Here is a 57671-nt window from a genome sequence, read left to right as displayed (position 1 = left end):
GAGCAGGAGGCCGTCTCGAACGCGGACCGGGTGCTTGCCGCGCCCTCGCCGACCACCGATCCCGCGCCTGCCCCGGCCGCGGCACCGGCCGCCGTTTCCGTACCGGCGGTGCAACGTGAGGAAACTGCGGACGAGGACGAGCAACCGGCCGACGTGCAGGGCTCGTTCGTACAGCGGGCCGCGGCGGGTGAGGAAGAGGAAGAGGCCCCGCCGGCCTGAGCACGTCACATGAGGCGCGAGCGCGTCCCGTGAGGCGTGCGGGTGTCGAGCGGGAGACGACGGGGGCCGGTTGGCGGGACCCGGCTGGGGCCTCGGGCCGCAGGCCCCCGGCTCCGTCAGCTCTTGTCGGACAGCATCGTGCCGCCGAGGAACAGCGAGTCCGCGCAGTGCGCGGGCGTCGGCGCGTTCACCGGCTTGCCCACCTTGCGGCAGTCGACGGTCAGGGTCACCCTTCCACCTGCGGGCACCAGGATCGGTGTGACGACGTGGTGGTCGAAGTCCCGGAAGTTCTCCAGCGCGAGGTGCAGTACGGGGGAGTTCTGGTCACCTCGGTGAACGGCGTTACGGTCAACCACCCTTCGGGCACCACCGCCTCGCCCGGTTCGCTGGTCGGCACCACGCGGATACCGAACGCCGTCTCGCCCGCCGGGACGGACGAGTCCCTGGGCGGGCGCAGTTTGAGGGAGACGGTCTCCGAGCTGCCCGGATACAGGGCCAGGAGCTGCGGTTCCACCGTCGCCCACGCCACGCAGGCACCGACCACCTCGAAGCGGTATTCCTCCACGGTGGAGCCGGAGTTGTGCACCTGAAGGGGGAGACTCGTCTCCTCGCCGGGTGGCGCGAAGACCGAGGACTCGTCCAGACTTGCCGTGAGACTCATAGGCGCACCGTAGAGTCGGCGTTGGCCCACGACATCGACCACGAAGGAACGCTTTCGGGCATGTTCACTGCCCGGGACGACGTTTGAGTTTTCTGGTCGGTGTCCACGGGCATCTCCCTACGGCCTCATTACTCATGAGGCACACGAACGCAGCTGTAGTGGTTGCGCGTTGCATGAGACGTGACCGGGCAGCTGCTCGGGGGGAGCTTTGCCATGGAGCGCACTACTGTCGCATTACGGGCACAAGATCCGATCTCGCAGGCGGGCGTGACCAGCCAGCTGCGGATGCGGCCCGAGGTCAGCGTGACCGAATGGGGGGAGGAGGACATGCCGCCGCAGGTCGCGGTGGTGGTCGTGGACGTCGTCGACGACGAGGTACTGCGGATGCTGCGCCACATCCAGCGCACCAGCACCGCGCGAACTGTCCTGGTCACGAAGGACATTGACGAACAGAAACTGGTGAGCGCGGCGGAATGCGGGGTCGCCGGGGTGATTCACCGCTCCGAGGCGACCCCGGAGCATCTGGTGCAGGTCATAGGAACGGTGGCGCGCGGGAAGGGCCACCTTCCTTCCGACCTGCTCGGCCGGCTGCTGGAGGAGGTGGGCCGGCTCCAGGGCCAGGTACTGGCGCCGCGCGGGCTGCACTTCACGGGGCTCGCCGCGCGCGAGATCGATGTGCTCCGGCTGGTCGCGGAGGGGTACGACACCGCCGACATCGCGACGGAACTGGCCTATTCCGAGCGCACGATAAAGAACGTTCTGCACTCGGTCATGACCCGGCTCCAACTGCGCAACCGCTCGCACGCGGTGGCGTACGCGATGAGGCAGGGACTGATCTGACGCCCGTTGGCCGGGAGACCGTGTCGGTTTTGATGCGTTGCGGCTGATGCGACGTACCGGCAACCGTTTCAGGGGGAAGTGAGTTGGCCGAACCTGCCCGAAAGGGCAGGCGAGGCTTCCCGCAGGTGTGGCTCGTACCTCGCTGCGTGACCACGGCGAGGTACGAGACCGTGCGGACCGGTATGCCGGTGCGTCGGACGGGTCGAGTCGTCGGCTCGTCAGGGGCCGGGCCATGTCGGTGGTGTCCACGGGGGAGGACTTTCGATGCGGTGGTTCCAGCGATACGAGCGGTGGCCACGGCCACGCCCTTATGCGGCACTCTCCGGACCACGGCTGCCCGTCGACAGGCCCCGGAAGCCTCGGAGTTCGCTCGGCGCTCTCCGCTTCCCGGCCCTCGCGCTGCTGCTCCTCGCGACCGGGCTCGGTCCGGTCTCCGGCTCGGGCGCGGGTGTGGCGGCCGTGGTGGCTCCGGTCTCGTGGGTCACACCAGCCGTTGTCCATGAGGCGGTCGACCCCGGTGGTTCCATCAGCGTGGACAAGCAGGTACTGACACCGGCCATTCCGCCGAAACCGGAGGTGGTCTTCCTGGTGGACGGGACCGCGAGTACGGCGGGGAGCGACGGACCCCTCCGAAATGTGCGGAACAACCTGGACCTCATTACGCCGAACATCCTGAACGAGCAGCCCGACTCCCATTTCGCTGTGGCCACTTTCGAGGACCAGGAGGGCGACGTCCCCGACGCGGGGTTCCAGCGTATTCACAGCGCTCACGGCCGATATGACGAAAGTGCAGGACGGCGTCGACAGGCTGGGGACCGACTTGGGCCAGCAGAGCGTGGCCTCTCCGAGGACTGGATCAACGGCCTCTGGCAGATCGCGAATGTAGCCGGCGGCACGACCGTCTTCCGCGAGGGGGCCAGTCCGGTCATCGTGTTGCTGAGCGACGTGTCCAGTCACTCTCCCAGTAACGGGCACAGCATCGACGACACGATCACCGCGCTCCAGGACAACAACATCCGGGTGATCGGTGTCGACATCGCCAGCACCATCGGCGACGGTCTCGACGGCGATGGCAACGCCCACGATCCCGACAACCCCGGCTATATCGAGAACCCGCCCACCACTCCCGGCCAGGCAACCGCATCATCAACGCCACGGGAGGGCACCACTTGGAGGGCGTGGAGAGCAACGAGATCGCGGAAGCCATCGCGGCGGGCCTCAGCAACCTGCCCACGAGCGTCGCTCATCGCCTCGACTCCTGCGACCAGGGCCTGACCGTTGCCCTCGACCCACCGATCCAGAGCCTTGACAGCGGCGGCATCGCACACTTCGCCGAGACCATCGGCGTCGCTGCCGACGCACCGCAGGGCACGACCCTGACCTGCACCGTCCAATTCAGCCTGGGCTCGGCGGCGGGCGACGACCCCGATTTCCAGCAGCGGATCAGCATCGATGTGAACGACGTCGAGGCGCCGGTGGTGACCGTGGACGACCGCATCATCAGAGCGACGGGCGACGCGGGCGCCCGCGTCAGCTACACCGCGACCGCGACGGACGCCGAGGACGGTCCGCTTCCGGTGAGTTGCACGCCCGCGTCGGGCTCCCTCTTCCGGGTAGGTCTGACCACCGTCACGTGCTCCGCCACCGACAGTGCGGGCAACACCGGCACGGACACAGCCCAGTTCGAGGTCTCTGCACCGCCGGTCCCGCCCTCCGCCGACGTGGCGGTCAAGGTCGATGTCACGCCGGACCGTACGTACACCTCCCGCCCGGCGCAGGCCCGCTACACGATCCCCAACGCCGGTCCGGACACGGCCGACGGCGTGGTCATCAGTTCCTCGTGGCCCAGCACACCGGCAGCCAAGGACCGCACACTGCCGGTCCTGAGCCGTTGCGCGGCAAGCGCGCCGTGCACGATCCCGCCCGGTGGCCGTATCGAGGTGACACAGACGGCGACCTACCGTGCGGCGATCAGCGGTGAGGTACGGGCCACCGTAACCGGCACCCTGCCCGACAGCCGTCCGGCCGGCAACCGGGCAACAGCTCAACTGCGCCTTTTGAAGCCTTCGTTGACTGTCACGCCGGCGGTCACCAAGCCGGGCCGGGTCGTCGTGGCCCGGGGCAAGGACTACCCGCCGGGCGAGACCGTACGTCTCACCTGGAGCCTCGGCATCACGGAGGACCTGAACGGTGTGACGGTCGGACGGGACGGCACGTTCGAGGCGCAGGTGCTGGTCATGCGCAAGGACCGGCTCGGCCCCCGCCGACTGCGAGCGGACGCACAAGATCTTCTACAGCTGAAGAGACCGGTCCTGGTCGTGCAACAGCCACCGGACTTCGAGGGCCGCGCGTGAGCACACGCAGATATACGGGAGTGATCAGGTGATCCATGAGGTCGACGACGTGCTGCGCGCCTTGATCCGCGCCGAAGTGCTCGAAGGCGGCCAGATCGCGGTGGTCTTCGACGCCCCGACCAGGGAGTGGGCTGCCAAGGTCAACGCCCCCATGGTCAACCTCTACCTGTACGACATCCGGGAGGACATGCGGCGGCGCGGGCGCGGACTGCACTACGAGTACGACGAGCGCGGCGCGATCGTGGCCCGCCGACGGCAGCCGCGCTTCTTCAAGCTGTTGTACCTGATCGGAGCATGGACCAGGCGCCCTGAAGACGAACACCGGCTGCTCTCCTCGCCGCCGCGCGGAGATCGAGTTCTGGGGCCACCGGTCCTGACCGTCCGGGCAGGACCCCTGTCCGAACCCGGCCTGCTCCTGTCACCGGTCAGCGGTGTGCGGCTGGAGTGGTCTCCAGCCGCACACCGCTGACTTCGGGTTTTCTGTCCGGGAGTTCTTTCGGGCCGGTGGGCCCCCTGCAGTTCATGTCCTTCGCCGTGCGAGGACACCGGGGTGACACGCTGTCAACGCGTGTTCTCCGGACGGGTCTCGGTCGGTGCGGACGCGGCGGCCGGCTCGGAGACGAGTCCGGTCTCTCCGCCGACGAGTGCCAGTGCCTCGGCGTCCGTCGCCGTGAGGCCCGGGGCGCTGTCCTGACTGCTCGCGACGACTCTGCTCTTCCCGTCGTTCGTCGGGCGCAGTGCGCGCCACAGCAGCGGAACCGTGGCGAGTGCGAGTCCGGCGCTCACCCAGATGACCACATGCAGCGCACTGGTGAAGGCGTCGGCCGCGACGAGCGAGGTGGTGTGGATACCACCGTTCAGTTCCTCGGTGACCTTCTCGGGATCAGCGATCTTGCCCATGAGGTGGGACGAGGTGATGGTCAGCAGCAGGGACCCGCCGATGGCGGCCGCGGCCGTGTCACCCGTCAGACGCATGGCGTTGAACATACCGGCGGCCATACCGGCCCGCTTCAGTTCCACGCTGGAGACGGCGGCGCCGTCCAGGATGGCCAGCGTGATGCCGTAGCCGATGCCGGTGACCAGGAGCGGTCCGGCGATCGAGGCCACTCCGCCGTGCGGCTGGATGGTGGTCAGCCAGGCCATGCCTCCGCCGACGATCGCCATGGCCGCGGTGAGCTGGACGCGCACCGAGATGAACTTGGCGATGACGGGCGCCAGGAGCGGGATGACCAGGGTGGGCGCCGTGAAGATCACCAGGACGGCTCCGGCGCGCAGGGGGCTGAAGCCCTCGACGGCGCTGAAGTACGTCGGCAGCAGGACCAGCAGCGGCAGCAGGGTGAACGCCATCGCCACGGCCGCGGCGGTGACGCCCATGAAGCGCGAGTGGCGCAGCAGGCCGAGGTCGAACATCGGGTCCTTCTGGTGCTTCTCCGCGAAGTAGAAGCCGGCCAGCAGCACGACGGTGCCGATCAGGGAACCGAGGACGAGCGGGGAGGTCCAGCCGAAGGCCGGTGCCTCGACGAGCGCGAAGATCAGCAGGAACAGACCACCGGTGAAGGTGATGGTGCCCGCCCAGTCCAGACGCTTCGCGTCCGGGTTCCGGGATTCCGTGATCATCGGTGCGAAGACGGCGACGGCGAGTCCGAGGATCGCGGGGATCGCGAAGACGCCGCGCCAGCCCATGGCCTCCATCATGACGCCGGAGATGAGCGGGCCGAAGGCGAGACCGGCACCGAGCGCGGTGCCGAAGATGCCGAAGGCGCGCAGACGCTCAGTGCCCTCGAAGCGGGAGGCGATGAGTGTCGATCCGGCGGTCAGTGTGGCGCCGGCGCCTATACCGCCCGCGACGCGAGCGATGTCGAGCAGGAGGATCGAGTTCGACAGCATGGCCACCAGAGCGGCGGCGCCGAACAAGGTGATGCCGAGGTGGAAGATGCGGCGGCGGCCGATGCGGTCGGCGATGGTACCGAAGGCGAGCATCAGCGCGGCGAACGTGACGTTGTAGCCGCTGACCACCCACTGGAGCGCCTGGGAGCTGGGGTGCAGGTCCCTGGCGATGTCGGGGAGGGCCACCCCCGCGCCGGTCAGGGCTACGGGAAGGAGGAAGACCGCCACGCTGACGAGCAGCAAGGTGACCCATGGGGGCTTCTGAGAGCGAGATGAAGGTGCCTTCATCGATGAAGTTGCGTTCATAGTTTCAGCATCCTACACCTCTGCTGCGGGACGGCAAGTCCGCATGTGGGTGGATTTGAGAGTCGGTCGAAAGGGGTGTATCCGCCGCAGGGGTGCAAGTGGGCGGGCCGGTCTCGAGCTGGGCATTCGTACCCACGGTCGCGACAAAGATGAAGGCTACTTCATCAGAGTAGTAACCTTGTCCAATGTGGAAACCTGCGATGGTTTCCGTACCGAGACGAGCGGGATACCGGGGACGCCGGCCCGCTGAGGTGGTGGATCACATGAAGAATGAGGCGTACGACACGACCAGGGCGGCCCATGAGGACGAGCCCGCGGACAATCTGAGCCTTCACATCAAGCGCGCCGAGCAGGCGCTCTCGCTCCGCAGGGCGGAGGCGATGCGCGAGCTGGACCTGACCCCGGCCCAGTGCGGGGTGCTCGGTCATCTCGCGGGCGGCGCGTCGATGTCCTGCACACAGCTCGCGCGCGAGGCGCTGGTGACCTCGCAGACGATGAACGGAATCGTCAGCCATCTGGAGGAGAAGGGGCTGGTGAGCCGGCGGGTCTCCCCCGATCACGGCCGCGTGCTCCTGGTGTCCCTCACCCCCGAGGGGATGGAGCGCGCGCGCAGCGCCCGGCGCTTCTCGGCCTCGGTCGAGCAGAGCCTGCGTGAGGATCTCTCCGACGCCGACTACGAGCTTCTGGTGAGCCTGCTCGACCGGGTCGGCCACACCGGCCGGGCGGCGGGCCGTTCGCTACCGGATCAGCGACGTCCAGTCGGGGGCCTGGGCGGGGTCCAGGCTCCGTAGCCGGGCGAGGGTGTCCGGATCCTGTGCGTCGAGCCAGTCGGCCAGCTCGCGGAAGGACACGCAGCGCACGCCCTCGCGCGGGCAGGCCTGGCGTATCACGTCCTCGACGGCGTCCATGTAGATGCCGCCGTTCCAGGCCTCGAAATGGTTGCCGATGAAGAGCGGTGCGCGGCTTCCGTGGAAGACCCGCTCGAAGCCGTTGAGGTAGGCGTCCTTGGTCTGCGTACGCCAGGTCGCCCACTGGGCCGGATCGCCGTCGGTCTCGCCGTCGGACTGGTTGTACAGGAAGTTGAAGTCCATGGAGAGTGCCTGGAACGAACCCCCGGGATAGGGCAGGAGCTGAAGAGGGAAGTCCCAGATGCCGTCCTTCCTGCCCGGCCAGATCTGGAAGTCCCCGGCCGAACTGGCGTCGTAACGCCAGCCGAGCGGCTCGACGGCGGGTATCAGGGTCTTCTGCCCCTCCAGGCATGGCGCGCGTCCTCCGGTGACTTCCCGGTCCGGGTCGAAGGGCAGCGGGGGAAGGTCCGTGAACCCGGTGTTCGACTTCCAGTTCTTCATGAACGAGACGGCCTGGTCGGTCTCGCTCCTCCACTCGGCGGGACTCCAGTCACCGCCGCCCTCCGCTCCGCAGAAGTGCCCGTTGAAGTGTGAGCCGATCTCGTCGCCCTCGGACCATGCCTCGCCCAGCTGCTCCAGCGTCGACCGGATGTGTCCGGGCGTCGGGTACGAGATGTCCGCCGCGCCCACCGCGTGCTGCGGCGGCTTGTAGAGCCGCTTCTGCGACTCCGGGAGGAGGTAGATGCCGGTGAGGAAGAAGGTCATGTGCGCTTCGCTCTCCCGTGCCGCCTTCCGGAACCGGGAGAACAGATGGTCGTCGCCCTCCAGCGCGCCGTCCCAGGAGAACACCACGAACTGCGGCGGCTTCTCGCCCGGTTGGAGACGTACCGGCTTCAACTGCCCTGGCTGCGGGCCGGTGTAGGAGGTGGAACCGTCGCCCAGCACCTTCACCTTCCCGTCCCACTTCTGGTAGCCGTCCTTCTCCCGCTCCGCCCCGGGCGCGGCGCCCGCCGCCTCCGGAGGACGCACCGCCGGTGCGGAGCCGTCCGCGCCGGCGCCGACGAGCGTTACGGCCGCCGCGGTCGCGCCGACGGCCAGTACCACCCCCAGGGCGACGCGGACGCGGAGCGGTGCGAGGACGGTGCGAAGAGTACGGCGCATGCGGAAGGTGCTTCCTGTGAGAGTCGACGGGACGGCGTGGGAGGCCACGGCGCCGTCCCGGCCCGTGGCGTCCCGCTGTCACCGCCGCAGGCTTGCCACGGACGTCAGGTAGTCGGACCAGATGCGGGCCGGATATGTCACGTCCGCGTCGGGGTCCCCGCCCAGGCCGGTGAGCGGCAGCGGTTTCAGGTCCTTCAGATCCATGCGGTAGACGACGACGGCCGTCGCCTCCCGCTCCGTGTAACCGGCGAACCAGCCCGCGGTGTGGTCCTGTGTGGTGCCGATCTTGCCGGCGGTTCCGGGCTCCAGCCCCTTCGCGGCGGCGGGACCCTCTTCCCGGAGCGCGCCGGCGAGCGCGTCGGTGACCTGCGCGCCGACCCTGGCACTGAATGCGCGGTTCCTGCGGGGCGCCTCCAGCCGGACCGGGTCGCCGCCCCGCGACACCCGCGCCACCGAGTACGGCTCCGTGTGCACACCGCCGGCGGCGAACGTCCCGTACGCGTCGGCCATCCGGATGGCGCTCGGAGTGGAGTTGCCCAGGGAGAGGGCCGGTACACGCGGCCCGAGGCTGGAGGCGAGGAATCCGGCGTCCTGGGCGGCGCGGCTCACCCGTTCCAGACCGGTGTCCATCCCGAGTTGCGTCAGCGGTGTGTTGACCGAGTGGACCATCGCGTCGCGCAGGCTGAGGGAGCCCCATGAACGGCCGCCGTCGTTCCGCCCCTTGACCACCTTCCCGTTGCGGTCCCAGTACGGGCCCTCGGGGGTGAGTACGGCGAGGTCGTCGTCGCCGTCGTAGACGGTGGCGGGGGACACCGGGACGCGGGGCGCGCCGCGCTCGTGCTGGACACCGTCGCGCAGTGCTGCCGCGTACACGAAGGGCGTGAACGCCGAACCCGCCGGGACGGTGACCGCGTTGGATTCGTTGAACCCCTGGGTGAGGAAGTCGGGACCGCCGTACAGAGCGAGGATCGCACCGCCGGGAGCGACGGACGCTGCCCCGGTGCGCGCGTGCCGGTCGGACTTACGGCCGTCGGGGTCGAAGCCGTCGTGGACCGCGCGGACCGATTTCGCCAGAGCCGTCGTGCGCGCTTTGTCGAAGGTGGTGTGGATCCCGTAGCCGCCCAGGTCGAACTCGGCGTCCGAGATGTGGCCCGCTTTCTGGAGATACGTTTTGGCGAGACTGGCCAGATAACCCGGCTGCCCGCTCGCCGTGGCGGGCCTGGGCGGGGATTTCGGCTCGGGGAAGACCGTGAGCGCGGCCCGTTTCGACGGCGTCAGCGTCCCGGTGGTGACCATCCGGTCGAGGATCCAGCTCCAGCGTTCCACCGCGCGTTCGTGCGTCTTCGCGCTGATCGCGGGGTCGTACAGGGAGGCCCCCTTGAGGAGCGAGGCCAGGAACGCGGCCTCGCTCACGTCGAGTTCGCCGACTTCCTTGCCGTAGTAGGCCTGAGCGGCGCGCTGGATGCCGTATGTCCCGCGGCCGAACCAGCTGGTGTTGAGGTAACCCTCGAGGATCCGGTCCTTGTCGAGCCGGTTGTCGATCTTGACCGCGAGGAGCAGCTCCTCGAATTTGCGCCTCGTCGTCTGATCCTGGCTGAGGTAGGCGTTCTTGACGTACTGCTGAGTGATGGTGGAGCCGCCCTGCGTGTCGCCCCCGCTCGCCATCCGCAGCACCGCGCGTGCCATTCCCGAAGCGGAGATGCCGTGATCGGAATAGAAATTCGCGTTCTCCGCTGCCAGCACCGCGCTCCGGACGTGTGCGGGGACCTTGGCCAGTGGTACTTCCTGCCGGTTGACCCAGCCGCTGCGCGCCAGCTCCGACCCGTCGGACCAGTAGTAGACGTTGTCCTGCTGGGTCGCGAAGGCGTTGAGATGTTCTGGTATGTCCGTCTTGGCGTAGGCGTACATCGACAGGGCGCTCACGCCCGCCACGCCCCATATCAGGACTGCGAGGATCTGTCTCCATGAAGGCAGCCACCGGCGGAATCCGGCGTGTGCCGACCGCGGATAGTCCGGCCGCAGGCGCGGCCTCCGAGCTTCGCGCGCTGCTCGTGCGATACGGGAGAGCCCAGCCCGCGTCCGGCCCCGCATCCCTGCCCGGGTCTCCGCCGGTGTCTCCGCCGGTGTGAGGACGTCCGTCCGCTGTGGCCGCCTCATCCGCGGGCCCTCCGCCGGCTGCCTCCGTCGTGGGAGGGCCGGGTGGTCCCCTTCTGGCCGGTCGGAGAAAAGCGACGTAGGGGGCGGAGTGCGTGCGGCATGCCTGCGGGAATCCTCACGGAAAGGCGTGACCGGGAAGCCGGTCGGGGTCGACCACGAAGACGAGAAAGCGAGGGGGTGCGATGCGCGGAAAATGAGGAGGTCTGGTGATGATCGTAAACTGCCTGCGCGGCGGGGTTTGGCCAACCCCCCTCTGTCACAAGGGCGTTCGGGATAATTGCGGCTGAAAGCCGAAAGGGCCCCGTATGCGACCGGTGGGGACCGGCTGAAGAATGACGACGGGCCGGTGGGTGAGGGGGCAGGCGGTCGGTCAGCCCTGGACGCCGGACCGTTCCACGCCCGCGACGAGGTGCCGCTGCGACACGAGGAAGAACTCGTCGGACGCCTGGCAAGCACTGATCACCAGCGGCAGCACGGCGCCGCGGACATCGCGCGCAGCTGCGGAAAGGTGATGTGGCGGAACGTCTGTGGGCCGGGGCGCGCGCCGTCGGCGGCTCCCTTCTTCAGCCTGTCCGCACGCCGGGCGAGCGGCAGTCCGGCCGGTATGTGGAATCCGTACGACAGGGCGAAGCCGACCTGGTCATCGGTCCTGTCGACCCACAGCCACTTGACGAATTTCCGGGACAACTCGGTGTGTATTCCAAGGGCATTGACTGCGGATCCGTACCCGCCGACCGGTACGCAGGGGCTGCCGTGCGGGCCGTCGGAGGGGAAGGGCAGGACGCCGAAGTCGTCCCCGAGCGCCTGCTCGACCTGTGGCAGGGCCCGGAGCCCGGACCGCTGAAGGGCCGTCAGCCCCTGGATGAGGGCGGCGGGATCGGACCAGTCGGAGGGCGCGCCGAGCAACAGCGCCTTCCCGGCGTACAGGTCATGGATCCTGCCGAGGGGCCTCGCCGCCTGCGGGTCGTCGAAACCGACGTCGCCGTGGTCGGTGACGAGGCTGAGGCCGGCGGCGTAGAGCGGTGTTCCGCCGGGTACACCGGCTCCTCCGTCATTGCCGAGGAGGAGGCCCTTGACATCCCTGGTGGCCAGGGCCCTTGCTGCGTCCAGCAGTTGATTGACGGTCTGCGGCGGTCGCACTCCGGCCTTGGCCGGCCGGCTCTTGCGGTGGTAGAGCAGCTGTGTGTCGATGACCTGCGGGATGCCGTAGATCCTGCCCCGGTGGGTCTTGAGGGTCGGCGCCGCCCGATGGAAGACCTCCCTCACGTCCTTCACCAGATCGGTGAGGCCGGCGACCTGGCCGCCCAGGATCTGGTCGAGGGCCGGGCCGCCTTCGAACACATCCGGACCGTCCCCGCTCAGGAGGGCCGCCGCGGTCTGCTCGTCGTAATTGCCCGGCCGCCACTGGATGTTGACGTCAGCCCCGGCGAACGCGGCGGCACGACGCCGTACGGCCTGCTCGGTCCCCGCTTCGCCGTGCTGGTGGTACCACTGGCGCAGTGCGGGCCTGCCGCTGCCGCCGGACGCGCCGCCGCGACCGTTGTCGGAGCCGCAGGCCGCGACCGCGCCGGTCAGGGCGGCACCGGCACCGCCGGTGAGCACACGCCTGCGGCTGGCTGACACGACTGGTCCTCCTCTTCGGGCCGGACGGCTCGTCGCCTGGCCGGCACGGATCCACCCTTGCCCCTGGTTGCCGGAGCGGTATGTCACCCGCGTGAAAAGACATGTGACCGGCCGTCGGCTCCCGCCGGCGGTCGCCGTTGCCGTCCCGCCCCGCTGGGAGGGAGCGCCCGGTGAAACCCGTGATGGCAAGATTCACTCACAAGACTTCAACTACCGAGAGTATTTGAATCGATCCGATCGGTGACGATACGCTGTGGGAGTCATATCCCGCAGGTCCAGGTGCGGGAAGTGAAAGTTGGGGGGAAGCGTCATGGGGTCATACAGCCGTTCCGTGCTCTGTCGTGTCGCCTATCCGATCCTGCTCGCGGCAGTGGGCGGTGTCGTGATGGCGGCCCTGCACTGGCGATGGGATCCGGGCGAAGTCAGCTTTCTCTTCCTGATCGGCACCATCGGTTACCTGGCCGTGCTTGAGCGGGTGATTCCCTATGAGCGCACCTGGCACCCGAGCCGGACCGAATGGGGCTGGTATGCCGTCTACTTCGTACTGAGCATGATCGGCGGCGCGCTGGCCCAACTGCTGGTGTCCGCCGCGCTCGACCGGATGGCGCCACCCGCACCGATGTTCGCGTTGTGGGCGGAGATACCGCTGGCGTTGCTGCTCGGTTCGCTGGCCGGGTACCTCGTGCACCGCCTGGAACACACGTCGAGCTGGCTGTGGCGCCTGCACGGTGTGCATCACGTGCCGGACAAGGTCAACGTCGGGAACAACGGTGTCAATCACGTCTTCGACATCGTGCTCGCCCAGGGAGTCGTGCAGGCCGCGCTGGCTCTGGTCGGCTTCTCCCGGGAGTCCGTGTTCGCGGTGGGCATCTTTGTCGTGGCCCAGGGCTACTTCATCCATGCCAACGTCGATGTGCGCGTCGGCAGGCTCAACCACGTCTTCGCGAGCCCCGAGGTACACCGCCTGCACCACAGCACCGAGCTGTCGGAAGCCGGCCACTTCGGTTCCGATCTGACCATCTGGGACCACCTGTTCGGCAGTTTCACCTGGCACCCCGGTCGCCGGCCGGCCGCCGTCGGGCTGCACGATCCCGGGTCGTTCCCGAGGACCGGTGCCGTCGTCGCCACCCTGCTCCATCCCTGGCGTGGTGTCGCGAAGACCGGGGACCGCTCCGCGGCCTGACCCGGCCTCCGGTCGGCCCGGCCGCCGGCCCCGCTTCCACCAGTCTGCCCCCGCCGAGCGATCGGAACGGGGTGCGTTGCCCTGCCCATGCTCGCGCCGCAGCGCAGCGATTCAAGGACTCGACTGACATGACGGATTCGATCAACAGCGCCTCCCACGCTGACGCGTCACGGGACGGCACCGCCCGCCAGAAGATCGCGGTCATCGGCATCGGCTGCCGGCTTCCCGGCGGCGCCAGTGACCACCGCGTTTTCTGGCAGAACCTGATCGACGGCAAGGACTGCCTCACACCGACGCCCGCCGACCGGTACGACGTCGCCACCCTCGGCAGCCGGGACAAGACCAAGCCGGGCCGCCTGACCGGCGGCCGGGGCGGCTACATCGACGGGTTCGACGAGTTCGACCCGGCTTTCTTCGGCATCAGCCCCCGTGAGGCCGACCATATGGACCCGCAACAGCGCAAGTTGCTGGAAGTGGCGTGGGAGGCGCTGGAGGACGGCGGGCAGAAGCCGGGCGAACTGGCAGGCTGCGATGTCGGTGTGTACGTCGGAGCTTTCACACTGGACTACAAAATCCTCCAGTTCGCCGACCTGAGCTTCGAAACACTGGCCGCCCACACCGCGACCGGCACGATGATGACCATGGCATCGAACCGCGTCTCGTACTGCTTCGACTTCCGCGGCCCCAGCATCTCGCTCGACACCGCGTGCAGTTCCTCGCTGGTGGCCGTGCACCTGGCCTGCGAGAGCCTGAGCCGGGGCGAGACGAGCCTGGCGCTCGCGGGCGGCACGCTGCTGCACATGGCGCCGCAGTACACCATCGCCGAGACCAAGGGCGGCTTCCTCTCCCCGGACGGAGTCTCGCGTGCCTTCGACGCCTCGGCGAACGGCTACGTACGGGCGGAGGGCGTCGGCCTGGTCGCGCTGAAGCGGCTGGACGACGCACTGCGCGACGGTGATCCGATCCACGCGGTCGTCGTCGGCAGCGGGGTCAACCAGGACGGCCGTACCAACGGCATCACGGTGCCGAACGGGGACGCGCAGGTCGCGCTCATCGAGCAGGTCTGCTCCGGGGCGGGCGTCGAGCCGGGCAGTCTCCAGTACGTGGAGGCACACGGCACGTCCACACCGGTCGGAGACCCCATCGAGGCGAACGCGCTGGGGCGTGCGCTGTCCATCGGACGCCGTCCCGGCAGCAAGTGCTACGTCGGCTCGGTCAAGACGAACATCGGACACACCGAATCGGCCGCGGGCATCGCGGGTCTGATCAAGACCGCGCTCAGTCTCAAACACCGCACGATTCCCCCGCATATCAATCTCGAACACATCAACCCTGCCATCGACCTCGCGTCGCTGCCGTACGAGATCCCGGACAGGCCGACCGCCTGGCCCGAACACGAAGGGCCCGCGCGTGCCGGGGTGAACGCGTTCGGCTTCGGCGGTACCAACGCGCATGTCCTGCTGGAAGAGGCCCCGACCGCAGAGTCCCGGTACCCGCAGGCGCCCGAACCGGAAGCCGGGAGTGAGGCCGCCGCGGGGAGGACGACGGCCGAGGTGCCCGGCTGTGCCGCCGCCGCGGACCGGGCCGCGCTGAGCGGTTGCACGATCCTGCCGCTGACCGCCCGTGATCCGGCCGTCCTGCCCGAGCTGGCCGAGGGCATCCGGCGGGAGCTGGCGGGCGAGAACGGCCCGGAGGTGTCCCTCGCCGACCTCGGCCACACCCTGGCCCACCGCCGGCAGCACCTGGAGTCACGGCTCTCCGTCGTCTACTCCACGCGCGCCGAGCTCGACGCGGCCATAGCCGCATATCTGCGCGGTGAACCCCACCCCCGGGTACTCCTCGACCAGCGGCGGGAGCGCGCGCAGCGCCGTATGGCCTGGGTCTTCACCGGCATGGGCCCGCAATGGTGGGGAATGGGCCGCGAACTGTTCAGGAAGGAGCCCGTATACCGCGAAGCGGTCGAGCGGGTGGACGAGGAGATCGCCGGGCTCGCCGGCTGGTCTCTCATCGGGGAACTCACCGCCGACGAGGCCGAGTCCCGCATGGACCAGACCTGGCTGGCGCAGCCCGCCAACTTCGCGGTGCAAGTCGGTCTCGCGGCGCTCTGGCGCGGCTACGGCGTGCGGCCGGACGCCATTGTGGGGCACAGCACCGGCGAAGTGGCGGCCTTCTACGAAGCCGGTGTCTACAGCCTCGCGGACGCGGTCAAGGTCGTCGTCCACCGCAGCCGGCTCCAGCAGCAGCTGGTCGGTACGGGCACCATGCTCGCGGTCAGCCTGCCCGAGGCCGAGGCGCTGCGCAGGCTGGAGCCGTACGGGGACCAGGTGTCGGTGGCCGCGGTCAACAGCCCGGCCGGGATCACCCTGGCCGGGGACGAGGACGCGCTCACCCGGATCGCCGCCGAACTGCACAGCGATCAGATCTTCGCCAAGTTCCTTTCTGTGAAGGTGCCTTACCACAGCGCCAAGATGGAGCTGATCAAGGACGATCTGCTCAACTCCCTGGACGGACTGAAGGCGAACGCGGCGCAGGTCCCGCTCTATCTGACCGGGCAGGAGGGCACGGCCCACGGCACCGAACTGGACGCCGCCTACTGGTGGAAGAACGTCCGCGACAGCGTGCGGTTCCACGCGGCGATCGACCGCCTGGCGGACGACGGGCACAGTCTGTTCCTGGAGATCGGCCCGCATCCCGTACTCGCGCACTCGATCAGGGAATGTCTCGACCACCGGAGCCTCGAAGGCCGCACGCTGCCCTCGATCCGCCGCCAGGAGGACGAAGCGGCCCGCCTGACCACCTCCCTCGCCTCGCTGCACAACCTCGGTGTGGACATCGACTGGAGTGTGCTTCAGCCGGCGGGCCGGCCGGTGTCCCTGCCGCGCTACCCGTGGAAGCGGGACCGGCACTGGGCGGAGCCCCGGGCCGTGGAACAGATCAGGCGCGGGCTCCTCGACCACCGGCTGCTCGGCCGCAGGACGGCCGGCGCCGAGCCGACCTGGGAAGCGAAGCTCGACGTCGAGACACTGCCGTATCTGAACGATCACCGGATCCAGGGCGAAGCCGTGTTCCCGGCCGCCGGCTATCTGGAGATGGCGATCCAGGCGGTACGGGCGATGACCGGCGCCACCGACGCCGCGCTCGCCGACATCAGGTTGCGCAAGGCGCTCTTCCTGCCCGACGGCGAGGCGAAGACGGTGCGGCTGTCGTTCTCCGCCGAGGACGCCTCGTTCACCGTGGCCACCGTCCCCGGTGAGACCCACGAGCGCACCGTGCACGCGAGCGGCGTCGTACGCGCCGGACAGCGGACGGGATACGGACCGCCCCTCGACAGCGACGCGATCCGCGCCCGCAGCACCCGGCGACTCACCGGCCCGGACTGTTACGCGGGCCTCGCGGCCCTCGGGTACCACTACGGCCCGGCGTTCCAGGCCATCGAAGACGTGTGGCTGGGCCCCGACGAGGCGCTTGCCCGGATCAGACCCACCGCCGCGCTCGGCGACGACGCCGCCGGCCATCACATCCATCCGGTGCTGCTCGACGCCTGCTTCCAGTCGCTGCTGACCCCGCAGCTGCTGGCGGCGGATGAAGGCGCGCGGGACACCGGCATCCGGCTGCCGCTGTCCATCGGCGACGTACGGATCGACCCCGTCGGCGACCGGCCGCTCTGGGCGCACGCCCGCATCACGCACCGGGACGCGGACGGCCTGACCGGCGACATCGTGCTGTACACCGACGCGGGCACCCCGCTGGGCCGCATCAGCGGATTCCGCGCCGGGGACATCGAGAAGGCGTCGACCGCGGTCGGACAGACCACCGTCGACGGCTGGCTGGCCGATCTTGCCTGGACCGACGCCCCGCTCGACGCGAACGCCCCCACCCGCGACCCGGCGACCGGCTGGCTCGTCCTCGCCGACGCGCGGGGAGTCGGCGATGCGTTCGCCGCGCTCGTGGCCGAGCGCGGTGGCCACTGCCATCTGGTGCGCCCCGGCGACGGTTACCGCCACGGCCGGACGGAGTCGGTCGTACGGCCGGGTTCAGCAGAGGACCTGCGCCGTCTCCTCGCCGAACTGGGCGCGGAGACAGGCCGGTTCGACGCGGCCGTCCATCTGTGGAACCTCGACCTGCCGCGGCTCGACGAGACGGACAGGGACGCCCTCGGCGGCCACGCCGACCTCGGGACGTACTCACTGATCGCGCTCGCCCAGGAACTGCCCGCAGGTCTGCCGGGCAGCAGGCTGCACATCGTCACGCGCGGTACCCAGGCCGTGCGGGCCGGCGATCCGGTCGAGCCGCTCGGCGCCCCGTCCTGGGGCATCGGCCGCGTCCTTCGCTACCAGGAACTCGCTGACCACCCGGGCAAGTTGATCGACCTCGACCCCTTCCTTGCACCGGCCGCCGCTTCGGCCCCGGGGCGGACGGGCACGGACTCCGAGGCCCGCAGGGCGGAGGCCGAGACGCTGCTGCGCGAGCTGACGACCGACGACGAACACGAGATCGCTCTGCGCGGCGGACACCGCCGGACCAGCAGACTGCGCCGGGCCACCGGCCTCAGCCACCCGCTGCCTCCGAGGCTGCGGGCCGACGGCAGCTACCTGGTGACAGGCGCGTTCGGCGCGCTCGGCCGGCTGCTCTGCCGGACCCTGGCGCGCCGGGGCGCCCGCAGGCTCATCCTGGTGGGCCGTACCGCCCTGCCCGAACGCGGCACCTGGAGCGGGCTCGACCCGGCCTCACCGGCCGGCCGGCACACCCGTTTCGTCAAGGAGCTGGAAGCCCTCGGCGTACAGCCGATCCTCGCGCCCCTCGACATCACCGACGAGGCCGCGCTCACCGCCTGGCTCGCGGACTACCGGCGCGGTGGTCTGCCTGGCGTCCGCGGCGTGTTCCACCTGGCGGGACAGGTCCGCGACACCCTCCTGCCCGAAATGGACCGGCAGGTCTTCGACGCCGTCCACGACCCGAAGGTGGTCGGGGCCTACCTGCTCCACCGTCACCTGCGCGACGAACCGCTCGACCACTTCGTCCTGTTCGCTTCGGTCGCCTCCCTGCTGACCACCGCGGGCCAGACCAACTACGCCGCCGGCAACGCGTTCCTGGACGCCCTCGCGCACCACCGCCGTACCCGCGGGCTGCCTGCTCTGAGCCTGGACTGGGGGCCGTGGGCCACCGGCATGATCGAGGAACTGGGCCTGATCGACCACTACCGCAACAGCCGGGGCATGAGTTCACTCTCCCCGGAAGCGGGCATGGCGGTGCTGGAGCGCGTACTCGGCCAGGACCGCGCCCAGCTGCTGGTCGCCACCGTCGTCGACTGGCCGCTCTTCCTCGCCTGGTACCCCTCCGCGCCACCGCTCGTCAGCGAGCTGGCCGCCGCCGGTGACGCCCCGGCGGCGGAGCAGAACAGCCTGCTCGACGTCCTGCGGGCCGTCGGCGAGGAGGAAGGCAGGCAGCTGCTGACCGAACGCTTCACCGCGCTCGTCGCCACCGTGCTGCGGGTTCCGGCCGACCGCGTCGACCCGGCGGCCGGCCTGCACCTGCTCGGCCTGGACTCCCTGCTCGCCATGGAGCTGCGTGCCCGGGTGCACACCGAGCTGGGCATCGCGCTGCCGGTGGTCGCCCTGCTGAGCAGCGCCCCGGTCGCCGAACTGGTCGACCGGCTGTACGCGGGACTGACCGAACTGCTCGCGGAGGAGGCGGGAGCGAGCGCGGTGGGCGGCGCGGTGGAGCTGTTCGAGGACGAAGGGCGCTACCCGCTGACCCAGAATCAGAAGGCCCTCTGGTTCCTCAAGCAGCTCAACCCCGACGGTTTCGCCTACAACATCGGTGGGGCGGTCGAGGTACGCGTCGCGCTCGATCCCGAGCTGATGTTCGAGGCCGTACGGATGCTGATCGACCGCCACCCCAGCTTGCGGGCCAACTTCCTCCTGGAGGAAGGCCAGGCCGTACAGCGGATCTCCGGCCCCGGCAGGTACGACCTCGCTCTGTTCGACGTCCAGGACGCCGCGTGGGAAGAGATCCACGCGATGATCATCCGTGAATACCGTGAGCCGTACGACCTGGAGCGCGACCCGCTGGTCCGTTTCCGCCTGTTCAAACGGGGCGAGGACCGGTGGGTGATCATGAAGGCCGTCCACCACATCATCTCGGACGCGATCTCGACGTTCACCTTCATCGAAGAACTGCTCTCGGCCTACGAGGAACTGCGCCGGGGCCGGCTGGCGGAGCTGCCGCCGCTGACCGCGAGCTATCTCGACTTCCTCAACCAGCAGAACGCCTTCCTGGCGGGCCGGGACGCGCCGAAGATGCTCGACTACTGGCGCGGCCATCTGCCGGCCGAGGTCCCGGTGCTCGACCTGCCGACGGACAAGCCGCGCCCGGCGGTCCAGACCCACAACGGCGCGTCCGAGTTCTTCGTCCTGGACGAAGAACTGAGCGCCCGCGTCCACGCCCTGGCGCGTGAGCACAACGTGACGGTGTTCATGGTGCTGCTGAGCGCGTACTACGTTCTGCTGCACCGGTATTCGGGCCAGGACGACATCATCGTCGGCAGTCCGGTGACGGGCCGCACCCAGGAGGAGTTCGCCCCGGTCTACGGCTACTTCGTCAACCCGCTGCCCCTGCACGCGGATCTGGCGGGCGATCCGTCGGTCGCCGATCTGCTGGCGCAGGTCCGCGCGACAGTGCTGGGCGGGCTCGACAATCAGGAGTACCCGTTCGTCCTGCTGGTCGAGCAACTGGGCCTGCAGCACGACCCGAGCCGCTCCGCGGTGTTCCAGGCGATGTTCATCCTGCTCACCCACAAGGTCGCCACCGAGAAGTACGGCTACCGGCTGGAGTACATCGAACTGCCGGAGGAGGAAGGACAGTTCGACCTCACGCTGTCGGCCTACGAGGACGAGTCGGAACACCGCTTCCACTGCGTGTTCAAGTACAACACCGACCTGTTCCTGCCGGCGACGGTGCGGCGGCTGGCCTCCCACTACGTCAACCTGCTCGACGCGCTGACCCGCGCACCGGCAGCGCGCCCCGTCACCCGGCTGCCCATGCTCGGCGCCCAGGAGCGCGGGCGGATCCTCACCCAGTGGAGCGGGGCCGACCGGCAGACGCCCCCGGATGAGCCGGTACACCGGCTGTTCAGCCGTGCGGCGGCCGGGAGTCCCCAGGCGGTCGCGGTGTCGGCGCCCTCGGAATCCGGCGTCACCGAACGGCTCACATACGGTGAACTGGACCTTCGCTCGGACGAGTTGGCGGCCGGGCTGCGCGGACGCGGCGTGCGGGACGGCGCCGTGGTGGCGCTCTGCATGGACAAGTCGCCCGAGCTGATCGTCACCCTGCTCGCCGTACTCAAGGCCGGCGGCTGCTACCTGCCGCTCGACCCGGACCACCCGGCGGACCGGCTGGCCTACATGGTCCGCAACGCCCGCGCCCTCCTGGTCGTGGTCCGCGCGGACGGACCGGGCCGGCCTCCGGCCTTCTCGCCCGGGGAGGCGGTCGTCGTGACCGTGGACGAACTGTGTGGCCCGGCGGCCCCGGGCGATGCCGCGGCCGGTGTCCCGGACGACGCTTTCGACCTGGACGCCCCCGCCTACGTCATCCACACCTCCGGCTCCACCGGGCGGCCCAAGGCCGTCCGGATCACCCACCGCAACCTGGCCTCGGCTTACGGCGCCTGGCGTCAGGAGTACCGCCTCGATGACGACGTACGGACCCATCTCCAGCTGGCCGGGCCGTCCTTCGACGTCTTCACCGGCGACCTGGTCCGCGCCCTGTGCTCCGGCGGCACACTGGTGCTGATCGGCCGCGAGCTGCTGTTCAACACCGACCGTCTGTACGAGACGATGATGGTGGAGGGGGCCGACTGCGCCGAATTCGTACCGGCCGTGGTCCGCGGGCTGATCCACCACTGCGAACGCGGTGGACTGCGCCTGGACTTCATGAAGCTGCTGGTCGTCGGCTCCGACACCTGGAAAATCGAGGAGTACCGCCGCCTGCGCGACCTGTGCGGGCCGTACACTCGGCTGATCAATTCGTACGGTCTGACCGAGGCGACCGTCGACAGCACCTACTTCGAGGGCCCGGACGACGGTCTTGAGCCCAGCAGGCTCGTGCCGATCGGCCGGCCCTTCCCGAACACCGCGCTCTACATCCTCGACCGACACGGCGCGCCCGTACCGGCCGGCGTCCCGGGAGAGCTGTGCGTCGGCGGCCTGGGAGTGGCCCTCGGCTACGCGGGAGACCCGGTCCAGACGGAGCAGCGCTTCGTCACCCTCGCCCTCGGCCCGGAGGCGGACTCCCCGCCGGTGCGCGTCTACCGCACGGGCGACCTCGCCCGCTGGGACGCAGAAGGCGGCGTACACCTGCTCGGCCGCGCCGACAGCCAGGTCAAGCTGCGCGGCCACCGGATCGAGATCGGTGAGATCGAATCACAACTGGCCCTCTGGCCCGGCCTGTCCCAAGCGGTGGTGACGGTACGCCAGGAAGCGGGTGAGAGCGTGCTCTGCGCCTACTGTGTCCCCGCCGAGGGCAGCGTCTTCGACGGGCGCGAGCTGCGTCTTCATCTGGCGGGCTATCTGCCGACGTTCATGATCCCGTCGTACTTCACCGCCCTGCCGGCCCTGCCGCTCACCCCGAACGGCAAGGTGGACGTCGCCGCGCTGCCCGCCCCCCGCGCCCCCGAGGACGAGGAGATGTTCGAACCGCCGGTGACGCTCTACGAAGTACGCATGGCGGCCCACTGGTCCAGCCTGCTCGGGCTCGAACAGGTCGGCCTGCGCAACGATTTCTTCGCGGCGGGCGGCGGCTCGATCAAGCTGATCGAGCTGATCCACCACCTCCAGGCCGAGTTCAACATCAGCATCCCGGTCAGCCACTTGTTCAAGGCCACCACCCTCCACGGCATGGCCAGGACGCTGGAGCACATCATCACGGGACGGATCGCGGGCGCCCAGCCCTACCTGCGCTTCAACGCCGAGCAGCCGGGCCGTCGTCCGGCCGGGACGCTCTTCTGCTTCCCGCCGGCGGGCGGACACGGTCTGGTGTACCGCCAATTCGCCTCCGAACTACCGGAGTTCCTGTTCGTCGCCTTCAACTACGTCCCCGGTGACGACAAGGTGAGCGGCTACGCGGACCTGATCGAGTCGATCCAGGCCGAGGGCCCCTGCACCCTCCTCGGATACTCACTCGGCGGCAATGTGGCCTTCGAGGTCGCCAAGGAGCTGGAACAGCGGGGTCGCACGGTGCGCAATGTCGTGATCATGGACTCGTACCGCATCGCCGAGTCCTTCGTCCTCGGCGAGGAACACCTGGAGAGCTTCGAACAGGAGCTGGCCGAGCACCTGCGCCGGCACACCGGCTCGGAGATCGTCGCCCGGGAGACCCGTGAGCAGGCCAGAGAATACCTGGGCTTCTGCGGCCGCACACCGAACCTCGGAATGATCGAGGCCCCCGTGAACGTGATCTCCGACAACGCGAAGGAGGCGTTCTACGCAGCGGGCGAGAGCGGCAGCTGGCACGGCAGTTCAGCCACCGGGACCACGGTGTTCCGCGGCTTCGGCACCCACGCCGAAATGCTCGACGAGAAGTTCGTGGAGCGCAACGCCGGGCTGACGCGCGCCATCCTGACGGGCGGTGCGACGGCCTGAGCGCGCGAGACGCCGGCCACCCCTTCCCCCGTCTCCCCCCACAGTCCGACCCGAGAGGCCCACCCCCACCGTGACGACCCAGCAACAGCAGCCGATCGCTTACCCCTTCCCCCCGTCCCGGCTCGAAGTCCATCCGAAGTACGCCGAACTGCGCGGCCTGCCGCTCTCCCGGGTACAGCTTCCCTACGGTGAGGCCGCCTGGCTCGTCACGTCGCACGCCGACGTGAAGGCCGTGCTCTCCGACTCCCGGTTCAGCCTGGCCGCCGCACTCGGACGGGACCAGCCCCGGCTGCGGCCCACCGCACGCAACGGCGGCGGGCTGTTCTCCAAGGAACCGCCCGAGCACACCCGGCTGCGGTCCCTCGTGGCCAAGGAGTTCAGCGCCCGCCGCGTCGAAGGGCTGCGGGTCCGCGCCGAGGCCCTCGCCGATCAGCTGCTGGACGCCATGGAGGCGAAGGGCGAACCCGCCGACCTGGTGGACGACTTCGCGATCCCCCTGCCGACCACGATCATCTGCGAACTGCTCGGCATTCCCGGTGCCGACCACCGCAGGCTCTGGGACTGGGCGCAGTCCGTCCTCTCGAACACCTCGACGGAAGAGGCCCTGATGATCCGGGGCAGAGAGCTCTTCTCGTACCTGTCGGGTGTCCTCGACCTGCGCAGCAAGGAGCCGGGCGACGACGTGCTGAGCGGCCTCGTCAAGGCCTGCGACGAGGACGAGGGGATCAGCCAGGCGGAACTGCTCGCACTCACCTCCGATTTGCTGATCGCCGGTTTTGTGAGCACCACGAACCAGATCGGCAACTTCTTCTACCAGTTGCTCTCCCACCCCGCCGACCTGGCACATCTGAGGGATCACCCCGAGGCCGTCCCCAGGGCGGTGGAGGAGCTGATGCGGTACGTGCCGCTGCTCGTCGGCTTCACCCTGCCCCGGTACGCCACCGAGGACGTCGAGCTGGGCGGGGTCCTGATCAGGGAGGGCGAAGCCGTTCTGGTCGCGACGGCCGCGGCCAACCGGGACCCGGAGATCTTCCCCGATCCCGAGGAGATGGTCCTCGACCGGCCCGCCAACCCTCATGTGGGCTTCGGACACGGCGTGCACTACTGCATCGGCGCCCATCTGGCGCGTCTGGAGCTGCAAGTGGCCCTGGAGTCCGTCCTGCGCCGGATGCCCGGACTGCGGCTCGCCGTCCCCGAGGACGAACTGAGCTGGAAGACCGACGCCATGATCATCGGTCTCAACGCGCTGCCCGTCGGCTGGTGAACGGCGACAGCGACCGCCGGACCACGACCACGGCCGGTCGACGGCGACCGGTGAACGGCAAGCGACCGACCCCCGAGGAGGCCACACGATGACGCGGTTGAAGCAGAACGCGCGGGCGAAGCAGCGCAGAGAGACGATGATCATCATCGGTGGCGGCCTCGGCGGCCTGTCCACCGGCTGCTACGCCCAGATGAACGGCTACCGTTCACGGGTCTTCGAAATGCACGAGATCGCCGGTGGCTCCTGCACGGGCTGGGACCGCGGGGACTTCACCTTCGACTGGTGCGTCAGCTGGCTGCTCGGCAACGGACCCGGCAACGAGATGTACCAGATCTGGCTCGAACTCGGAGCGTTGCAGGGCAAGGAGATGCGCCACTTCGACGCGTTCAACATCGTGCGCGGCCGCGACGGCAGAGCGGTCCACTTCTACTCGGACCCCGACCGGCTCGAAGCCCACCTCCTGTCCATCTCACCCGCCGACGCCCGTCCGATCCGCACCTTCTGCGACGGCGTACGGACGTTCCGGAAGGCCCTGGCGGTCTACCCTTTCCTCAAACCGGTCGGCCTGATGGGGACGGTCGAGCGCTGGCGGATGATGGCCGGGTTCCTGCCGTACTTCAACACCATCCGCAAATCGATCACGGAACTGATGTCGGACTACGCGGCGCGCTTCAAGGAACCCCTGCTGCGCGAGGCGTTCAACTTCATCCTGTACGAGAACCACTCGGTGTTCCCGGTGCTTCCGTTCTACTTCCAGCTGGCCGCGCACGCCAACCGCTCCGCCGGGGTGCCCGAGGGAGGCTCGCTCGCTCTGGCGAAGTCCGTCGAGCAGCGGTACGAACGCCTCGGCGGCGAAGTGACGTACAACGCCAAGGTCGAGGAGGTGCTGGTCGAGAACGACCGCGCGGTGGGCGTCCGGCTCAGCGACGGGCGCGAGTTCCGGGCCGACATCGTCGTCTCGGCCGCCGACGGACACACCACGGCGATGAAGCTGCTCAAAGGCCGCTATCTGAACGACACCTACCGCGACCTGTACACCCGGGTGATCGACGAGCCGGGACAGCTGTCTCCCGGCTACGTCAGCCTCTTCCTCGGCCTGCGGCGGCCGTTCCCCGACGCCGACCCCTGCACGACGTACCTGCTCACCGACGAAGAGGCGGCGCTGCTGCCGGGGATGCGCACACCGAGCGTCAACATCCAGTTCCGCAGCAGGCATTACCCGGAGCTGTCGCCGGACGGCACGGCGGTGGTCTTCGCCACCTACTTCTCCACCATCGACTACTGGCGTTCGCTGCGCGAGGGCCCCGAGCAGGCCAGCAGGCCGCGCAGAGGCCAGGAGCTGCACACCCTCCCGGTCCGCCACGGCCGTGAGTACAGTGCGGCCAAGCGCCGGGTGCGCAGCGGCATCGTGAGTCTCCTGGACGAGCGTTTTCCCGGTCTCAAGGACGCCGTCAAGGTGGCGGACGTGTCGACCCCGCTCACCCAGGTCCGCTACACCGGCACCTACGACGGGGCGTTCCCCGGATGGCAGCCGTTCGTCGAGGGCAGCGAGACGCTGGAGGAGGAGATCAAGAGGAACGGACCTGTGCTGCCCGGCCTGGAGAATTTCTACCTGTCCGGCGTCTGGGCCACCATCGGCGGCCTGATCAGGGCGGCCGCGGCGGGCAGGCATGTCATGCAGTTCGTCTGCCGTGACGACGGACGTGAGTTCACGGCGAGTGTGGACGAGAGCGCGCCACCACCCACCCATCTGATCGTGCCGGTAGGGACTCCGTCCGCTGCCCCCGCGGTACGTGCCCCTCGCGTTTCCACCGTCACCACGGACAAGGCATACGTGTGAAAATCGAGAAGTGGGTGGTGCGCGAGCACGTCGACGGTGTGCCCGACGTCGGCCGCATCTATCAGAAAGTGGTGGACGAGGTCGAGATCGCCCTCGGGCCCGACCAGATGCTGTTCAAGACCCGGTACGTGTCGGTCGACCCGTACCTGCACGGGCTCGCGCTGGAGACCCCGATCGGCTCGCACATGGTGGCGGACGCGGTCATGGAGGTCGTGGCGGCAGGACCCGACGCCGCGTTCCGCGTGGGTGACGTGGTGCAGGGCTACGGCGGCTGGCGCAGCCATGTGATCGGAGACGGCGGGCCGACGGTCTGGCGGGACGGCCTCTTCCCTATGGTGTTCCCGGCCTACCGGCGGCTCGACCCGGACGACTACGACGAGGTGCTGCCGCTCTCCTCGGTGCTCAGTGCCATGGGCGCTCCCGGTCTGACGGCCTGGGGCACGATGACCAAGTTCATGACGGTACACCCTGGCGACACGGTGGTGATCAGTGGCGCGTCGGGCTCTGTCGGCACGCTGGCCGGTCAGTTGGCCAAACGCGCCGGCGGCCGGGTCGTCGGCACGACCGGCTCGCCGGGCAAAGCAGCGCATCTGACCGATCTCGGCTTCGACGCCGTGGTGCTCTACGAACAGGGTGATGATGCCGACGCGGTAGGCGCGGCCCTGGCCGAGGCCGCGCCGGACGGTGTCGACAAGTACTTCGACAATATGGGTGGGACCGTGACTGACGCGGTATTCCGGATGCTCAATGTCGGCAGTCAGGTGGCGATCTGCTGGCAGTGGGCGACCCAGGTGGGCAAGGAGACCGTCGGCCCCCGCTTGCTGCCGCACATCATGTTCCCCCGGACGACGATCCGCGGGATTTTCGCCCAGGAGTGGTTCGATGAAGAGCATCTGACCGCGCTGAAAAAGGAGTTGGGCGGCATGATCAGGCGTGGCGAGATCGCGTTCCACCAGACCGTGCATTACGGTTTCGACGCTATCCCGAAGGCATATCGCAGCCTGTACGTCAACCGGGAGACCAACCGGGGCAAGGTGCTGGTCGAGTTGTAGTCCTGTGACCGCGCAGCCGCGTCGCCCTGCGGCCGCCGGGTGAAGTGTGGCCGTGAGGCAAGGACGCTGGAGTGCGGCCGGGGGCCGCCCTGCTGCTCGGACCCCGGCGGACGCAGGGTCAGGAGGCCGAGGCGGTGAGCGACTGCTGGTACGCCGTCCGGCGGACCGATACTGGCTCGGGGCCGGCGATGACGCTGCCGAGGACCGGCTGTCGGACGTGTGCGCCCGACAGCAATCGTCCGGCAGGGTAGGGAGTCACTCGCGCTGCGGCAGGTCCGGTCCCCTCGTAACTGTCTCCGTTGACAGGGGAGAAACATCGGCGGACACTCGTTGCCGCTCTATTGTGAACGAACGTTCACCGGGCGGACGGGCGGGACAGGTGCATGGACAGGGTGATGGTGCGGCCGCTCCCCGGCCGTCCGCCGCGGTCCGTCCTCACGTGGACGCCCGCGCCCGTCCGTACCGTCACGGCCGGCCCTCCCGGAACGACGCACACCTTACGGAGACCCCATGACCGACCGCCTGCGTGACGTCTATGTCGTCGACGCGGTCCGCACCCCGATCGGCAGGTTCGGGGGCGCGCTCTCCTCCGTACGGCCCGACGACCTCGCCGCCCATGTGGTCAGGGCACTGGTGGACCGCACCCCTGACCTCGACCCGGCCCGTATCGACGACGTCTTCCTCGGCGACGCCAACGGCGCGGGCGAGGACAACCGCGATGTCGCCCGTATGGCGGTCCTGCTGGCGGGACTGCCCGTCTCCGTGCCCGGTGTGACCGTCAACCGGCTGTGCGGCTCCGGCCTCGAAGCGGTCATCCAGGCAGCCCGGGCGATCGCGGTCGGCGACGCGTCGGTGGTGCTGGCGGGCGGTGTGGAATCGATGTCGCGCGCCCCCTGGGTGCTGGAGAAGCCCGAGCGAGCCTTCCCCGCCGGGCACCAGCAACTGCACTCGACCACCCTCGGCTGGCGGATGACCAACCCGAGGATGTCCCCCGAGTGGACCGTGTCGCTCGGCGAGGGCGCCGAACAGATCGCGGACAAGCACGCCCTCACCCGCGAGCGGCAGGACGCGTTCGCGCTCGCCAGCCACCGCAAGGCGGCGCAGGCCTGGGCGAAGGGACTGTACGACGGTGAGGTCGTCCCGTACGAGGGCGTGGACCTGGCGCGCGACGAGTGCGTACGTGACTCCACCTCGATGGAGGCTCTGGCCAAGCTGAAACCGGCGTTCCGCACCGACGGGACGGGAACGGTCACGGCGGGCAACTCCTCCCCGCTCAACGACGGGGCGGCCGCCCTGCTGCTGGTGGACGAGGACGGACTGCGCGAGACGGGCCGGGAGCCGCTGGCCAGGATCAGCGCGTCGGCGGTCACCGGGGTCGAGCCGCGGCTTTTCGGCCTTGGCCCGGTCGAGGCGGTCAGTAAGGCGCTGGCCAAGGCGGGCAGGTCGTTCGCCGACCTGACCACCTTCGAGCTGAACGAGGCTTTCGCGGCGCAGTCGTTGGGATGCCTCGCGGAGTGGCCCGACCTGGACCCCGGCGTGGTCAATCCGCGCGGTGGCGCCCTCGCCGTCGGCCACCCACTGGGCGCCTCGGGGGCACGGCTCGCGGGAGCCGTCGCGCACCAGCTCGCCGCCGCCGGATCGGGAACAGGTCTCGCGGCGCTGTGCATCGGCGTCGGCCAGGGGCTCGCGCTCGTCCTGGAGAGGTGACGGGCGGGTCCGTGGCGAGCAGGACGGGCAAACACCGGGCGTAATCCGGTTCCGGCACGGGCCGCCGCACGCAGTCCTGGGGCCGGTCCGCGGCCACCGGTTCCGGGAGGCCGAACCGGCGGAGCGTCACGTCGGATTGTCCGTCCCGCGCGGCGGAGCGCGCACCGGCGGGGCCGCGCGCACCCGTGTACGCCGGACGGCTCTGCCCGGTGGCCCGGTACCGGGGCCTGCTGTCTATTGGGGGAGACGGCCCGCTCGGACGGGTCGCGCGCTGCCCCGAGTGGCTGCCCTGAGTGGCAACCGGACCGAAGGAGCCTCCATGAGGATCACAGCCAGAACAGCCGTCGCGGTGGTTACGGCCACGCTGTTCGCCGCCGCCGTCGGCGGTTGTTCCAACGGGGGCGGAGGCTCGGCGGCCTCGCAGCCGAACGCGCCCGCAGAGGCCTCGGCGACGGTGATCGCCAAGGCGTCGAGTTCGCCGAGCGGGGCTCCCGACACCGTGATCTCCAAGTCGGGTTCCCTCGGAAAGATCCTGCTCGACCCGAAGGGCCGCACTCTCTACGTCTTCGACAAGGACAAGACCAGCAAGTCGACATGCGACGGAGGGTGCGCGACGGCCTGGCCGCCCCTGGTCTTCACCGGTAAGCCGAAGGCGGGCAGCGGCGTCAAGAGCAGCCTGCTCTCCACGACCACGCGCTCCGACGGCAGCAAGCAAGTCACCTACCACGGACACCCGTTGTACCTCTACCAGGGCGACCAGAAGCCCGGTGACCTCAACGGTCAGGGGCTCAACCAGTTCGGGGCCAAGTGGTACGTCATCGACACCTCGGGCAAGCAGGTGACCAAGACGCCGAGCGGCGGGGGCGGCGGGGGCGGCGGATACTGACCCTCGTCCCGGCAGACCCGGGCCGCGAACCGAGCATCGGAGAGAGCATGCTGTTCCCGTTTCGTGTCCGCCGGGCACGGTTCGTTGTCATCCTGACGGCCGCGAGCCTGACCGCCGTCGTCGGTTGTTCGAGCGGAGGAGGAGACAACTCGTCCTCCTCCTCCGCCGTGCCGGCCTCCACGTCCGCTACGCCCCTGCCGTCGGCATCCGCGTCGTCCTCCGCGTCCCCGTCGTCAAAGGTCACATCGCGGGTCACCATCAAGGACTTCGCCTTCCACCCGGCCGCTCTGACGGTGGCGCCGGGTGCGAAGATCACGGTCGTCAACTCGGACACCACGGCGCACACGCTGACGGCCGACGACAAGAAGCAGTTCAACACCGGCACGATCGCGCCGGGGAAGACGGTCACCTTCAAGGCGCCGTCCAAGAAGGGAACGTATCCCTACGCCTGCACCATCCACGCCTTCATGAAGGGCACGCTCACCGTCCGCTGAGAGACCCGTGAACCGTGCCACCTGGCGCCAGTGGCCCCGTCGTCATCGGCCAACAGCACGGGCGGCGGACGCCGTTCGGCACAGGGAACGCGCAACGCGTTCCCGCCGTTCGGCAGACCCGCCAGGATGCGTATCGATGAACCCGAACTGGCCATGATCGAAAGCTTGTTGAGCGAAAATCGGGCCTGACCTCTCCTATGCTCCTCCTCACATCGGATGGACATCGGAGGCTTCTTATGACGGCGGACAGTCCCAGATCGCGGATCGACACGAGCAAGCCTCACCCGGCCCGCCTGTACGACTATTTTCTTGGTGGCAAGGACAACTATCCGGTTGACCGTGAGATGGCGGAGCAACTGGCCAGCGGCGCGCAGCGCGGCGCCCAGCTCAACCGGGAGTTCATGCACCGTGCCCTCGCCTGGGTGGCGGGAACGGGTATCGATCAGTTCCTCGACATCGGAACCGGCATCCCCACCGAGCCGAATCTGCACCAGATCGTTCAGCGGGTCAATCCGAAGTCCCGTGTGCTGTGCGTCGACAACGACCCGATCGTTCTGCGCCATTCGGAAGCCCTTCTGGTCAGCACCGAGGAAGGCGCCACCGAATACCTGGAGGCGGATGTGCGCGAGCCCCGGGCCATCCTCGAACACGCCCGCGGGTTCCTGGACTTCAGCAGGCCCGTCGCCCTTTCGCTCATCGCGCTCATGCACTTCATCCCCGACGACCAGGACCCGTACGGCATCACAAGGACCTTGGTGGACGCCCTGCCCGCCGGCAGCTGTCTGGTGCTCTCGCACGGCACCGCCGACTTCATCCCGGCTGAGCTGGCGGGGAAGGTCACCGGGGCATACGGCAGGGCAGGCATCTCGCTGTGCCCCCGTACCCGCGCCGAGGTCGCGCGGTTCTTCGACGGTCTCGACCTGGTGGAGCCGGGGCTGGTGCGAGCGCACGAGTGGCACAAGGAGATGCCCGCGCCGAAGAACGAGGACAGTGTGTTCTACGCGGGGGTCGCCCGTGTTGGCTGAGGACGCGCCGGCCTGAGAGACACGGGCCGGGTACGTGTCACCTCGGGGCGCGGGGGAGCCGTGCGCCCCGCAGGACGGCGCGCGGGGTGCGGTGTGCTCAGCTCCGGCGGGGCCGCAGCCCGTCGGCGAGCGTGGTGACGGTGCCGCTGACCACGTCGGCCATGGGACGCGTACCCGCCAGACCGGCGTGCGCCATGACCGCGAGCCCCTGCAGGACCGCGAGGACCGCCATGTCCACACGCTCGGCGTCGCCGTCCGTGATCTCACCGACCGCGCGGGCCCGAGCGAGCAACTGGACCGGGGCGGCGAACGCGCGCTCGTTGGCGCGCAGGAGGTGGTCCGCGTCGGGCCAGTTCTTGGACGTGAACATCAGGTCGAGCAGCGCGCCGTGCCGGACGGCGAAGTCGACATAGGCCGTGGCGAACGCCGTGAGCCGCTCGGTGAATGTCCCCTCGGCCCCGTCCAGAGCCGCGTCGAGCTGTGCGCCGAGCCGTTCGTAGCCGTTTTCGGCCAGTGCCGACAGCAGTGCCTGCTTGTCGGGGAAGTGCCGCCGCGGCGCACCGTGGCTGACACCCGTCCGGCGTGCGACTTCCCGCAGGGAGAGTCCCGCCGCGCCCGTCTCCGGCAGCAGCTTCTCGGCTTCGGTGAGGAGCGCGGCGTAAAGGTTCCCGTGGTGATACTCCTTCACACTGCTTGTCATAGAAGTCAGCGTACTCGCATGTAGGCATTGACAACTACGGCGTGGTTCTGTGCCGTGCCCGGGGTGGTGTGAGCGCCGCCGCCCTGTCCGTCAGCGGTCCGATGACGACCGGCAGCCGCTCCGGGACGCGCAGGCGGACGAAGTCCACCAGCTCCAGGGCTGCCAGCGCGAAGCAGTGCGCGAGGACGGCGGGCCCCGCGACCTGCTCACCGGCGTCGCGGATCAGATCCCAGCCCGCGGGGTCCACGTCGTCCTCCGTCAGGAGCGTTGCGTAGTCGTACGCGCGGGTGCCGCTGCCCAGTGCCTCGATGTCGACGGCCGTAGGGGTGTGCTTCGTGGGAAACAGGATGTTGGCGAGCCGGAAGTCGCCGTGCACCAAGTCGTGGGCGGGCAGCTCGACGTCTCCCGAAACCGCGAGGAGTGCGTCGATCGCCGCGCTGAACCGGTGTCCCCGCGCGCCCGGCCCGGCCATCCCGCGACGTACGCCGACCGTCGTGCCGTCCAGCCGCTCACGCACATACCGCGACCAGCAGTGCTCAGGATCGGCGTCCAGCCCGCGCTGGCTCTCCAGCAGCGGGACAAGTTTTCCCGCGATGCCGGCGGTGAGCCGCCGGGCCGGGCTGCCCGGGACGAACTCCTGGACGTTATAGGGGAATCCGTCCCCGGTGACTCCGGCGGCGAGCCACGCGGGAGTACGGTACCCGCCCGCCGCGGCCCGCTCCACGGCCGCCGCCGCGCGCGGCAGCCGCCCGGAACCGGATGAGCGTGCCGACCACTTGAGCACCGCGAGAGACGCGCCGTCCGCACTGTCGCGCACCAGCCATGTCCCGGACTGGAAGCCGCCGTTGAGCCGGTTCAGGAGGCGGAACCGGCCGCCGTGGGCGCGGTTGACCCCGGCGAGCACCAGCCGCGCGGTCGTGGTTTCGGTGCGGCCGGGATCGGGGGCAGAGAAAGACATGAGGGCCGGTCTCCCTGACATGGCGGCGGACGGCCACCGCCACGGTGGGACGGCGGCACGGGTCTGCGCGCGGGGCGGAGAGGGCGCCCCGGGGAGATCAAGCCACGCCCGCAGGCTGACAGTCCGTTCCCGGCCCCGAGCGGCGAACAGCCGGGAGCAGAGCGCGATCGTGCGGACCGAGACAGACTAACCGACCGGCCCGAGGAGGAAACAACGACCGTTCCCGGCCCTGAGCGGGCCCGGGAACGGTCGTTGCCCCGCGGGACCCGCGCGGGACCTCTCCGGACCCGCACGGGGCACCCCGCACGAGGGACCTGCGGTGGATCCGCGGTGGGATCCGCGCCGGAGTCAGTGGCCGGGGCCGCGCTTGCCGCCCATACCCGTGTCGCCCTCTCCCGAGTCGTACTCGATCTGCTCCTTGCGGACGTCGGAGGAGACCTCCTTCTGCTCGGTCACCTTCTCCGTCTCCATGCGCACGCGCTCGACGGGGATGGATTCCTTGCGGATGACCGGCTGTTCGGCGTGCAGAGTCACCTCGGTCTCCGCCTCACCGATGCGCGAGTCGCGGGCCATGGCCCGGTCCTCCGGCGCGATCGGCTCGTGGATGACCCGGACCTCCTCGTGGGTCAGCGGCACGGTGGTGGTGACGTTCTCGGTCACGACGATCTTGTGCAGCCGGGCATGCCCGGCCTCGTGCTCCTCGGTCGTGACCCGCAGCTGCTCCTCCGACCGTATGAGCTCCTCGCCCATCTCCCGGCCGGTGAACTCCTCGCTGCCCCGCATGGCGGGTTCCTTGCGCATCCCCGCCGTGGCAGGGCTGTCGGCGGTCGTCCTGGGCGGCCGCGCGGCTTCTCCGGCGGGAGCGCCCCTGCCGAACCGCGCGTCCGCGCCCGTGCCCGCCCCGGCGGCCCCGCCGGAGGTGGCGGCCGTGCCCGCACCGGTGATCCCGGCGGTGCCGGTCGCCATGGGCGTGCCCATCCCGGTGCCGGTCGTATTGGTGAGTCCGTAGTGCTGGTAGAGCTGCTTCTCCTGGGAGGCGTCCAGGTGCTCGTCGGCGTCCAGGCGCGGTGCCTCCTTCACGGTCTCCTTGCTGTGGGGGAAGTGCAGGTCCTCACCGCTGCGGCGGGCACCGTCCAGCGGCACGAGGCTCTCTTTCATGCCGAACATCCCGGTCTTCACGGTGACCCATTCAGGACGTCCCGTGCGGTCGTCGACATAGACCTGGCCGACGCTGCCGATCTTTGTGCCGTCCTTGTCGTGGGCGGTCAGGCCATTCAGCTCGCCGGGGTTGTTGAAGACGCCATCGGCTGACATCAGCGATCACTCCTCGCGTGGGGGAAGCGCGCCATGGGGACAGGCCCCTCGTATGACAGGCGCGTACCCATCCATCGCGCCTCCGTACGACATCCACGGCAACCGGGGGCGGCCCGTACCCACCCCTCCGCACGCCCGGGCGCGCCGCCCAGGCGGCCACAGCGGCCCCCGGCGGCTCACCGTGACACTCCGCCATTCGGGTGAGAACGGGCCCCTAAACCTCTGTCCTGGGGCGGACGTGGCACAGTCCGGCGCGCCGCGTCCGAAGGCGCCGTGTCCGCCCGGTCCTCTCCGGTAATCCTTGAACCCTGAAGCGGACGAATAATCCCCGAGCCCAAGCGGACGAACCGGTTTCACCCGTCCTCGCCCGCCGCCGGCCACCGGACAGACGGAGAGCGCCAGCATGCCCGTGCAACGCATTGGTCTCGTGGTTCACCAGGGCCGTCCCGCCGCGGTGGAGGCGGCCAGGACCGTCTTCGACTGGTGCGACGCGCACTCCGTCCCCTGCAAGGAACTCGACGCGTGGAAGGCCCACGAACCGCGCCTCGGAAGCAGGGAGGAGGCCGTGGCGACGGGCAACCCCGATCTGGTCGTCACCCTCGGCGGTGACGGGACCTTCCTGCGCGGAGCACGTCTCGGCGCCCATTGCGACGCGGCGGTCCTCGGGGTCGACCTCGGCCGGGTGGGCTTCCTCACCGAAGTCCCCGCCGGGAAGGTGAGCCGCGCGCTGGACGCGGTCCACGAGGACCGCGCCACCGTCGAGGAGCGCATGACCCTCACGATGCGGGCCTCACGCCCCCTGGAGATCCCGTCCGGGGTCGAGGCGCTGATGAGCTACGGACGCGCGCCCGCGCTGCCGCCGCCGCACGTACGTCCCGACACCGACGACGGGAAAGAGGGCTGGGGTGTGGCACTGGACGTCATCGCGCTCAACGACGTCGTGCTGGAGAAGCTCGTACGGGACCGGCAGGTCAGTGTGGGGGTCTACCTCGCCGGCCGGCTCCTCGCCTCGTACTCCGCGGACGGGCTCGTCGTCGCCACTCCGACCGGCTCCACCGCGTACAGCTTCGCGGCCGGCGGACCGGTGCTCTCCCCGCACATGGACGCGGTGGTCTTCACGCCGGTCTCCCCGCACATGACGTTCGACCGCTCGGTCGTGGCCGCCCCCGACGAGGCGGTCGGGCTGCGCGTCCTGCCCCACTCCGGAAACGTCGCGATCAGCGTCGACGGCCAGCTGCGCGGCGTCCTCGAACCGGGCGACTGGGTCGGTGTGTACGGCGCCCAGTACCGGTTGCGCATGGTGCGGATGGGCCCCACCGACTTCTACAGCAGGCTCCGCGACCGTTTCCGGCTCACCGACGCGCCCGCCGCGGCGATCGACGGCCAGGCCCCTCCGCTGTTCCGCCCGGGCGGCACGGTCCCGGACGACCTGGCACACCTGCGCCTGCCGCCGCTGCCCCCGCCTCCGCCGGCCTGCTGAGGGCCGGCCGGCGGAGGCGGGGGCAGCGGGCCGGCTCTCAGGCCGGCAGCTCCGGCAGCACCTTCGTACGGTAGAAGTCGAAGAAGCCCTGCTGGTCGGCGCCGATCTGGTTGACGTAGACCGTGTCGAAACCGGCGTCGGTGTACGCGCGGATCGCCGTGATGTGCGCGTCCGGGTCATCGCCACAGGTGACGTTCCCGGCGACCATCTCGGGGGTGACGAGCCGCGACGCCTGCTCGAAGTGGGACGGCGTGGGCAGGATCTGCGCCAGCTCGCCCGGCAGCTGGTCGTTGGGCCACAGCCGGTGTGCGGTCCGCTCCGCCTCCTCGCGGTCCGGCCCCCAGCAGACCTTCAGCCCGCCGCGCACGCTCTTGCTCCCGCCGCCTCCGCGCCGGAAGCGTTCCACGGCGTCCGCGTCCGGCGCCATGGTGATGAATCCGTCCCCGATCCGCCCGGCGACCTCGCCCGCGATCGGACCGAACGCGGAGATGTCGATCGGCACCGGCTCGTCGGGAACGGTGTACAGCCGGGCGTTCTCCACGGTGTAGTACTTGCCGCGGTGACTGACCCGCTTGCCCTGGAAGAGCAGCCGCATCACCTGCACGGCCTCCTCCAGCATCTCGAGACGTACGGCGGCCTCGGGCCACGCCCCGCCCAGCACATGCTCGTTGAGCGCCTCACCGCTGCCGATCCCGAGCCGGAAACGGCCGTCGAGCAGCACGGCGCTCGTCGCCGCGGCCTGCGCCACGATCGCGGGGTGCGTCCGCATGATGGGGCACGTCACCGCCGTCTCCACGGGCAGCGAGACGGCCTCGGACAGCGCGCCGATCACCGACCACACGAAGGGGCTCTGGCCCTGCTCGTCGTTCCAGGGATGGAAGTGGTCCGAGATCCACAGGGAGGTGAACCCGGCCTGCTCGGCCATACGTGCCTGCTCGACCAGCGCGGCAGGAGTGTGTTCCTCGCAGGAGAGGAAATAGCCGTACTCCGTCATCCAGACCTCCTCGGGCCGTCGTGTTCCGCCCGGGTGACCGGTGACGGAGCGGAAAAACCTCCCACGCGGCGGAACGGCGGGGCGCGTCTCTCACCGTAGGGACGCCCACGCGGTCCCGCATCACGATCTTCAGCCGGGCGGCGGATGTCCTGCGGGCGGCGGGCGGCCGTGGGCGCGCGGACCGTCGGCACCGGCTCCGTCGAGCTGTGAACTCCGCGCGGGCTTACGGTCGGGACACGGGGCGCCCGCTCCGTTCGCGGTGGTCAGTGGCCTCGCGGTGATCAGCGGCTCCGGCGGGAGGCAGGGATGGCATCGACCGGCGGCAGGCGCGACAGCGACCGCACGGACGACTCCGGCCGTGACGAGACGGGTGAGGAGCGCGCGGACCGGCTCTGGGGCGAACTGCTCCAGGAGCTGCGCGTGGCGCAGACCGGTGTGCAGATCCTGTTCGGCTTCCTGCTGACCGTCGTCTTCCAGGCCCGGTTCTCCGCGCTGTCGGGCAGTGAGCGGGTGCTCTACACGGTCACGGTGATGCTGGGCGCTTCCGCGGTGGGCGCGCTCATCGGCCCGGTGACGTTCCACCGCCTGCTGACCGGACGCCGTCTGAAGCCGCAGATGGTCGTCTGGGCGTCGCGTCTGACCCTTGTCGGACTGGTGCTCCTGCTCTGCACGATGGCCTCCTCGCTGCTGCTCGTCCTGCGTGTCGTCGTGGACGACACGATCGCCGCCTGGCTGGTCGGGGTCATGGTGATGTGGTTCGTCCTGTGCTGGTTCGCGTTTCCCGTCTTCGCCCGGCACGCCGCGAGGACCGGTGGCGCCCGGCGGGACGGCCCGTCCGTTCCATGACGGACGGGCATCAGACGGCGATCACGGGGCACGCGGTGACGGACGTCCCTGTCCTTCCGTCCCGTCCCTGGAGGCCGACATGCCGCTGGCTCACCCCGTCTTCCTGCGTAATCTGGTGAACCGTTACGAAACGCTGGCCGCGGCGCACGCGGGGGCGGAAGGCCGTTCCGTACGCGGGGAGTTCGACGAGGTCTCCCACATGCTGTGTGTGGCCACCGGAACCCGTGATGTGAAGGCGGCCCTGACGGCGGCCGCGCACCGGCTCCCGGGGGCGCGGGTCGGCGAGGGCGCACCGCTGAGCGTCTGAGCGCGGCCTGAACACAGGCCGCTCCGGGCCGCCGCCGCACTCCCGACGGGTACACCGCTGACGGGCCGGCTCCTGACGGGCTCGGGTCTGACGGTCAGTCGAGCCAGTGGCGGCGGCCCAGGCTGATCAGCCGCAGCCGGCGGCGAGCCTCGGAGGCCACGCGCTCCGGCGCGCCAGGCCCTTCCCGCGTGGCGTCGAGGAACGCGGAAGCCGTCATCACCATGTGGTCGACGTAGACCCCGGCCAGCATCCCCAGATCCTCCTCGCTCCAGCCCTCCGACGCCGGCTGCGCGGCCAGCGCGGACGCCACCTCGTCGCCGAAACGGCGCAGTTCCGCGGCGATGGCCTCGCGCACGAGCCGTACCCCGCCGTGCCGCTCGCGGGCGATGAACCGTACATGGGCGGGGTAGGCCCGGACATGACGCGCGATCACCTCCACGGCACCGTCGATCCGCTCCTCGGCGCTCACGGTGTCGGCAAGCGCGTCGAGCACCATCCCGTGCAGCTCGCCGAGCGCCTGTCCGACCAGGGCCACGCCGAGATCGGCCGTGTCCCGGAAATGCCGGTAGAAGGCGGTCGGGGCCATGTCCACGGCCCGTGTCACCTCACGCAGTCCCAGACTGCTGAGCCCCTGGTCCTCCAGCAGGCGCAGCGCCGCGTCCATCAGCGCCTGCCGGGTCTTCTGCTTCCGCTCCTGGCGGACTCCGCCGTGACTGTGACTCATGCCATTCAGTAAACAGCTGTTCTCCGGAAGGCGCGTTGTTAGACTCACTAGTCAGTGAACGACTGTACTCGCAAGTGTCGGAACGACACCGCGGGCACGGTCCGCCCCACGTCCGCAAGGAGGCAATCTCATGCTCGTCCTCGTCGCAGCGGTCCTGCTGCTGGGAGTCCTGCTGGGCACGGTGGCGCACACCCCGCTCCCGGTGAGTCTGATCGGCGCCGCCCTCATCGGCGGCTGGCTGGTGCTGTTCGCCGTCCGGGAGCGCCGGGCCCGCAGCCGGCAGCACCGGCCGCAGCACTGACGCCACGCCATCTCCCGGGCTTCCCCCTCACCTCCCGGCGGCTGATCCCCCGGAAAGGAGTACCGCTCATGACACTCACCGCTCCCGCAGGCAGGCGCACAGGTACCCGTGACGCCGACGGCATGGCCGTCGCCTCGTTCATCGTCGGCCTGCTCGGTCTGCTGGTGATGAACCTCTTCCTCGGCCCGCTGGCCGTCGTACTGGCGAGCCTCGCCCTCTGGCGCGGCACGGCTCGCAAGGGCCGCGCCGTCCTCGGCCTCTCCCTCGGAGTGGCCGATCTCGTGGTCCTCGCGGTGCTCGTCGGCATGGACCACACGGTGTCCTGGAGCTTCGGCGGCTGACGACGCGCCACCGCGGGACACCCGAGGGCCGGGTCAACGGCCCTTCCCCGGACCGGTACGCGACCGCGTCCACCGCCGCAGCTGATCGGCCGTCCAGGTGTTGACGACGCGGTCCGCCGGTACGCCGCACTCCCGCGCCCGCGCACAGCCGAGGAGTTGCCAGTCGAGCTGGCCGGGCGCGTGCGCGTCCGTGTCAATGGCGAAGAACGTCCCGGCCGCGACCGCCGCGCGCAGCAGCCGGCGGGGCGGATCCAGCCGCTCGGGGCGGCTGTTGATCTCCACGGCCGTACCCGACTCGGCACACGCGGCGAACACCGCCCCCGCGTCGAACTCCGACTCCGGACGGCCGCGCCCGGTGACGAGCCGTCCGGTGCAGTGCCCCAGCACATCGGTCAGCGGATCACGGACGGCGGCGATCATGCGCCGGGTCATGGCCGGAGCGTCCATCCGCAGTTTCGAGTGGACGGACGCCACCACCAGGTCGAGTTGTTCCAGCAACGCGGGATCCTGGTCCAGTGAGCCGTCGGGCAGGATGTCGCACTCGATACCGGTGAGCAGTTCGAAGGGCGCCCACCGTTCGTTCAGTTCCGCGATCACGGCAAGCTGCTCCCGCAGCCGCCCGGCCGACAAACCGTGGGCGACGGTCAGTCCGGGGGAGTGGTCCGTGAGGACGGCCCACTCGTGGCCGAGCGCCGCGGCCGCCGCGCCCATCACGTCCACAGGACTGCCGCCGTCCGACCAGTCCGAGTGCAGATGGCAGTCGCCGCGCAGCGCCGCGCGCAGCTCCGCCCCCTGCCCGGCGAGCGGAACGGCCGCCTCGCGCTCCAGTCGCGCCAGATAGTCCGGCACCGACCCCGCGAGGGCCGCCTCCACCACCTGCGCCGTTGTCGGACCGATGCCCCGGATGCGCGTGAGGGTGCCCGCGGCGGTGCGCCGCGCCACCTCGTCGGGGGGCAGGTCCGCGAGCACGCCGGAGGCCGTACGGAACGCGCGTACGCGGTACGTCCGCGCCCCCGAGCGCTCCAGCAGGAACGCGATCCTGTCGAGAGCCGTGACCGGATCCATCGGCGCCCCCTCGTATCGGTCGCCTCTCCCGCATTGTCGGCGCGGGGGCGCCGTCGCGCATCCCGCCCCGGGCGGCGCCCGCGGCCGGCCGGGCACCGCAGGGCGTGGTCCGCCGCTCAGTGGGTAGGCGCACAGGACACAGGGCCGCAGGCGGGGGGATGACCATGACGACGGCGCGGCGGCCCTACGAGCGCGTGCACGGCCGGGGAAACGTGATGGGCCCCGCAGCGGGAAGCTGCGGGGCCCACACGTACCGGGGGGTACGGCGCCGCGGCCCGGCCAGAGGCCGGGCCGCCCGTTGCGTACGTCCCCGGGCCGGCTTCGGTCAGATCTCGTCGTTCACCGTGGTGCGGCGCGACGACGCGCACAACTCCCGCCGTACGGAACCGGATCGACGCGCCCTAAGGGGCGAGCTGTCGTTCGGTCCACGTCTCAAGGCCGGACACGTATCGTCCAGGCCGCCGGATGTTGGCGGCGGAAGTGCTGAACGAAGTCCGGCATGACGACAGGAGCGGGGCCAGCCTGACAACGGCTGATCCGTCCGGAGCGGCAAGGGCGTTCACGTACGGGTCAGTGCTGTACAGCGCGACGCTTACGCGAGGCCCAGAGGATGCCCGCGCCGGCCACCAGGACAACAGCGGCACCGCCGGCGATCATCGGGGTGTTGCTGGACGAACCCGTCTCGGCGAGGTCACCGGCAGGGCTCGGCGCCGAAGAGGCGGGCGGAACCGCGGCGGACGAACTCGGCTCGCTGCTGGGGGCAGCGCTGGGGGAGTCCGACGGCTGCTCCGAAGGCTGCTCGGACGGCTCCTCGGAGGGCTCCTCCGAGGGGGCCGACGGAGACGGGGTGGGCTCCTCGGACGGCGGGGGAGTCTGACCCTCGCAGACCGGAGAGGTCTTGTCGTCTTCCGTCGAGTACCGGTCACCGTCGGCGGCCTTCACCGAAAGGTGAACGGCCAGCGGGGTGTAGTGCTCGGGAAGGTCGATCTTCTTGTGGAGCTGGTCGCCGAACTTCTCGTTCAGAAGCTCAACGCCGTCCGCCGTGGTGAGGCTGACGGAGTTGACCTTGTCGTTGCCATGGCCGTAGGCGGTCAGGTCAACGCTGACGGACGAGCAGTCGATCGACCAGGTCGGCGTGTGCGCACTGGCGGTGCCGGCCGAAAGGCCGACCCCCAGGACACCCGCCGCCGCGACCGCTATGAGAGCGCCGGGGCGCCTCAACGATCTGTTGAATACAGTCACAGAATCCTCCGCGATAACTGCGCCGCCGACAATGACGGCGCGCGCGCACAGTATCGCCATCCGCACCGATTTCCCCACTCGGCCCTCTCAACTTGCCTCCCTCGTGCACCTGATGTCCCGAATGGGCGGTGCGTCAGGAGCTGTGTGCGCGGTGAGGAGACCGTGTGAGCCTGGGGAATAGGCGCCGCCGCCCCCGCTCATAACGAATTGCGGCATATTCAGCAAAGATTCCGCCAACATTTCGGCCTGAAGTGTTTACCGTTCCGTTTTGGACGGTTTCGGGCGTTGTGTCGCGTCGCGTTCGCCGTCCATGCATGTCGCGCGTCGGAGCGGCGTAAAGCCCCTGGGACGGGCCGATGTGACGACGCGTTGGCGACGAGGTTCCCAGTGGTGAATTCGAGTGGCCCGCACGCTCACGCACCGTTCTCGCGGCACGGCGGAATACCGCGAGGGTTATGACCGTGACACCGGGGCGGGCGCGCGAGATGCGCACTCCGCCCGGCGGCTCAGGACGCACGGCCGCGGCGGGCGAGTATGTCGCGAGCCCATTGCCGGGCCGCCGCCAGCCGCGGATGGCGTTCGCGCTGTTCCCGGGTCGCGCGGTCCAGCTCCTCCAGCAACCGCGTCGAGCGGTTCTCTATGTTCAACTCATCGAGGATCCGGTCGATTTCCGTCAGTATCGCGCCATGGAGCTGCCATTGACGCGGATGCCTCCGCACCCCCGCAAGGAGCAGCTGCGCCACGTACTCCCGGTCCGCGGCCGCGGCGGCCAGATCCTCGGCCAGCCGTGACTCCGCCATCTCCGCGCTTTCGCTCACCTGCGTCGTGACCAGGACGGAGAAACTCACGATCGCGTCCGCAACATGGCCGAGCAGGTTCTCCAGGGCGGCGCCCTCCTCCGGCGGGAACAGCGGCTCCTCGCGGCGCGCCTTCGCCAGGTCGGTGAGCGTCCTGGCCAGCACCCGGAGCACCACCGTGCAGATCTCCAGGGTGTCGAGACCGGTACGCAGCACCACCCGGTTCAACAGCCCTTCCTTGACCCTCGGATTGAACCTGAGGCTGTCCTCCGCCTGGCGCAGAGCCGCGTCCACCTCGCTGATGTCGTGGTCGAGACGCCGTGCCTCATGCAGTCGCGAGGCCGCGTGCTCGACCGAGACGGGGCTGGTCAGCCCCTCGCCGACACGCAGCAGAAGCTGCCGCATCCGCCGTGAGAGACCGTCAATGGACTCGCCGGCGGTGCCGATCCACAGCGGCGGCACGAACAGGAAGTTGAACAGGAGACCAACCACGGCGCCGATGACGGTCTCCAGCACCCGGTCCAGGGCGGTGGACGCCACCTCGGTCACACCGAGCACGAGCATCGCGCTGATCGCGACCTCGGGCACGAATTCACTGACCCGCACGATCCGGCCGACGACCAGCGACGCCAGAATGATCAGGCCAAGGCTCCACCACGTGAGCCCGACCAGTTCGCTGAAGCCGATCGCCACCAGCACGCCGGCGACGACCGCGTTCACCCGTCGGATACTGGTCGTCAGAGTGGAGTAGAGCGTGACCTGTACGACGAGCAGCGCCGTCAGCGGAGCGGTGAGCGGCGCGCTCTCGCTGCTCAGCCGGAGGGCCACCACATAGGCGAGAGTCGCGGCCACGGCGGACCGCAGCGTCTGCACGACCGCGGGCTCGCGGCTGCGCTTGACGACGCGGGCCACCGGAACGCTCACTGTGTCTTTGACATCACGCACCCTCAGTCTCTGCCCGCTCGCGCGCCCGCCGGACCGGAACAGTGCCCTGATGGTCCTACCCGTCTCGGTGTTCTCACTGGTTACCAGGGCCTTCTCCCCGCTCGTCGTGTTCGGCGTCACGTCCCCGTCCGGCGGACGTACGGTCCCGGCGACTACCCCGGCACCGGCGGTCCACACAGGCCGCGGACCTGCGGGAGAGGTAACGTCGGCCGACCGGAACGAACCTGACGGAGGGAGAGATCCCATGCTTCCGGGCTTCCCGCGGCGCGAGGCCGGCCTCGCCCGCGACCTCCCCGGGCTGGACGAGCGCGTCTCGCACTGCCGGGCCTGTCCCCGCCTGGTGGCCTGGCGCGAGCAGAAGGCACGCGAGGGCAGGCACGCGTACGAGGGCCAGGACTACTGGGCCCGCCCCGTGCCCGGCTTCGGCCCGGCCGACGCCGCGATGCTCATGGTCGGCCTCGCCCCCGCCGCGCACGGGGGCAACCGCACGGGCCGCATGTTCACCGGAGACCGGTCGGGTGACGTGCTGTTCGCCGCGCTTCACGACATCGGACTGGCCAGCCGGCCCGACTCGACCGCCCGTGACGACGGACTGCGGCTGCGCGGCGTACGGATCACCGCACCGGTCCACTGCGCGCCGCCCGCCAACAGGCCGACCCCGGACGAGCGCGACACCTGCCGTCCCTGGCTGGTCAGGGAACTCGAACTGGTGCGCCCCACCGCGCGCTCGCTCGTGGTGCTGGGAGCGTTCGGCTGGCAGGCCGTCCTGCCCGCGCTGGCGGCGGCCGGCTGGTCCCTGCCGCGCCCCCGCCCGGTCTTCGGCCACGGCGTCCGGGTGACCCTGCCCGCCACCGACGGCGGCGCGGACCTGCGGCTGTACGGCTGCTACCACGTCAGTCAGCGCAACACCTTCACCGGGCGGCTCACCCCCGCGATGCTGCGCGACGTACTCGTCCGAGCCGCCCGCACGGCGGGCCTGAGGAGGAACTGACAGCGGCGGCGGACGACAGCCCGCTCATAGGGCCGTGCGGATGAGTCACGCGCAACAACGTCGGCATCACGGGCGTGTACGGGGAAGGGAGGGGCAGGCGAATGTTCACGCACGTAAAGCCGTTTGAGACGAAAGTGTGAGACGAAAGGAAGTGCACGGCCATGGCCGAGTTCCTGACCGACATCGAGACGCTTCGCGCGCGTGCGCGCCAGGAGATCGACAAGGGCCCGGTGACGGACGCCTACGGCGCCGACCTCAAGCGGGTCCTCCAGGTCCTCAACGAGGCGCTGGCCACGGAGATCGTCTGCACGCTGCGCTACAAGCGCCACTACTACACGGCCACGGGCCTGTACTCCGAGCCTGTCGCCGCGGAGTTCCTGGAGCACGCGGGTGAGGAGCAGCAGCACGCGGACAAGCTGGCCGAGCGCATCGTGCAGCTCGGCGGGGAGCCGGACTTCAACCCGGACACCCTGACCCGGCGTTCCCACGCGGAGTACGACGAGAGCGCGGACCTGATTCAGATGATCAAGGAAGACCTGGTGGCCGAGCGCGTGGCCATCGCGTCGTACACCGAGATCACCAAGTGGCTGGGGGACGGCGACCCCACCACCCGCCGGGTCTTCGAAGACCTGCTGGCGCAGGAGGAGGAGCACGCGGACGATCTGCGCGGACTGCTGGAGCGGCTGCCGCAGAATCTGAAGCAGGGATCCTGAAGCGGAGATCCTGACGAAGCCCTGAGCACGCCGGGTCCCGTACCCAGGACGCTACCGGCCCAGGATCCGACCGGGATGCCCCTCGCGGCCGCTGCGGCGGCGCGCGCGGGGCATCCGGTGCTTTCCGGGGCGCCGGACGGGATCGGCCGGAAGGGCGCAGAGCTGCCGCGGCGTCCTCTCCCAGGAGGCCGGGAACGGCAGTTTACGGTCGCAGCCCACCCGGATCATCTCCATGGAACCGGCGCCGGCGGCGTACGCCTTCACCGCCGACGCGAACTCGTCCACGTCGCCCCGCACGGAATGGACCGCGCGACGCCCCCGGGCGTACGAACTCCGCCGCACCCGCGAACGCGTTCGCACCCGGGCAGCTCCGCGTTCACCTGCCGGGGCCTCGCCCAGGCGTCAGCCGCGTACGGGACCGTCCCCGGGAGGTCCGCCGCCGGGGCTCTCGCCACGGCGCTCGTCGCGCAGGCCGCCGCGGAGGCCGTCGCCCCGCTCGCCCACGTTCCGGCCCCCGTTCTGGCTCCGGCGGGAGCGCTCGTCCTCGTGGCCGAAGGCCTCGTCGCCGTGCCCGCCCAGCTCGTGCGGGGTGAACCGCTCGCCGCCCGTCGGGAACATGTCGGACGGCTCCACGTTCTCCTCGATGTGCGTCGGGTGGGCGGGACGGTGCGGCTGCTCCGAGGGGAGCGGCGGAGGCGGCTCCTTGTCGCGCCGGCGCATCCCGATGATGAAACCGCCGATGAGCAGGGCCACCACGATCAGTCCCACCACCAGGATGAGCGCGAGGGACCCGGCGGTGTCCGCCGCGAGGACGGCGCCCGCGGCGCCATTGAGCATGTTCGGTGGGTTCATGGTCATCCGCGTACCCGATGGCCGGGGCGTCAGTCGGCCGCTGCGCCGGGGGCGCCGTTTTCTTCACTCTGAGGGACGAATTCTCGGCGCTTGGGAACGTTTGGGCCGCGAAGGCGGAGGCACCCGGAACAGGACCGTGGGAGGAAGGATTCCGCACGGTCTCCGTACCGCCCGGCGCCCGCCGGATCCCGCCCGCGCCGAGCACGACACAAAGTGAGACCACGTGAATCAGAAAGAGTCCGACGGCAAGACCCGGGTGACCGTCCTGGTGGCGCTCGCGGCGAATCTCGTGATCGCCGTGGCCAAAGCCCTCGGCGGTCTGATCTCAGGATCCCCGGCACTCCTCTCCGAAGCCGCGCACTCCGTCGCCGACAGCCTGAACGAGGTCTTCCTCCTCGCCTCCCTGCGGCGCAGCCGCAAACCGGCGGACCGACAGCATCCGTTCGGCTACGGCAAGGAGCGCTATTTCTGGGCCCTGCTCGCAGCCGTCGGGATCTTCGTCATGGGTGGCTGCTTCTCCTTCTTCCAGGGGATCGAAGCACTCCGTTCCGACACGCACGAAACCGACTCCGGCTACACGATCGGGCTGATCGTGCTCGGCGTCGCGTTCCTCGCCGAAGGCATCTCGCTCGTACGCGCCCTGCTCCAGGTACGCGGCTCCAAGGAAGGAACCGGGGACCCGGCCCTGCGCACCGTCATCGCCGAGGACGCCACCGCCGTCCTCGGTGTCGTCCTCGCCATAGTCGGCATGGCGCTGCACTGGATCACCGGCAACGTGGTGTGGGAGGCGTCCGCCTCCCTCGCGATCGGTGTGCTCCTCGTCTACATCGCCTACCGCCTCGGCGCCGAGGCCCGCGCCCAGCTGATCGGCGAGTCGGTCGATCCGGTCCTGCGCGGCCGTATCCACTCCCTGCTCGACGCTCAGCCCGAGATCGACAACGTCGCTTCCCTGCTCACCATGAAACTCGGCCTCGAATCCACCCTGGTCGCCGCTCGCATAGACCTGGTTCCCGGCCTCGACAGCGAGACCGTCGAACTGGTCTGTGTACGCATCAAGAGGTCGGTGACACGGACCTGGCCCGAGGCCGACCAGGTCTACCTGGACATCACGGAAGCGCCCTCCGACGAATGACGCGCCCCCGGACGGACCGGGCACACGTCGGACCGGCGCCCAGCACGCCGCTCGGCCTCCTGCCGGCCGAGTCGGCCGTCTGCCCGGGCACCTGCGCCAAGCGAACTTCTGCGTGCCCCGGCGGCCTTACGGGACTGGACGGCGCCGCTGCAGCGCCCGCACTCGGGACGCATGGGCGACTGCGTCGCCCCGCTGCCGGCGGGCATGTGACCCCGATGGAGACCCGACGCTCCACAACTGCCTTGATCCTGTGGTGGAAAGCCAGGAACTCCGACGGGCCGGGACGAGGCGGCGGGACACGCCTAGGGCCTGTATCGAGTCGTGATCAATCTGCGGGATTCGCCCTCGCTTCGGGGGGCGGGTCCTGTAGTCCTGTGTGCATGACGCGGAGACAGTTGACGGACAAGGAGTGGGGGTACGTGGAGCCGTACCTGCCGATCGGCGAGTACGGGCCGTACCCCACGAAACTGCGCGAGCAGTTCGAGGGTGTGATCTGGAAGTTCCGCTCGGGCGCGCAGTGGCGGGAGATGCCGGCCGAGTTAGGTCAGCCGACCCGCTCCAGTTATGGTTCCGCCCCCTTGAGGTGGCGGGCTCGGCGTCCGGAAGCGGCTAACTTCTGGGCGCCGGTTTCATTTCCGCTGGAGGAAGCGCGTCCGTGGCACGCTTGGGTTGTCCTATTCCCTCCCATGTGTTGAGCCCGGTGCCGGCGCGTACCGCCGAGGGACCAGCAACATATGCAGACGGCGGTCAACACTCCAGCGCACAGCGGGCACAGGGCCGATTCGACGCCAACTCGACACATACCTCAGGCCGGCGGACGTTCAGGGCTCACAGCGCGACCGGAAACGGCACCAGTGAGGGCCGGTGGGCGCATCGGATATGTCGCCCTCATGGACGGAGCTGCGCCGTGTCGGCTGCAAGCTGGACACACAGTCGCGGATCCTCGACGACGTTCGATCGAGGGCGTGCGTCCGATGCCCGGGAGTTGCCGCTCCCAGGCACCCGCGCGCGGCTGCAAGGTGGACCGTTTTCGTGAGTGGATGGCACGATGGTCACCCTAGACTCAGATGGGGCGCCGCTGTCAACCCAAGAAAATGAGAACGGGATCGCCATCCACCTCAGTAAAGGCGCAACGCGACCGAAGGACCGCCACGATGGACCACGAGAACGAGCTAAGCACCCAGCAGGAGGGCGCCCGAAGCACGCTCGCCGAGCGCTTGGACCGCCTGTTCACGACCGTGCACCCAAAGGGGCGCGGCCCGTACGCCTACGAAGAGGTCGCGTCAGGCATCCGTCGGCAGGGCGGCCCGACGATCTCCGCAAGCTATATCTGGCAGCTGCGAACCGGCGCCAAGGACAACCCGACGAAGCGACACCTCGAGGCCCTCTCCACCTTCTTCGGCGTAAAGCCCGCCTACTTCTTCAACGACGACGAATCAGAGAAGATCGCCGCCGAACTCGACGCGCTCGCCGCCCTGCGCGATGCAGGCGTGAGATCAGTTGCCCTGCGCGCATCCGGGCTCTCCGACAAGAGCCTCAAGATCATTTCCGAATTCATCGAACGCGCCCGTGAACTCGAAGGCCTCGGGGCCCCCGACGAGAATTCGATCACCGACATGAATTCCAGTGGCAAACATCACGATGACATGAACTGACGCTCATTAGCGATGGAACCCTCACCCCATTTGCGAATAATTGTCCGTATTTGACCGGCGCAATCGGCAACCCTCCAGATGTGCGACCGGAAATGATCCATATACTCGCCACGGCATCGCGGCAGTGAGTCGCGCGTTCGAGAAGTATCGGAGTCGGAGGGCAGATGAGGTCCGGTCGTTCGACGCCTGCCCAAGATCAGGGAATCCGGCTCGAATCCATCCTGGACGATCTCGACCTTCCGGACCCCTTCAAGATCGAGGAACTGCTCGCGCGCGTATCCAAGAAGCGCGGCCGTCCTATCCACCTGCACGCGTTTCCGGCGATCACTGGTGACGAACTGCCCTGCGGAGCCTGGCTCGCCACGGAGAAGGCGGACCACATCCTCGTGGAGGAATCCACCAGCCCTCTCCACCGGGACCACATCGTGCTGCACGAGGTCAGTCACATGCTCCTCGGGCACACCCCTCGCCAAACCCTCGGCCGCGCCTTCCACCACCTCGACGCCGACCTCGTGACGGGTGTCCTTGGCCGCACGAGCTACGAGACCGAGGAGGAGCGGAGCGCGGAAACGCTCGCCGGCCTCATCGCGACCCGTGCCGCTCTGCGTGGAAACGGCGACCGGACCACCCCCAGCACCTTGCGTCGGCTCAACGCCGCGCTCAGCGACTCCTGAGACTCCCCCCACACCTGAGACTCCCCCACAAATGATTGATGCGATACCCGCCGTCCTGCTCTGGGCCGTCACCCTCTGGCGCGCCCCCTCCGCCTTCCGGAGACCCGAACGACTCAGTCTCTGGCTGGCCTTCGCGGCACTCGCTGCGGCCATGACAGTTCGACCGGTCGCCATCGCAGCGGCGGTCGACGAGCACCTGCACGTCACCAACCTGTCGTTCCTGATCAAGCACATCTGCGGGACCGTCGCGGCGGCATCGGTCCTCACTTTCGTCGCCGACATGGCCGAGTCGAAGACCGGGATGCGCGTATCCGGGCTGCACAGGGCCGTGCCTGCCGTCACGGTCGTCCTGCTGGCTGCCTGCTTCTTCGCCACGCCCCAGCCTCGCGAGGCGGAGGATCTCCTGGCGGACTACGCCGACCACGCCACGATCCTCGCGTACGGCGTCATATGGACCTCCCACCTCGGCGCCGCCCTGCTCAGCGCCACGCTGCTGTGCTTCCGCTGGGGGCGCCGCCCCGACAGCGGACTTGTCGGCCGAGGGCTGATCCTCATCGGCACCGGCACAGCCGTCGGCCTCATATACGCCCTCCACCGCGTCGCCGTGCTGTTCATCGACTACGTCGGTAGCAATCTGCTCGGCGAACACGTCAACCACGTGCTCAGCACGGGCCTGCTCTTCCTGGCCCTACTGCTGATCGTGCTGGGGAGCACCCTCCCTGCCGCCCCACGCGTCCTCGCCCGCATCCGCTCCCACTGGCAGCTCGTCAGCCTCTACCCCCTGTGGCGCACCCTCACCGACGCCGTCCCGGAGACCCGGCTCGACACCCCGCCAAGCCGCGTCGCCGACGCCACCAACCCACTGCGTACACATGACCGGCTGTACCGGCGCACCATCGAGATCCGCGACTCGATCCTCACTCTCGCCGACTACGCACCGGCGGAACTGCGCGGACGCTCCTACGACCACGCCACCTCCCTCGGCTTCATCGGCGCTCACGCCGACATCACCGCCGAGGCCTGTTGGCTCGCCGTCGCCCGCGAGGAACGGCTCCGGGGAGCGGCCACTGGCTCCGGTGAACCCATGCCCCCGCCAGCGGAGGCCGCGACCTCGCCACCGAGATCCGCGCCCTCACCACGCTCAGCACCGCCTACCGCTCCCGCGCCACACAGGACTTCCTCCGCGCCCACCTTGAGGAGACACCGGCATGACCACCGCCACCCAGCTTCCACCCACTGCCGCCGTTCCTGCCGAGAGGCGATCCGCCCGCCTCGTCACCGAGGTCCTGGCGCCCGCCAACCTGGTCATCGGCGTCCTGCTGGTCATCGGCTGGCACTCCACCAACTCCCTTGCGGGTGCGGGCTGGGGGCCTGCTGGCAGGCGCCTTCTGCGGCGGCCTGCCGATCGCCTACATCGTCGCCGGAGTCCGTCGTGGGCGCTGGACGGACAAGCACCTCAAGGTTCGGTCCCAGCGGTGGACACGGCTCTTCGTCACCCTTAGTTCCGTCCTCATCGGCACGGGCCTGCTCCTGGCGCTCGACGCGCCCCGCGAGGTCGTCGCCCTGGTCGCCGCCATGATCGCCGGCCTGCTGCTGACCATGGCGGTCACTGTCTGGTGGAAGGTCAGTGTCCACACCGCCGTCGCCTCCGGCGTCGCCGTCGTCATCACTGTCGCCTATGGCTGGTGGGCCGCCCTCCTCTTCCTCGGCGTCGCCGCCGTCGGCTGGTCCCGTGTCTCCCTCCGCGACCACACCACAGCCCAGGTCATCGCGGGGCCATCCTGGGCGGCACGGCGGCGGCTGTGGTTTTCGCAGGGCGGCGCTGACCTCCAGCACTTCTTCGGAGCGCTGCCACGCTCCGACCACACGGCTGGTTTACCGTCGCACCTGAATGAGACGGTGCATGCCGCTGGCACGGGCGGTGCGCTAGTGTGACGCGGCCGCAGGTCAGGACCATGCTGTAGGACCGCTGGTCAGCAAACTCCCAGCATGAGTCAGGAGCGGTGCACGTGGCGACCAAACTCATCCGTGGGATGGGCAGTTTCTTCAAGACCTGCAGCTGCAAACGGCAGGGCGGATGCGCACACCCCTACGCTATCCGGTTCCGCAACGGAGCGGGGCTCCATGACCGCCTCGCCCGCCGCCAATACCGCTCCTTGAGGAGGCGAGGCACGAAGCGGTCTCAGTCCGGCAAGGTTGCCAGTGCTTCGCGCAGCTCATCGGTTGAGTACCCAGTGCGTAGGGAAATCTCCCGGGGACTGTGAGCATGGAGGACCCAGCGCGCTGCGGGGGCCCACCACTGCGCGACGCTGGCGGGAACGGTGACGGTGGTGTGGGCGGGCGCCGCCCGAGTGTGGTTGTCTCCGTCGCGGGCAAGAGCTGGTGCGGCGTCCGATTCAGGGAGCATGGTCGAGAAGACAAGTGTCAAACGGTGAGCTTCCCCATGCTCTTTGGACTGCCGACGAGCGCTCCTGAGCCGTGACAACAGATCTTCCAGTTCTTCGGCATCGCATCCGAAACCCTGCAGTCTCTCGGCGGGGAACTCATTGAGTTCGCGTGTCAGGAAGTAAAGCCTCGTGAACTCCGAGTGGGAGAGACTGACGCTGCGGCTGGTTTGCTCGGACATACCGCTCCTCTTATTCCAGGTCCTCGAAGTAGGAGTATCCCTGCTTGGGGGTGAACACGGTGCCCCCGTCACCGTCCACGATGACCACGGCCTCCTTGTCCGGGTCCCAGAAGGCCTCTCGACCATTTCGCAGTCCGTATTTCGGTTCGATGTTGGGTATGCGCTCGTTGATCACTCCGTCGACGTAGAACTTCAGGGCCTTGGGGTCGACTCCTCGCACGTAGTGCGTTCCGTTGCCGTCGGGGCGGAGCGCTTCACCGTTGGCGTGGTCCGCGATCTTCTCCGACTCGGGTTCGAGGTCGTAGGGAGCCAGTCCGAGCGGGTCGGTCAGCCGGATCGGGTTTCGAGGGTACGCATGGTGGTTGTCCGAAGGGGTGAGACCGAGCGGGTCTGGGGTGAGGAATCGAGCCGTTTCCGGGTCGTAGTACCTGAGGTAGTTGTAGTGAAGGCCGCTCTCGGGGTCGGCGTACTGGCCTGGGAAGCGGAGGGGGCAGGTCTCCACGTCGGAGGGAGCAGGGACAGGGGTTCCCCAGAGGGTAGTCCGGTGCTGCCACGTCATTTCGCCGTCTGGGGTGAGCAGTTCGGTGGGCGTCCCCGTGGCATCCGTGACCACGACACGGAAGCGTGAGGTTCCCACTTCGCCGACCGTCTGGGTCAGGGGGCGGTGAGTCTCCGGGGCGTGGTCCCAGGTACAGGTCGCACCGCCCCGGGCGGTCTGTTCCGCGAGGCGGGTCGTATCCCAGGCGAGGGTGAGAGTCGCGCCCTTCGGGTCGGTCTTGCCGATGCGGCGGCCCAGGGGGTCATAGGAGTACGTCCACGTCTCGCCGTCCGGCGTCACGACCCGCGTGAGCTTGTCCTCGGCACTCCACGCGTAGGCCCACGTCCGGGTCTGACCGTTAAGCAGCTTGCGGGTCTTACGGATCAGGCGGCCCGCGGCGTCGTGTTCGTACACGGTGCGGCCCGCCTTGCGGACCAGGGTTCCGGTGAACTCCCTCTCGCCAGAGGTTTCCTGTCCTGGCGCCGAGGCGTGGGTTTGGTTCCCGGCCGCGTCGTAGGCGTAGCGCTCGGTCCAGCCGTGCGCTTGTACACCCGTGACCCGGCCGACCGGGTCCAGGGTGAAGTGGCGAGTACCGGACGTCAGTTCGCGAATCTGAGTGACGTATCCGTCGGGCCGGTAGGCGTAGGTGCGGTGTTGGATGAGGTCATCGGCGGCGGAAGTAACCGTCTGTGCGGTGATTCGGCCGGTGTCATCCCAGCGTTGACTGAGGGTGACACCGCCGACGGCACGCTGTGTCTCGTGACCGGTGGCGTCGTGGGTGAAGGTAAGGGTGTTGCCCGCCGTCGTGAGGGTCAGGGGTCGGTCGGCGGCGTCGTACGTCCAGGTCGATGCCAGCCCGGACGGAGTCGTGCGAGTCAAACGGTTGCCCACCGCGTCGTAGGCGGAGGTGATCGTGCGGCCATTGACCGTCTCCGCCAGGACTCGGCCCAGGGGGTCCCGCTCCAGGGTCAGGACCGCGTCGCTGTTGGAGGCGCGGGCGAGGGCCCCTCGCGTACCGTAGGCGAAGGTCGTCAGTTCGTCCGTCGTCTCGTCCTGCTGGGTGAGCACCCGCCCCATCGCGTCATGTGTGTACCGCAGCGTCTGGCCAAGCGCATTCGTCCGGGCGGTGAGGCGGCCCGCCGCGTCGCGCTCGTAGGAGCGGGTCACCCCGTTGAAGTCCGTCTCGGCGACCAGGCGGCCGGCGGTGTCGTACTCATAGCGCCATTCATGCCCCTGGGGGTTGGTGACGGTCACCAGGCGCAGTTCGGTGTCGTAGGCGAAGGCGTAGTGGGCGCCGTCGGGGTCGGTGCGGGTGGCGGGCAGGTCGAAGTGGGTGTAGGTGTACTCGGTGGTATGACCGGCCTGGTTGGTGTGTTTGGCGAGGTTGCCCTCGCAGTCCCACTTCCATTCCTCGCGAGTGCCGTCAGGGTGCTCGCGCCAGGCGGGCTTGCCCTCGATGGTCCAGCCGAAATGGGTGGTGCGGTCGAGCGGGTCGGTGAGGGCGGTGACGCGGCCGTGGGGGCCGCGGCGGACGTGGGTGGTGTGTCCCAGGGGGTCAGTGACCGTCACCGGGAGCCCCGCCGCGCCCGTCGTCACTGTCGTCGTGCGCCCGAGCACGTCCGTGACTGAGGTGAGGTGGCCTGCCTCGTCGTACGTCCAGTGCGTAGTAGCGCCCGTCGGGTCCGTGGTGGAGGTGCGTGCGCCGCGGCCATCGTAGGTGTGGCGCCATTCCACACCATCGGGCTCGCGGATCTTCGTCGGGAGGCCGTTCTCGTCGTAGACCGCCTCGGCGCTGCTTCCGTCCGGACGCTCGATGTGGGTGAGGTTGCCGTCCTCGTCGTACGTGTACCGCGTCGTGTGGCCGAGTGCATCGGTGACGGTGAGAGGGAGACGGTTGGTCTCGTCCCATTCGGTGCGGGTGGTGTGACCAAGCGGGTCGGTCACCTCGACGACCTTGTGCGCCTCGTTGAGGACGTACGTGGTGACGTTGCCCTGGGAGTCGGTGTAGCGGGTGGTGCGGTGGGCGTCGTCGTAGTGGAAGCGGCCCGAGAGGATGCCGGTCGGCCCCACGGTACGCAGGACGCGACCGCGGTGGTCGTAGACGTAGGCGAACGCGGTGCCGTTGCGGTCCTTCCAGGATGTGATGCGGTGCTCGTCGTAACGGTAGAGTTGCGGCTTGCCGGTGGAGTTGGCGACCTCGATCAGGTCGCCGCTGTCGTCGTAGGTGAAGGCGACGAGCCGGGCGCTGTGTTCATGTTGCTCGCCGTGCAGGAGACGCAGGGCCGTGACGCGATGCAGGGCTGTGTCGGTGTCGACGACGATGCGGTAGCCGCCGGAGTGGGTGATCCGGGTGGGTACGCCGTGCTCGTCGTACACGAAGTCGATGCGGTCGCCCTCACCGCTGCGGTCGGTGATCGCGTGGAGCGCCAGTTCTGGGCCTCCCACCGGGAGCCGGGCAAAGTGCAGGCGGCGGTTCTCCTCCGGGATAGTGAGGGTGAAGGCGCCGTCCGGTTTGCCGTCCCAGCGCAGCGGCCAGCGCGGGCCGGAGACGGGCAGGGTGAGGGTCTCCGGCTCTGGTACCGGGTATCGCAGCACCATGCCGTCGGCCGCGATGTAGACGAGTCCGGCATCGTCCAGTTCCAGGCGCTGATCGAGGGTGGCCGCCCAGGTGGGACCGAACCAACCGCCGCACGGGTGACCGGAGACGTAGTGCCGCTCCAGTACCAGCGGCAGGGCGCCGGGCAGACTGACGTCCGTGGCGGACATGAACATCTCGCCGGTTGCGACGTCGACCGGCTCGCCCTCTCCGCACTTCTCCTTGGTGCACTTGTCGTGCTTGTTCGGCTCGCCGTCGGCACGCTCGGCGGCGCTGCCGTCGCGACGCAGCGCCCGCTCGCGTCCCGCCAGCCGCTGAGCGGCAGTCTTAGCGGTCGAGGCGCCCTTCCGCAGGGCGCCCCCGCCGCCGGTGGCGAGGGCGAGCAGCAGATCCGGGGTGAGCTGGCCGGCGGCACGGCTGGGGTTCCGCTGCCACTCCTCCCAGTTGGTGACGGCCTTGGCGAACTCCTTGGGGTGGTTCGCGGCGTAGGCGGCCCCGTCGATCGCGCCCGCCAGTTGCAGGCTGGCGCCACCGGGGCCGTCCTCAGCCATGTACTCGAACTGCTTCCACATGTCCTTGGCGCTGTCGCCCATGCCGCCGAAGAAGTCCCCGACGCCCTTCTTGAAGCGGTTCCAGCCCTCGGGCGCGTTGGGGGCCTTCTCGGCCGCCTTGGCGAGCTTGGCCTTGGAGTCGTCGACGACGCCCTGCAGCTCGCTCTCCAGTTTGTCGAGCCGGCGATAGCAAGAGTCCAGCCCGGTGATGGGATCGTCGTCCGGCGGCCGCTCGGGCAGCGTGTCATCCCCGCGGTCGACAGCGGCGTTGTAGGCCGTGACGTTCTCCCAGTACTTCTTCGACGCAGCCCTTACCTCGTCCGCGTCCTCGATGATCGGCTTGGCCCGGTTCTGCACGGAACGCAGCTTGTCGGCGTAGGCGTCCAGAGCGCCCGCCGCGGAGGTGAAGTACTTGCGTGCCGACTCCAGCTCCCTGGGCAGACGTTTGCTCGCGTCCTGGAAGCTATCTGCTGCGGCACCGGTCCACGGGAGCAGGGACAAGTCGGTCAGCTTGTCGTAGCCGTCCTTGAACGCGCCCGCATAAACACGGAGCTTGATGACCAGGTCGTCAATCTTCTCGGGTTTGCCCGGTATGACCTCTTCGGGCTTGGCGTGCGGGGGTATGCGCTCAGAAGCGCCGCCCTCCATGGCGTCCTTGTGCGTCATGCGACAGGGCCCTTTCCACCGCCGTCGACCACCCAGCCCTCACCGCCGTCACCGGCCACGCGGTAACGAGGATTGCTGGTTGGATCGCCCGTGACGACCGTACCGTCACCACTGCCGCTACCGCCGTCGAGCCACGGCTCCTGGTAGATCTCGGGAGGCGGATCGAAATGAGGCCGGTCTCCGTTCCTCCACGCACGCAGGCCGTGTTCGCCCATGGGGAGTTTGGCGATGTTGTCCTCAGTCGGCGCAAAGTTCTCGAGCTGCAGCAGGTCCGCCATCATGTAGGCCGCGATGGCCTGCCGCAGGCCTTCAACGATGGAGTCGGCGTGCTCGGCGAGCCGCCCCATGCCGAAACCCCACTCGGACAGCACGTCCTTGGCCGGCTTCTCGATGTCGACGGTGGCCGCGTTCTGGATCCCCTGAGCCATGGACTTCCAGTCACGCTTGATTTGGTGCGCCGCGACGACGGACTCCTCCATCGGCGTCATGATCTTGCGCACCTCAGCGATCTCGATCCTGTAGCCATCCCCCGGCGCAGGCCCATCCGCTCCGCCCCCTGCCATGTCTACTCCCCCTCCACCTCTGCCGGCTCCTCCAGCATCGCGGCCTCCAACAAGAACGGGTTCGGCCCCAACAGGTCCACCAGCGCCCGCACCCCTTCAGGCAACAGCCCTACCAAGTCCTCGGCCGTGGTCGACGCCCAGTCACATGCTCCTGCGAACAGAGCCAGCTCCTCCCAGGAGGTGAAGACCGGCACTATCGGACCATCCACGGTCTCGGACACAAAAAAACCGGGGCTCTCCGGCCGCTGGAAGTACAGCCGTGCGGCGCGCAGTTGAGCCAACCGTTCCGCCGGAGACATCCGCGCCATCGCCTCGTCGCGGACCAGGTCACGCAACGACATCCCTATTCCCCCTCTTCCATCCGAGCCCTGAGCTGGATGAAACACGGGAAGGATCATCGCATATCCATCGGCGCTGGTCGGGAGAGCAATGAAACCGACTGGAACGATCCTGTGGCGCACGCCGACACCACAGCCGGCTCCCTCGTGCCACAACGCCCCGGACTCCGCCCCCCTGCCAGTCGCAGATAGCCGTCGTACGCTAACGTCCCCACTCACCGATACCGCTGTCCGCTGAACCTTGCAGGCGCGAAGTTCCCCAGGGCCGTCAAGAAGATCACCGGTGATCAGGAGCAGTTGCTGGCGTTCTTCGACTTCCCCGCGGAGCACTGGATTCACCTTCGGACGACCAACCCGATCGAGTCCACATTCGCCACCGCCCGGCTGCGGACCAAAGTCACCCGCGGTGCCGACTCCCGCGCCGCCGCCCTAGGCCTGTATCGAGTCGTGATCAATCTGCGGGATTCGCCCTCGCTTCGGGGGGCGGGTCCTGTAGTCCTGTGTGCATGACGCGGAGACAGTTGACGGACAAGGAGTGGGGGTACGTGGAGCCGTACCTGCCGATCGGCGAGTACGGGCCGTACCCCACGAAACCGCGCGAGCAGTTCGAGGGTGTG

At 69.3% G+C, this 57671-nt stretch carries 44 protein-coding genes and 4 pseudogenes (1 of these 48 running past the window's edge); 29 read left to right on the top strand and 19 right to left on the bottom strand.

Features of this window, described 5'->3' with window-relative positions; translation table 11 throughout:
* Nucleotides 1-219, top strand: a pseudogene (locus tag ACIP6N_RS28320) (DUF4157 domain-containing protein); its annotated part reaches 525 nt to the left of the window's first position; the annotation flags it as partial.
* A 226-nt stretch (nt 220-445) separates the two neighbouring features.
* Here ACIP6N_RS28320 and ACIP6N_RS28315 read toward each other — a convergent pair.
* The gene (locus ACIP6N_RS28315; RefSeq protein ID WP_401820247.1) at nt 446-880 is read right to left on the bottom strand and encodes a hypothetical protein; all 435 of its coding nucleotides are present in this window, start codon (nt 878-880) and stop codon (nt 446-448) included.
* Nucleotides 881-1093: 213 nt separating this feature from the next.
* On the opposite strand from ACIP6N_RS28315, the gene ACIP6N_RS28310 reads away from it, so the two are divergent.
* From ACIP6N_RS28310 to ACIP6N_RS28295, 4 genes and pseudogenes are all read left to right on the top strand, one after another.
* The gene (locus ACIP6N_RS28310) at nt 1094-1720 is read left to right on the top strand and encodes a response regulator transcription factor (protein ID WP_401820245.1); all 627 of its coding nucleotides are present in this window, start codon (nt 1094-1096) and stop codon (nt 1718-1720) included.
* A gap of 531 nt (nt 1721-2251) precedes the next feature.
* The gene (locus ACIP6N_RS28305; protein WP_401820243.1) at nt 2252-2995 is read left to right on the top strand and encodes a vWA domain-containing protein; all 744 of its coding nucleotides are present in this window, start codon (nt 2252-2254) and stop codon (nt 2993-2995) included.
* Nucleotides 2899-4074, top strand: coding sequence for an HYR domain-containing protein (locus ACIP6N_RS28300; RefSeq protein ID WP_401820241.1), 1176 nt, complete (start codon nt 2899-2901; stop codon nt 4072-4074). Before ACIP6N_RS28305 ends, ACIP6N_RS28300 begins: the two co-directional genes overlap by 97 nt.
* Before the next feature lie 28 nt (nt 4075-4102).
* Nucleotides 4103-4411 (top strand): annotated as a pseudogene (locus tag ACIP6N_RS28295) (DUF4255 domain-containing protein); the annotation flags it as partial.
* 224 nt (nt 4412-4635) lie between these two features.
* On the opposite strand, the gene ACIP6N_RS28290 reads toward ACIP6N_RS28295, so the two are convergent.
* Entirely contained in the window at nt 4636-6204 is a 1569-nt protein-coding gene (locus tag ACIP6N_RS28290; protein WP_401820240.1) for an MFS transporter, read from the bottom strand.
* Between the two features lie 326 nt (nt 6205-6530).
* Between ACIP6N_RS28290 and ACIP6N_RS28285 the strand changes: the two genes are divergently transcribed.
* Nucleotides 6531-7058: a MarR family winged helix-turn-helix transcriptional regulator gene (locus ACIP6N_RS28285; RefSeq protein ID WP_401820238.1), complete on the top strand. Its 528-nt coding sequence runs from the start codon at nt 6531-6533 to the stop codon at nt 7056-7058.
* Here the strand turns inward: ACIP6N_RS28285 and ACIP6N_RS28280 are convergent.
* The 3 genes from ACIP6N_RS28280 to ACIP6N_RS28270 form a co-directional block, all read right to left on the bottom strand.
* The gene (locus ACIP6N_RS28280) at nt 7005-8276 is read right to left on the bottom strand and encodes a hypothetical protein (RefSeq protein WP_401820236.1); all 1272 of its coding nucleotides are present in this window, start codon (nt 8274-8276) and stop codon (nt 7005-7007) included. The two genes, ACIP6N_RS28285 and ACIP6N_RS28280, sit on opposite strands and share 54 nt — an antisense overlap.
* 78 nt (nt 8277-8354) lie before the next feature.
* Entirely contained in the window at nt 8355-10433 is a 2079-nt protein-coding gene (locus tag ACIP6N_RS28275) for a transglycosylase domain-containing protein (RefSeq protein WP_401820234.1), read from the bottom strand.
* A gap of 459 nt (nt 10434-10892) precedes the next feature.
* Entirely contained in the window at nt 10893-12056 is a 1164-nt protein-coding gene (locus ACIP6N_RS28270) for an ABC transporter substrate-binding protein (protein ID WP_401820232.1), read from the bottom strand.
* Between the two features lie 310 nt (nt 12057-12366).
* Here ACIP6N_RS28270 and ACIP6N_RS28265 point away from each other — a divergent pair, with 310 nt between their 5' ends.
* The 9 genes from ACIP6N_RS28265 (at nt 12367) to ACIP6N_RS28225 (ending at nt 31145) form a co-directional block, all read left to right on the top strand.
* Nucleotides 12367-13239, top strand: a complete 873-nt coding sequence (locus ACIP6N_RS28265) for a sterol desaturase family protein (RefSeq protein ID WP_401820230.1) — start codon at nt 12367-12369, stop codon at nt 13237-13239.
* Nucleotides 13240-13367: 128 nt separating this feature from the next.
* Nucleotides 13368-22877, top strand: coding sequence for an amino acid adenylation domain-containing protein (locus ACIP6N_RS28260; RefSeq protein ID WP_401820228.1), 9510 nt, complete (start codon nt 13368-13370; stop codon nt 22875-22877).
* Nucleotides 22878-22947: 70 nt separating this feature from the next.
* Nucleotides 22948-24141 (top strand): cytochrome P450, encoded by a 1194-nt coding sequence (locus tag ACIP6N_RS28255; RefSeq protein ID WP_401820227.1) that lies wholly within the window; start codon nt 22948-22950, stop codon nt 24139-24141.
* 88 nt (nt 24142-24229) lie between these two features.
* The gene (locus ACIP6N_RS28250; protein ID WP_401820225.1) at nt 24230-25981 is read left to right on the top strand and encodes a phytoene desaturase family protein; all 1752 of its coding nucleotides are present in this window, start codon (nt 24230-24232) and stop codon (nt 25979-25981) included.
* Nucleotides 25978-27033: an MDR family NADP-dependent oxidoreductase gene (locus ACIP6N_RS28245; protein ID WP_401820224.1), complete on the top strand. Its 1056-nt coding sequence runs from the start codon at nt 25978-25980 to the stop codon at nt 27031-27033. The genes ACIP6N_RS28250 and ACIP6N_RS28245 overlap by 4 nt, the downstream gene beginning before the upstream one ends.
* Before the next feature lie 510 nt (nt 27034-27543).
* Entirely contained in the window at nt 27544-28740 is a 1197-nt protein-coding gene (locus ACIP6N_RS28240; protein WP_401820221.1) for a thiolase family protein, read from the top strand.
* Between the two features lie 319 nt (nt 28741-29059).
* Nucleotides 29060-29626, top strand: a complete 567-nt coding sequence (locus ACIP6N_RS28235; protein ID WP_401820219.1) for a hypothetical protein — start codon at nt 29060-29062, stop codon at nt 29624-29626.
* Between the two features lie 47 nt (nt 29627-29673).
* Entirely contained in the window at nt 29674-30120 is a 447-nt protein-coding gene (locus ACIP6N_RS28230) for a cupredoxin domain-containing protein (protein ID WP_401820218.1), read from the top strand.
* A 236-nt stretch (nt 30121-30356) separates the two neighbouring features.
* Entirely contained in the window at nt 30357-31145 is a 789-nt protein-coding gene (locus ACIP6N_RS28225) for an SAM-dependent methyltransferase (protein ID WP_401820216.1), read from the top strand.
* A gap of 97 nt (nt 31146-31242) precedes the next feature.
* Here ACIP6N_RS28225 and ACIP6N_RS28220 read toward each other — a convergent pair whose 3' ends face one another.
* From ACIP6N_RS28220 to ACIP6N_RS28210, 3 genes are all read right to left on the bottom strand, one after another.
* The gene (locus ACIP6N_RS28220; protein WP_401820215.1) at nt 31243-31845 is read right to left on the bottom strand and encodes a TetR/AcrR family transcriptional regulator; all 603 of its coding nucleotides are present in this window, start codon (nt 31843-31845) and stop codon (nt 31243-31245) included.
* A gap of 34 nt (nt 31846-31879) precedes the next feature.
* The gene (locus ACIP6N_RS28215) at nt 31880-32803 is read right to left on the bottom strand and encodes a phosphotransferase (RefSeq protein ID WP_401820212.1); all 924 of its coding nucleotides are present in this window, start codon (nt 32801-32803) and stop codon (nt 31880-31882) included.
* Between the two features lie 348 nt (nt 32804-33151).
* Nucleotides 33152-34117, bottom strand: coding sequence for a PRC and DUF2382 domain-containing protein (locus ACIP6N_RS28210; RefSeq protein WP_401820211.1), 966 nt, complete (start codon nt 34115-34117; stop codon nt 33152-33154).
* Between the two features lie 403 nt (nt 34118-34520).
* On the opposite strand from ACIP6N_RS28210, the gene ACIP6N_RS28205 reads away from it, so the two are divergent.
* Nucleotides 34521-35597 carry an NAD(+)/NADH kinase gene (locus tag ACIP6N_RS28205; RefSeq protein ID WP_401820208.1) on the top strand — a complete coding sequence of 359 codons (1077 nt, stop codon included), beginning with the start codon at nt 34521-34523 and terminating at the stop codon, nt 35595-35597.
* A gap of 37 nt (nt 35598-35634) precedes the next feature.
* Here ACIP6N_RS28205 and ACIP6N_RS28200 read toward each other — a convergent pair whose 3' ends face one another.
* Entirely contained in the window at nt 35635-36591 is a 957-nt protein-coding gene (locus tag ACIP6N_RS28200; protein WP_401820206.1) for an LLM class F420-dependent oxidoreductase, read from the bottom strand.
* 306 nt (nt 36592-36897) lie between these two features.
* Here ACIP6N_RS28200 and ACIP6N_RS28195 point away from each other — a divergent pair, with 306 nt between their 5' ends.
* Both ACIP6N_RS28195 and ACIP6N_RS28190 read left to right on the top strand, forming a co-directional pair.
* On the top strand, nt 36898-37437 hold the full coding sequence (locus tag ACIP6N_RS28195; RefSeq protein ID WP_401820204.1) for a DUF6328 family protein: 540 nt from the start codon (nt 36898-36900) through the stop codon (nt 37435-37437).
* A gap of 79 nt (nt 37438-37516) precedes the next feature.
* The gene (locus ACIP6N_RS28190) at nt 37517-37744 is read left to right on the top strand and encodes a DUF5133 domain-containing protein (protein WP_401820202.1); all 228 of its coding nucleotides are present in this window, start codon (nt 37517-37519) and stop codon (nt 37742-37744) included.
* Between the two features lie 94 nt (nt 37745-37838).
* Here ACIP6N_RS28190 and ACIP6N_RS28185 read toward each other — a convergent pair whose 3' ends face one another.
* Nucleotides 37839-38468, bottom strand: a complete 630-nt coding sequence (locus ACIP6N_RS28185) for a TetR family transcriptional regulator (RefSeq protein WP_401820200.1) — start codon at nt 38466-38468, stop codon at nt 37839-37841.
* A 130-nt stretch (nt 38469-38598) separates the two neighbouring features.
* Here ACIP6N_RS28185 and ACIP6N_RS28180 point away from each other — a divergent pair, with 130 nt between their 5' ends.
* Both ACIP6N_RS28180 and ACIP6N_RS28175 read left to right on the top strand, forming a co-directional pair.
* Nucleotides 38599-38769 carry a hypothetical protein gene (locus ACIP6N_RS28180; protein ID WP_401820198.1) on the top strand — a complete coding sequence of 57 codons (171 nt, stop codon included), beginning with the start codon at nt 38599-38601 and terminating at the stop codon, nt 38767-38769.
* Nucleotides 38770-38837: 68 nt separating this feature from the next.
* On the top strand, nt 38838-39110 hold the full coding sequence (locus ACIP6N_RS28175) for a DUF4190 domain-containing protein (protein ID WP_401820197.1): 273 nt from the start codon (nt 38838-38840) through the stop codon (nt 39108-39110).
* 33 nt (nt 39111-39143) lie between these two features.
* Here the strand turns inward: ACIP6N_RS28175 and ACIP6N_RS28170 are convergent, their stop codons facing one another.
* The 3 genes from ACIP6N_RS28170 to ACIP6N_RS28160 form a co-directional block, all read right to left on the bottom strand.
* Entirely contained in the window at nt 39144-40175 is a 1032-nt protein-coding gene (locus ACIP6N_RS28170) for a PHP domain-containing protein (RefSeq protein ID WP_401820195.1), read from the bottom strand.
* Nucleotides 40176-40745: 570 nt separating this feature from the next.
* On the bottom strand, nt 40746-41417 hold the full coding sequence (locus ACIP6N_RS28165) for an LAETG motif-containing sortase-dependent surface protein (protein WP_401820192.1): 672 nt from the start codon (nt 41415-41417) through the stop codon (nt 40746-40748).
* 506 nt (nt 41418-41923) lie between these two features.
* Complete coding sequence (locus ACIP6N_RS28160) at nt 41924-43159, bottom strand: aromatic acid exporter family protein (protein ID WP_401820189.1); 1236 nt, start codon at nt 43157-43159, stop codon at nt 41924-41926.
* Nucleotides 43160-43403: 244 nt separating this feature from the next.
* Between ACIP6N_RS28160 and ACIP6N_RS28155 the strand changes: the two genes are divergently transcribed.
* Together ACIP6N_RS28155 and ACIP6N_RS28150 are read left to right on the top strand one after the other, a co-directional pair.
* Nucleotides 43404-44150, top strand: a complete 747-nt coding sequence (locus ACIP6N_RS28155) for a uracil-DNA glycosylase (RefSeq protein WP_401820187.1) — start codon at nt 43404-43406, stop codon at nt 44148-44150.
* A gap of 161 nt (nt 44151-44311) precedes the next feature.
* Nucleotides 44312-44863, top strand: coding sequence for a bacterioferritin (locus ACIP6N_RS28150; RefSeq protein WP_401820186.1), 552 nt, complete (start codon nt 44312-44314; stop codon nt 44861-44863).
* Nucleotides 44864-44914: 51 nt separating this feature from the next.
* Here the strand turns inward: ACIP6N_RS28150 and ACIP6N_RS28145 are convergent, their stop codons facing one another.
* Together ACIP6N_RS28145 and ACIP6N_RS28140 are read right to left on the bottom strand one after the other, a co-directional pair.
* Nucleotides 44915-45160 (bottom strand): hypothetical protein, encoded by a 246-nt coding sequence (locus ACIP6N_RS28145; protein WP_401820183.1) that lies wholly within the window; start codon nt 45158-45160, stop codon nt 44915-44917.
* A 105-nt stretch (nt 45161-45265) separates the two neighbouring features.
* Nucleotides 45266-45715, bottom strand: coding sequence for a DUF6479 family protein (locus ACIP6N_RS28140; RefSeq protein ID WP_401820180.1), 450 nt, complete (start codon nt 45713-45715; stop codon nt 45266-45268).
* A gap of 223 nt (nt 45716-45938) precedes the next feature.
* On the opposite strand from ACIP6N_RS28140, the gene ACIP6N_RS28135 reads away from it, so the two are divergent.
* The 6 genes and pseudogenes from ACIP6N_RS28135 to ACIP6N_RS28110 all read left to right on the top strand — a co-directional run bounded on the left by ACIP6N_RS28135 (nt 45939) and on the right by ACIP6N_RS28110 (nt 51111).
* Nucleotides 45939-46847, top strand: coding sequence for a cation diffusion facilitator family transporter (locus ACIP6N_RS28135; protein ID WP_401820178.1), 909 nt, complete (start codon nt 45939-45941; stop codon nt 46845-46847).
* A gap of 380 nt (nt 46848-47227) precedes the next feature.
* Nucleotides 47228-47416: pseudogene (locus ACIP6N_RS28130) on the top strand (transposase); the annotation flags it as partial.
* Between the two features lie 585 nt (nt 47417-48001).
* Nucleotides 48002-48502 carry an XRE family transcriptional regulator gene (locus ACIP6N_RS28125; protein ID WP_401820175.1) on the top strand — a complete coding sequence of 167 codons (501 nt, stop codon included), beginning with the start codon at nt 48002-48004 and terminating at the stop codon, nt 48500-48502.
* A 164-nt stretch (nt 48503-48666) separates the two neighbouring features.
* Nucleotides 48667-49176 carry a hypothetical protein gene (locus ACIP6N_RS28120; protein ID WP_401820173.1) on the top strand — a complete coding sequence of 170 codons (510 nt, stop codon included), beginning with the start codon at nt 48667-48669 and terminating at the stop codon, nt 49174-49176.
* Between the two features lie 31 nt (nt 49177-49207).
* Nucleotides 49208-50755 carry an MAB_1171c family putative transporter gene (locus ACIP6N_RS28115; RefSeq protein ID WP_401820170.1) on the top strand — a complete coding sequence of 516 codons (1548 nt, stop codon included), beginning with the start codon at nt 49208-49210 and terminating at the stop codon, nt 50753-50755.
* A complete protein-coding gene (locus ACIP6N_RS28110; protein ID WP_401820169.1) occupies nt 50752-51111 on the top strand; it encodes a hypothetical protein in 360 nt (119 codons plus the stop codon). The genes ACIP6N_RS28115 and ACIP6N_RS28110 overlap by 4 nt, the downstream gene beginning before the upstream one ends.
* Before the next feature lie 247 nt (nt 51112-51358).
* Here the strand turns inward: ACIP6N_RS28110 and ACIP6N_RS28105 are convergent, their stop codons facing one another.
* The 4 genes from ACIP6N_RS28105 to ACIP6N_RS28090 are packed head-to-tail and all read right to left on the bottom strand — an operon-like array spanning nt 51359 to nt 57057.
* A complete protein-coding gene (locus tag ACIP6N_RS28105) occupies nt 51359-51802 on the bottom strand; it encodes a hypothetical protein (RefSeq protein ID WP_401820166.1) in 444 nt (147 codons plus the stop codon).
* 10 nt (nt 51803-51812) lie between these two features.
* The gene (locus ACIP6N_RS28100; RefSeq protein ID WP_401820164.1) at nt 51813-56153 is read right to left on the bottom strand and encodes a DUF6531 domain-containing protein; all 4341 of its coding nucleotides are present in this window, start codon (nt 56151-56153) and stop codon (nt 51813-51815) included.
* Nucleotides 56150-56716: a hypothetical protein gene (locus ACIP6N_RS28095; RefSeq protein WP_401820163.1), complete on the bottom strand. Its 567-nt coding sequence runs from the start codon at nt 56714-56716 to the stop codon at nt 56150-56152. Before ACIP6N_RS28095 ends, ACIP6N_RS28100 begins: the two co-directional genes overlap by 4 nt.
* 2 nt (nt 56717-56718) lie before the next feature.
* Nucleotides 56719-57057, bottom strand: a complete 339-nt coding sequence (locus ACIP6N_RS28090) for an SseB family protein (RefSeq protein WP_362211928.1) — start codon at nt 57055-57057, stop codon at nt 56719-56721.
* Nucleotides 57058-57300: 243 nt separating this feature from the next.
* Here ACIP6N_RS28090 and ACIP6N_RS28085 point away from each other — a divergent pair.
* A pseudogene (locus tag ACIP6N_RS28085) lies at nt 57301-57504 on the top strand (transposase); the annotation flags it as partial.
* Nucleotides 57505-57671: the final 167 nt, after the last annotated feature.

The sequence above is a fragment of the Streptomyces sp. NPDC088725 genome (genome assembly GCF_044751305.1).
Classification (GTDB): Bacteria; Actinomycetota; Actinomycetes; order Streptomycetales; family Streptomycetaceae; genus Streptomyces.
Note: the sequence above shows the minus strand (reverse complement) of the source record. Positions and strands in the feature narration are given on the sequence as shown.

What these genes read in the sequence shown, in the direction of transcription:
- ACIP6N_RS28250 (WP_401820225.1), top strand. Translation starts at nt 24,230, where the DNA reads ATGACGCGGTTGAAGCAGAACGCGCGGGCGAAGCAGCGCAGAGAGACG.
- ACIP6N_RS28115 (WP_401820170.1), top strand. Translation starts at nt 49,208, where the DNA reads ATGATTGATGCGATACCCGCCGTCCTGCTCTGGGCCGTCACCCTCTGG.
- ACIP6N_RS28100 (WP_401820164.1), bottom strand. Translation starts at nt 56,153, where the DNA reads ATGACGCACAAGGACGCCATGGAGGGCGGCGCTTCTGAGCGCATACCC.
- ACIP6N_RS28230 (WP_401820218.1), top strand. Translation starts at nt 29,674, where the DNA reads ATGCTGTTCCCGTTTCGTGTCCGCCGGGCACGGTTCGTTGTCATCCTG.
- ACIP6N_RS28260 (WP_401820228.1), top strand. Translation starts at nt 13,368, where the DNA reads ATGACGGATTCGATCAACAGCGCCTCCCACGCTGACGCGTCACGGGAC.
- ACIP6N_RS28285 (WP_401820238.1), top strand. Translation starts at nt 6,531, where the DNA reads ATGAAGAATGAGGCGTACGACACGACCAGGGCGGCCCATGAGGACGAG.
- ACIP6N_RS28190 (WP_401820202.1), top strand. Translation starts at nt 37,517, where the DNA reads ATGCCGCTGGCTCACCCCGTCTTCCTGCGTAATCTGGTGAACCGTTAC.
- ACIP6N_RS28170 (WP_401820195.1), bottom strand. Translation starts at nt 40,175, where the DNA reads ATGGATCCGGTCACGGCTCTCGACAGGATCGCGTTCCTGCTGGAGCGC.
- ACIP6N_RS28125 (WP_401820175.1), top strand. Translation starts at nt 48,002, where the DNA reads ATGGACCACGAGAACGAGCTAAGCACCCAGCAGGAGGGCGCCCGAAGC.
- ACIP6N_RS28280 (WP_401820236.1), bottom strand. Translation starts at nt 8,276, where the DNA reads ATGCGCCGTACTCTTCGCACCGTCCTCGCACCGCTCCGCGTCCGCGTC.
- ACIP6N_RS28265 (WP_401820230.1), top strand. Translation starts at nt 12,367, where the DNA reads ATGGGGTCATACAGCCGTTCCGTGCTCTGTCGTGTCGCCTATCCGATC.
- ACIP6N_RS28180 (WP_401820198.1), top strand. Translation starts at nt 38,599, where the DNA reads ATGCTCGTCCTCGTCGCAGCGGTCCTGCTGCTGGGAGTCCTGCTGGGC.
- ACIP6N_RS28315 (WP_401820247.1), bottom strand. Translation starts at nt 880, where the DNA reads ATGAGTCTCACGGCAAGTCTGGACGAGTCCTCGGTCTTCGCGCCACCC.
- ACIP6N_RS28120 (WP_401820173.1), top strand. Translation starts at nt 48,667, where the DNA reads ATGAGGTCCGGTCGTTCGACGCCTGCCCAAGATCAGGGAATCCGGCTC.
- ACIP6N_RS28140 (WP_401820180.1), bottom strand. Translation starts at nt 45,715, where the DNA reads ATGAACCCACCGAACATGCTCAATGGCGCCGCGGGCGCCGTCCTCGCG.
- ACIP6N_RS28090 (WP_362211928.1), bottom strand. Translation starts at nt 57,057, where the DNA reads ATGTCGTTGCGTGACCTGGTCCGCGACGAGGCGATGGCGCGGATGTCT.
- ACIP6N_RS28210 (WP_401820211.1), bottom strand. Translation starts at nt 34,117, where the DNA reads ATGTCAGCCGATGGCGTCTTCAACAACCCCGGCGAGCTGAATGGCCTG.
- ACIP6N_RS28275 (WP_401820234.1), bottom strand. Translation starts at nt 10,433, where the DNA reads ATGAGGCGGCCACAGCGGACGGACGTCCTCACACCGGCGGAGACACCG.
- ACIP6N_RS28225 (WP_401820216.1), top strand. Translation starts at nt 30,357, where the DNA reads ATGACGGCGGACAGTCCCAGATCGCGGATCGACACGAGCAAGCCTCAC.
- ACIP6N_RS28175 (WP_401820197.1), top strand. Translation starts at nt 38,838, where the DNA reads ATGACACTCACCGCTCCCGCAGGCAGGCGCACAGGTACCCGTGACGCC.
- ACIP6N_RS28310 (WP_401820245.1), top strand. Translation starts at nt 1,094, where the DNA reads ATGGAGCGCACTACTGTCGCATTACGGGCACAAGATCCGATCTCGCAG.
- ACIP6N_RS28095 (WP_401820163.1), bottom strand. Translation starts at nt 56,716, where the DNA reads ATGGCAGGGGGCGGAGCGGATGGGCCTGCGCCGGGGGATGGCTACAGG.
- ACIP6N_RS28105 (WP_401820166.1), bottom strand. Translation starts at nt 51,802, where the DNA reads ATGTCCGAGCAAACCAGCCGCAGCGTCAGTCTCTCCCACTCGGAGTTC.
- ACIP6N_RS28240 (WP_401820221.1), top strand. Translation starts at nt 27,544, where the DNA reads ATGACCGACCGCCTGCGTGACGTCTATGTCGTCGACGCGGTCCGCACC.
- ACIP6N_RS28150 (WP_401820186.1), top strand. Translation starts at nt 44,312, where the DNA reads ATGGCCGAGTTCCTGACCGACATCGAGACGCTTCGCGCGCGTGCGCGC.
- ACIP6N_RS28215 (WP_401820212.1), bottom strand. Translation starts at nt 32,803, where the DNA reads ATGTCTTTCTCTGCCCCCGATCCCGGCCGCACCGAAACCACGACCGCG.
- ACIP6N_RS28195 (WP_401820204.1), top strand. Translation starts at nt 36,898, where the DNA reads ATGGCATCGACCGGCGGCAGGCGCGACAGCGACCGCACGGACGACTCC.
- ACIP6N_RS28205 (WP_401820208.1), top strand. Translation starts at nt 34,521, where the DNA reads ATGCCCGTGCAACGCATTGGTCTCGTGGTTCACCAGGGCCGTCCCGCC.
- ACIP6N_RS28155 (WP_401820187.1), top strand. Translation starts at nt 43,404, where the DNA reads ATGCTTCCGGGCTTCCCGCGGCGCGAGGCCGGCCTCGCCCGCGACCTC.
- ACIP6N_RS28110 (WP_401820169.1), top strand. Translation starts at nt 50,752, where the DNA reads ATGATCGCCGGCCTGCTGCTGACCATGGCGGTCACTGTCTGGTGGAAG.
- ACIP6N_RS28235 (WP_401820219.1), top strand. Translation starts at nt 29,060, where the DNA reads ATGAGGATCACAGCCAGAACAGCCGTCGCGGTGGTTACGGCCACGCTG.
- ACIP6N_RS28220 (WP_401820215.1), bottom strand. Translation starts at nt 31,845, where the DNA reads ATGACAAGCAGTGTGAAGGAGTATCACCACGGGAACCTTTACGCCGCG.
- ACIP6N_RS28200 (WP_401820206.1), bottom strand. Translation starts at nt 36,591, where the DNA reads ATGACGGAGTACGGCTATTTCCTCTCCTGCGAGGAACACACTCCTGCC.
- ACIP6N_RS28185 (WP_401820200.1), bottom strand. Translation starts at nt 38,468, where the DNA reads ATGAGTCACAGTCACGGCGGAGTCCGCCAGGAGCGGAAGCAGAAGACC.